Origin of the sequence: Pseudomonas sp. HMSC076A11, assembly GCF_001810205.1 — a bacterium.
Lineage (GTDB): Bacteria > Pseudomonadota > Gammaproteobacteria > Pseudomonadales > Pseudomonadaceae > Pseudomonas > Pseudomonas aeruginosa.
Window position 1 is genome coordinate 252,289 of record NZ_KV800319.1, and the last position, 54,947, is coordinate 307,235.

The following is a 54,947-nucleotide window of genomic DNA, read 5'->3' on the forward strand; positions in this document are numbered from 1 at the left end:
TCCCCTGGAAACGCTTGGGAAGTCAGGATGGTGCCTCGGGAGAGACTCGAACTCTCACTCTGTCGCCAGAAACGGATTTTGAATCCGCCGCGTCTACCGATTCCGCCACCGAGGCAATGGCGGCGCAGTATAGGGAGGCGCCTACCGTTGGTCAATCGGGTTCGTGGCGGGGAAAACACATTTCCGGTAAGCTACGCGGCCTTTCGAGAGTCTCCCCATGCGTGTCGCCGATTTTCATTTCGACTTGCCCGAGGCCCTGATCGCCCGTCATCCCCTGCCTGAACGCCGCGCAAGCCGCCTGTTGGCGCTGGATGGCCCGACGGGAACCCTCGCCCACAGACAATTCGCCGATCTCCTGGACTACCTGCGTCCGGGCGACCTGATGGTGTTCAACAATACCCGGGTGATCCCGGCGCGCCTGTTCGGCCAGAAGGAGTCCGGTGGCAAGCTGGAAGTCCTGGTCGAGCGCGTGCTCGACCAGCACCGGGTGCTTGCCCACATACGCGCCAGCAAGGCGCCCAAGCCCGGCACGCGGATCCTCGTCGAAGGCGGTGGCAGCGCGGAGATGCTGCAACGCCACGACGCTCTGTTCGAACTCGCTTTCGCCGAGCCTGTGCTGCCTTTGCTGGAGCGGGTCGGGCACATGCCGTTGCCTCCCTATATCGACCGACCGGACGATGCGGCCGACCGCGAGCGCTACCAGACCGTCTACGCCCAGCGCGCCGGTGCGGTGGCGGCCCCGACCGCCGGCCTGCACTTCGACGAGGCGCTGCTCGAGGCGATCCGCGCGAAGGGGGTGGATACCGCCTTCGTTACCCTGCATGTCGGCGCCGGTACCTTCCAGCCGGTGCGTGTCGAGCGCATCGAGGACCATGTGATGCACCGCGAGTGGCTGGAGGTCGGCCAGGACGTGGTGGACGCGGTTTCCGCCTGCCGGGCCCGCGGCGGCCGGGTAGTCGCCGTCGGCACCACCAGCGTGCGCTCGCTGGAAAGCGCGGCACGCGACGGTGAGCTGAAGCCCTTCAGCGGCGACACCGACATCTTCATCTACCCGGGCCGGCCGTTCCATGTGGTCGATGCTCTGGTCACCAACTTCCACCTGCCCGAATCCACCCTGCTGATGCTGGTCTCGGCCTTCGCCGGCTACCCGGAGACCATGGCCGCCTACGCCGCGGCGGTGGCGCAGGGCTATCGCTTCTTCAGTTACGGTGATGCCATGTTCATCACCCGCAATCCCGCGCCCCGCGGACCCGAGGACTGATCCATGAGCTTCATGAACTTCGAGCTGCTGGCGACCGACGGCAAGGCCCGTCGCGGCCGCCTGACCTTCCCCCGCGGCGTGGTCGAGACCCCGGCCTTCATGCCGGTGGGCACCTACGGCACGGTGAAGGGCATGTTGCCGCGCGACATCGAGGACATCGGCGCGCAGATCATCCTCGGCAACACCTTCCATCTCTGGTTGCGCCCGGGCACCGAGGTGATCCAGCGCCACGGCGACCTGCACGACTTCATGCAGTGGAAAGGCCCGATCCTCACCGATTCCGGCGGTTTCCAGGTGTTCAGCCTGGGAGCCATGCGCAAGATCAAGGAGGAGGGCGTGACCTTCGCCTCGCCGGTGGACGGCGCCAAGGTCTTCATGGGGCCGGAGGAGTCCATGGCGGTGCAACGCGCCCTGGGCTCGGACATCGTGATGATCTTCGACGAATGCACGCCGTACCCGGCCGACCATGACGTCGCCAAGCGCTCCATGGAGCTGTCGCTGCGCTGGGCCAAGCGCTCGAAGATCGCCCATGGCGATAGCCCGTCGGCGCTGTTCGGCATCGTCCAGGGCGGTATGCACGAGGACCTGCGCCTGCGCTCGCTGGATGGCTTGCAGGAGATCGGCTTCGACGGCCTGGCCATCGGTGGTTTGTCGGTGGGCGAGCCGAAGGAAGAGATGATCCGCGTGCTCGATTTCCTGCCGCCGCAGATGCCGGCCGACAAGCCGCGCTACCTGATGGGCGTGGGCAAGCCGGAAGACCTGGTGGAAGGCGTGCGCCGCGGCGTGGACATGTTCGACTGCGTGATGCCGACGCGCAATGCGCGCAACGGCCACCTGTTCGTCGACAGCGGGGTGATCAAGATCCGCAACTCGGTACACAAGCACGACGACTCCACGCTCGACCCGACCTGCGACTGTTACACCTGCAAACATTTTTCCCGCGCCTATCTGCACCACTTGGACAAGTGCGGGGAAATGCTCGGTAGCATGCTCAATACCATCCACAACTTGCGGCATTATCAGCGGGTTATGGCTGGTTTGCGCGAGGCAATCCAACAGGGTACATTGGCCGCCTTTGTCGATGCCTTCTATGCCAAGCGCGGCCTTCCCACGCCGCCGCTGGATGCCTGACTTTCCTTTATCCAACTCTATTGCTTTGTGACAGGAGTGCTACATGAGCTTTCTAATTCCCGCTGCCTACGCCGACGCAGCCGCTCCGGCAGCCGCTGGCCCGGCCGGCACCGGTTTCGAGTGGGTCTTCCTGGTTGGTTTCCTGGTCATCTTCTACCTGATGATCTGGCGTCCCCAGGCCAAGCGCGCCAAGGAACACAAGAACCTGCTGGGCAACCTGCAAAAAGGTGACGAAGTCGTCACTTCCGGTGGTATCGCCGGCAAGGTGACCAAGGTCGCCGACGATTTCGTCGTCGTCGAGGTTTCCGACAACGTCGAGCTGAAGTTCCAGAAGGCCGCGATTGCCGCGACCCTGCCGAAAGGCACCCTGAAAGCGATCTGATTTTCACCTAAACACATGACGGGGCGCGCAAGGCGCCCCGCGTCATAACGGGCGGTGTCATGCTCAACAAGTATCCTCTGTGGAAATATCTGCTGATCCTGGCGGTCCTCGCCGTCGGGTTCATCTATTCCGCACCCAACCTCTACCCGGACGACCCGGCGGTGCAGATCAGCGGCGCCAGCACGGCGCTGCAGGTCACCCAGGCCGATGTCGACCGCGCTGCCAAGGCGCTGACCGACGCCGGTATCGCGGTGAAGGCCGACAGCCTGTCGAAGAAGGGCGGCCTGATCCGCCTGGTCAAGCAGGACGACCAGCTTCCCGCCAAGGAAGTGGTGCGCCGGACCCTGGGCGACGACTACGTGGTGGCGCTGAACCTGGCCCAGACCACTCCCGAGTGGCTGCGCAAGCTGGGCGGCAGCCCGATGAAGCTCGGCCTGGATCTGTCCGGCGGTGTGCACTTCCTGCTGGAAGTGGACATGGACAAGGCGGTCGATGCCCGCCTGAAGGTCTATGAAAGCGAAGTGAAGAGCCTGCTGCGCAAGGAGCGCGTGCGCTACCGCAGCCTGCCGATCCAGGATCGCGCGATCCAGCTCGGTTTCACCGACAGCGAATCCCTGGACAAGGCGCGCAGCCTGATCGCCAAGGACTTCCGCGATTTCGAGGTCGTGCCCGAAGAGCGCAACGGCCTGCAGGTCCTGCGCGTCGCCCTGACCCAGGCCAAACTGGCGGAAATCCGCGAATACTCCATCAAGCAGAACCTCACCACCGTCCGCAACCGGGTCAACGAGCTGGGCGTATCCGAGCCGCTGGTTCAGCGCCAGGGCGCCAATCGCATCGTGGTCGAGCTGCCGGGCGTGCAGGACACCGCGGAAGCCAAGCGGATCCTCGGCAAGACCGCCAACCTAGAATTCCGCCTGGCCGCCGAGCCGGACGCCCTGAAGTCCGCCACCGAGACCTTCGAGTTCCGCGAGCCGCGCCGGCCGCCGGTGCCGCTGGAGCGCGGGGTAATCATCACCGGCGACCAGGTCACCGACGCCAGCGCCAGTTTCGACGAGAACGGCCGCCCGCAGGTGAACATCCGTCTGGATGGCCATGGCGGCGAGCTGATGAACCGCGCCACCCGCAACAACGTCGGCCGCAGCATGGCGGTGGTGTTCATCGAGCAGAAGCCGGTGACCCGCTACACCAAGCAGATGGTCGATGGCGTCGAGAAGGAGGTCGCGGTTCCGGCGTTCAAGGAAGAGAAGCAGATCATCAGCCTGGCGACCATCCAGTCGCCGCTGGGCAACCAGTTCCGTATCACCGGCCTCGATGGCCCGGGCGAGTCCTCCGAGCTGGCCCTGCTGCTGCGTGCCGGCGGCCTGGCTGCGCCGATGTACTTCGCCGAAGAACGCACCATCGGCCCGAGCCTGGGGGCGGACAACATCGCCAAGGGTATCGATGCGTCGCTCTGGGGCATGCTCTTCGTATCGCTGTTCATCATCGTCATCTACCGTTTCTTCGGCGTGATCGCCACCGTTGCGCTGGCCTTCAACATGGTCATGCTGGTGGCGCTGATGTCGATCCTCGGCGCGACCCTGACCCTGCCGGGCATCGCCGGTATCGTGCTGACCATGGGCATGGCGGTGGACGCCAACGTGCTGATCTTCTCGCGGATACGCGAGGAACTGGCCAATGGCATGTCGGTCCAGAGGGCGATCCACGAAGGCTTCAACCGTGCCTTCACCGCGATCCTCGACGCCAACCTGACCTCGCTGCTGGTCGGCGGCATCCTCTACGCCATGGGCACCGGCCCGGTGAAAGGATTTGCCGTGACCATGTCGCTCGGCATCATCACCTCGATGTTCACGGCCATCATGGTCACCCGCGCAATGGTCAACCTGATCTTCGGCGGGCGTGACTTCAAGAAGCTGTGGATCTAAGGGGACTGAGATGAATATCAAGATCGGTACCATCAATTTCATGGGCATCCGCAACATCGCGTTTGCCGTCACCCTGATCCTGACCGTCATCGCCCTGGGCAGCTGGTTCACCAAGGGCATCAACTTCGGCCTCGACTTCACCGGCGGTACGCTGATCGAGCTGACCTACGAACAACCGGCCGATCTCGGCAAGGTGCGTGGTCAACTGGTCGGCGCCGGCTACGAGGACGCCGTGGTGCAGAGCTTCGGCGACGCCCGCGACGTGCTGGTGCGGATGCCCAGCGAGGACCCGGAACTGGGCAAGAAGGTCGCTACCGCCTTGCAGCAGGCCGATACCGGCAACCCGGCGAACCTGAAGCGGGTCGAGTACGTCGGCCCGCAGGTGGGTGAAGAACTGCGCGACCAGGGCGGCCTCGGTATGCTCCTGGCGCTGGGCGGCATCCTGCTGTACGTCGGCTTCCGCTTCCAGTGGAAGTTCGCCCTCGGGGCGATCCTCTCGCTGGTGCACGATGCGATCATCGTGATGGGCGTGCTGTCGTTCTTCCAGGTGACCTTCGACCTGACCGTCCTCGCCGCTGTGCTGGCGGTGGTCGGTTACTCGCTGAACGACACCATCGTGATCTTCGACCGGGTGCGCGAGAACTTCCGCGTGCTGCGCAAGGCCAGTCTGATCGAGAACCTGAACATCTCCACCAGCCAGACCCTGTTGCGCACCATCGCCACCTCGGTCTCCACGCTGCTGGCCATCGCCGCGCTGCTGTTCTTCGGCGGCGACAACCTGTTCGGTTTCTCCATCGCCCTGTTCGTCGGTGTAATGGCGGGTACCTACTCGTCGATCTACATCGCCAACGTGGTCTTGATCTGGCTGAACCTGACCAGCGAGGACCTGATCCCGCCGCAGGCCAAGGACACCGTCGACGATCGCCCCTGAGGCGCTCTGGTTCGGCACTCCGGCACCTGCCGGTCACTCGAGGACTCCCGCTTTTGGCGGGAGTTTTCGTATCTGCGCCAACGAAACGTTTGTCGGGAGCCTGGAACTTGGTGGTTTTTGCCCAGTCCTAGGCAAGGCAAAGGGCGAACATAGCCCGCATTGGATGAAAGCCAGGAGGTACATGTGAACAAGTCGATGCTCGTCGGGGCCGTTCTGGGTGCCGTAGGCGTGACCGCAGGTGGCGCGGTAGCCACCTATAGCCTGGTGGATCGCGGTCCCGACTACGCCGAGGTCGTCGCTGTCCAGCCGGTCAAGGAAACCATCAAGACGCCGCGCCAGGTCTGCAAGGACGTGGCCGTGACCCGCCAGCGTCCGGTCAAGGACCAGCACCAGATCGCCGGTACCGCCATCGGTGCGGTGGTCGGCGGCTTGCTGGGCAACCAGATCGGCGGCGGTACCGGCAAGAAGATCGCCACCGTGGCCGGCGCCGTCGGCGGCGGCTACGCCGGCAACAAGGTGCAGGAAGGCATGCAGGAGCGTGACACCTACACCACAACCGAAACCCGCTGCAGCACCGTGCACGACAGCAGCGAGAAGGTCGTCGGCTATGACGTGAAGTACATGCTCGACGGCAAGGCCGGGCAGATCCGCATGGAGCGCGATCCGGGCAGCCAGATCCCGGTCGACAAGAATGGCCGGCTGATCCTCAGCCAGGGCGAAACGCTGCGCTGAGCCTGACTGTCGCAATGATGCACAAGGGCGCCCGCGGGCGCCCTTGTGCATTTTCATGGAGATGAAAAACCCGGCGCCAGGCCGGGTTCTTCGTCAGCGGCGGATCAGCGCTTCAGCGACGGCGGCAGGTGCGGCTGGATGGTGGTCAGCAGTGCCTTGAAGCATTTGGTGTTGCCGGCGACGATGTGACCCTTCTCGAGGAATTCGTGGCTGCCGGTGAAGTCGCTCACCAGGCCGCCGGCTTCCTGTACCAGCAGGGCGCCTGCCGCCATGTCCCATTCGGAGAGGCCGAATTCCCAGAAGGCGTCGTAGCGTCCGGCGGCGACGTAGGCCAGGTCCAGACTGGCGGCGCCGGCGCGGCGGATGCCGGCGGTCTGGCCGACCAGGCTGCGGAACATGTTCAGGTAGTTGTCGAGATTGTCGATCTGGTTGTCGCGGAACGGGAACCCGGTGCCGAGCAGGGCGCCTTCCAGGCTCTTGCGGCCGCTGACGCGCAGGCGGCGACCGTTGAGGGCGGCGCCGCGACCGCGGCTGGCGGTGAATTCTTCCTGGCGGACCGGGTCGAGGACCACGGCGTGCTCCAGGCGGCCCTTGTACTTACAGGCGATGCTCACGGCAAAGTGCGGTACGCCATGGATGAAGTTGGTGGTGCCGTCCAGCGGATCGATCACCCAGAGGTAATCGGCACCCTCGCCGCTGCCTTCGATGAAGCCGCCTTCCTCGCCCATGATCGCGTGAGTCGGATAGGCCTTGCGCAGCGCGGCGACGATGGTCTGCTCGGCGGCGCGATCGACTTCGGTCACGTAGTCCTTGGCATCCTTCTCGTTGACCGAGATGACATCCAGGCGTTCGATGGAGCGGAAAATCAGTTCACCGGCGCTGCGAGCGGCGCGCAGGGCGATATTCAGCATAGGCTGCATGGAGAGGTCACCTGGGTCGTTAAAGAAAGCCGGCCATTCTAGCAGAAACCGATGGCGTTTGAAGGGCGACCTGTCGGCCGCATGGTATAAAGCTGACCTCTGCTGTAGGATTTCACACCCTTCAGTAACTTGGCGTTGGAGAGCATCGGCGTTGCTCGACCGTATTCGTGTGGTGTTGGTCAACACCAGTCATCCCGGCAACATCGGCGGGGCGGCCCGTGCCATGAAGAACATGGGCCTGTCGCAACTGGTGCTGGTGCAGCCGGAAAGCTTTCCCCACGGCGACGCGGTGGCGCGGGCTTCCGGCGCCACCGACATCCTCGACGCCGCAAGGGTGGTGGACACCCTGGAAGAGGCCCTGAGCGGCTGCAGCGTGGTGCTCGGCACCAGCGCCCGCGACCGGCGGATTCCCTGGCCGCTGCTGGATCCGCGCGAGTGCGCGACGACCTGCCTGGAGCACCTGGAGGCGAATGGCGAGGTGGCCCTGGTATTCGGGCGCGAATATGCGGGTTTGACCAACGAAGAATTGCAGCGCTGCCAGTTCCATGTGCATATCCCCTCCGATCCCGAGTTCGGCTCGCTGAACCTGGCGGCCGCGGTCCAGGTGCTCACCTACGAGGTGCGCATGGCGTGGCTGGCGGCCCAGGGCAAGCCGACCAAGATGGAAAAGTTCGAGTCCACCTCGATGCTCAACACCGAGCTGGTGACGGCCGACGAGCTGGAACTCTATTACGCGCATCTGGAGAGGACGCTGATCGATATCGGCTTCCTCGATCCGGAGAAGCCGCGCCACCTGATGTCGCGGTTGCGGCGCCTGTATGGGCGCAGCGCGATCAGCAAGCTGGAAATGAATATCCTGCGCGGGATCCTGACCGAAACCCAGAAGGTGGCCCGAGGCCTGTCCTACAAGCGGAGTGACGACTGATGTTCGAACGTGTGCGTGAAGATATCCAAAGCGTATTCCACCGTGATCCGGCGGCTCGCAACGCACTCGAGGTCCTCACCTGTTATCCGGGCCTGCACGCCGTCTGGCTGCATCGGCTGGCCCACGGCTTGTGGGCGTCCGGCTGGAAGTGGCTGGCGCGCCTGGTGTCCAATTTCGGCCGCTGGATGACCGGCATCGAGATCCACCCGGGGGCCAGGATCGGCCGGCGCTTCTTCATCGACCACGGCATGGGCATCGTCATCGGCGAAACCGCCGAGATCGGCGACGACGTCACCCTCTACCAGGGCGTCACCCTGGGCGGTACCACCTGGAACAAGGGCAAGCGCCACCCCACCCTCGGCAACAACGTGGTGGTCGGTGCCGGTGCCAAGGTGCTCGGCCCGTTCACCGTCGGCGAGGGCGCCAAGGTCGGCTCCAATGCCGTGGTGACCAAGGAAGTCCCGCCGGGTGCCACCGTGGTCGGCATTCCCGGGCGGATCATCATGCGCGAGGATACCGAGCAGCAGGCCAAGCGCCAGGCGATGGCGGAGAAACTCGGCTTCGATGCCTACGGGGTCAGCCAGGACATGCCGGACCCGGTGGCGCGTGCCATTGGTCAGTTGCTCGATCACCTGCAGGCCGTCGACGGCCGGCTCGAGGGCATGTGCCAGGCGCTCACCGCCCTGGGGAGCGACTACTGCGCGAAGGATCTGCCGGTATTGCGCGAGGAGGATTTCGCCGGGGTCAAGGACGAGGATGGCAATCCGGCCGCGTAATGCGCGGCCGGCGGCTTTCTGCTAGCATGTAGCGCCCTGAATTTGCCTAATCCTGAGTAATTTGATCGGTCTTATAGTTGACCTAATTACTCGGATAAGAGCATAATTCGCGTCAACCCCGAATGCTCCCGATGGGAAAAGCCCATGCGTCTGACCACCAAAGGCCGCTACGCCGTAACCGCCATGCTCGACCTGGCGCTGCATGCTCAGCAAGGTCCGGTCTCGCTGGCCGATATCTCCGAACGCCAAGGCATTTCCCTGTCCTATCTCGAACAGCTGTTCGCCAAGTTGCGCCGTGGCAACCTGGTGACCAGCGTGCGCGGCCCGGGCGGCGGCTACCAGCTGTCCCGCCATATGTCGGGCATCCATGTGGCGCAGGTGATCGACGCGGTCAACGAATCCGTCGACGCGACCCGCTGCCAGGGGCAGGGCGATTGCCACTCCGGCGATACCTGTCTGACCCACCACCTGTGGTGCGACCTCAGTTTGCAGATCCATGAGTTCCTCAGCGGCATCAGCCTGGCCGATCTGGTCAGCCGCCAGGAGGTCCAGGAGGTCGCGCTGCGCCAGGACGAACGCCGTTGCTCAGGCAAGACGCCTCGTCTCGACAAGATTGAAGCGTCCGCCATCGACTGAGCAGGGCGCCAGCCTGTAGGAGTTACCTGATGAAATTGCCGATCTACCTCGATTACTCCGCGACCACTCCCGTCGATCCCCGCGTCGCCCAGAAAATGAGCGAATGCCTGCTGATGGACGGCAACTTCGGCAACCCGGCTTCGCGTTCCCACGTGTTCGGCTGGAAAGCCGAAGAAGCCGTGGAGAACGCCCGTCGCCAGGTGGCCGAACTGGTCAACGCCGATCCCCGCGAGATCGTCTGGACCTCCGGCGCCACCGAGTCCGACAACCTGGCGATCAAGGGCGTCGCGCACTTCTACTCGGGCAAGGGCAAGCACATCATCACCTCGAAGATCGAGCACAAGGCGGTCCTCGACACCTGCCGCCAGCTGGAGCGCGAAGGTTTCGAAGTGACCTACCTGGAGCCGGGCGAAGATGGCCTGATCACTCCGGCTCTGGTCGAGGCGGCGCTGCGTGACGACACCATCCTGGTCTCGGTCATGCACGTGAACAACGAGATCGGCACCGTCAACGACATCGCCGCCATTGGCGAGCTGACCCGCTCCCGCGGCGTGCTGTTCCACGTCGACGCCGCACAGTCGACCGGCAAGGTCGAGATCGACCTGGACAAGCTCAAGGTCGACCTGATGTCCTTCTCCGCGCACAAGACCTACGGCCCGAAAGGCATTGGCGCGCTCTATGTCCGGCGCAAGCCGCGCGTCCGCATCGAGGGCCAGATGCACGGCGGCGGCCACGAGCGCGGCATGCGCTCCGGCACCCTGGCCACCCACCAGATCGTCGGCATGGGCGAGGCGTTCCGCATCGCCAAGGAAGAAATGGCCCAGGAGAACGCCCGCGTGCTGGCGCTCCGCGACCGCTTCTTCGCGCAGATCGACGGCCTGGAAGAGCTCTACATCAACGGCAGCATGACCTCCCGCGTCCCGCACAACCTCAACGTCAGCTTCAACTACGTCGAGGGCGAGTCGCTGATCATGGCGCTCAAGGACCTCGCGGTCTCCTCCGGTTCGGCCTGTACCTCGGCGTCCCTGGAACCGTCCTACGTATTGCGCGCCCTGGGCCGCAACGACGAACTGGCGCATAGCTCCATCCGCTTCACCTTCGGTCGCTTCACCACCGAGGAAGAGATCGACTATGCCGCGAAGAAGGTGGTCGAGGCCGTTTCCAAGCTGCGCGAACTGTCGCCGCTGTGGGATATGTACAAAGAGGGCGTCGACCTGTCCCAGGTCGAATGGCAGGCGCACTGAGCGCCTCGTGCCCCGGAAAAACGTGAGGATTAGCCATGGCATATGGCGAAAAGGTCATCGACCACTACGAAAACCCGCGCAACGTCGGCAAGCTCGACGCTGCCGATCCCAACGTCGGCACCGGCATGGTCGGCGCGCCGGCCTGCGGCGACGTGATGCGCCTGCAGATCAAGGTCAACGAGCAGGGCGTGATCGAAGACGCCAAGTTCAAGACCTACGGTTGCGGTTCCGCGATCGCCTCCAGCTCCCTCGCCACCGAGTGGATGAAGGGCAAGACCCTGGACGAGGCGGAAACCATCAAGAACACCACCATCGCCGAAGAGCTGGCCCTGCCGCCGGTGAAGATCCACTGCTCCGTTCTCGCCGAAGACGCCATCAAGGCCGCCGTTCGCGACTACAAGCAGAAGAAGGGTTTGCTCTAAGCCGCTCGTGACGAGTAAGGAGTTGCAATGGCCATCAGCATGACCGAAGCCGCCGCCAAACACGTGCAGCGCTCCCTCGAGGGGCGCGGCAAGGGCGAGGGTATCCGTCTTGGCGTGCGCACCACTGGCTGTTCCGGGCTTGCCTATGTCCTCGAATTCGTCGATGAACTGGCGGCCGAGGACCTGGTCTTCGAGAGCCATGGCGTGAAGGTCATCATCGACCCGAAAAGCCTGGTCTATCTCGATGGCACCGAGCTGGACTTCACTCGCGAAGGGCTCAACGAAGGCTTCAAGTTCAACAATCCCAACGTTCGTGGCGAATGCGGCTGCGGCGAAAGCTTCAACGTCTGAGGCCGGCGTGGGTAAACCCTGTCATTTCGCCCAGTTCGACCTGCAACCGGCTTTCCTGGTCGATCTCGACGAGCTCGGCCAGCGCTATCGCGAGTTGGTGCGCAGCGTCCATCCCGACCGTTTCGCCGACGCTCCCGAGCGCGAGCAGCGTCTCGCCCTGGAGCGCGCGGCGCAACTGAACGAGGCCTACCAGACCCTGAAGAGCGCTCCGCGCCGGGCCCTGTACCTGTTGACCCTGAGTGGTCACGAGTTGCCCTTGGAGGCTACGGTGCAGGATCCGGAGTTTCTCCTGCAGCAGATGCAGCTGCGCGAGGAACTGGAGGAGTTGCAGGACAGCGCCGACCTGGCCGGCGTGGCGACCTTCAAGCGTCGGCTCAAGGCCGCCCAGGCCGAGCTGGAGCGCGAGTTCGCCGCGTGCTGGGACGATGCGCAGCGCCGCGAAGAGGCCGAACGCCTGGTCCGTCGCATGCAGTTCCTCGACAAGCTCGCGCAGGAAGTGCGCCAGCTGGAAGAGCGACTCGACGATTAATCCCTGCGGCCCCCGGGTCGCACCCCATAGTTAAGACAGAGCATGGCCCTACTGCAGATCGCCGAGCCCGGTCAGAGTCCCAAGCCCCATGAGCGTCGCCTGGCGGTTGGGATCGACCTGGGTACCACCAATTCGCTGGTCGCCGCGGTGCGTAGCGGCGTCGCCGAGCCCTTGCCGGATGCGCAGGGACGCCTGATCCTGCCTTCCGCGGTGCGTTATCACGCCGAGCGGGCGGAAGTGGGCGAGAGCGCCCGCGCGGCCGCCGCGGAGGATCCCTTCAATACCGTCATTTCGGTCAAGCGCCTGATGGGGCGCGGCCTGGAGGACGTCAAGCAACTGGGCGAGCAATTGCCCTACCGCTTCCGCCAGGGCGAGTCGCACATGCCCTTCATCGAGACCGTACAGGGCTTGAAGAGTCCTGTGGAAGTCTCGGCGGACATCCTGCGTGAGCTGCGCCAGCGCGCCGAAACCACCCTCGGTGGCGAGCTGGTGGGTGCGGTGATCACTGTGCCGGCCTATTTCGACGACGCCCAGCGCCAGGCTACCAAGGATGCCGCGCGCCTGGCCGGACTGAACGTCCTGCGCCTGCTCAACGAGCCGACCGCCGCCGCCGTGGCCTACGGCCTGGACAAGGGCGCGGAAGGCCTGGTGGCCATCTATGACCTGGGTGGCGGAACCTTCGACATTTCCATCCTGCGCCTGACCCGCGGTGTCTTCGAAGTCCTGGCCACCGGCGGCGATACGGCCCTGGGCGGCGACGACTTCGACCATGCTATCGCTGGCTGGGTGATCGAGCAGGCTGGCCTTTCTGCCGATCTGGACCCGGGCAGCCAGCGGCAGTTGCTGCAAATCGCCTGTGCGGCCAAGGAGCGTCTTACCGATGAGGCGTCGGTCCGGGTCGCCTATGGCGACTGGAGCGGCGAGCTGAGCCGGGCGACGCTCGACGAGTTGATCGAGCCGTTCGTCGCTCGCAGCCTGAAGTCCTGCCGCCGAGCGGTGCGCGACTCCGGTGTCGATCTGGAAGAAATCCGCTCTGTGGTGATGGTCGGTGGCTCGACCCGCGTGCCCCGTGTGCGCACGGCGGTTGGCGAGTTGTTCGGCTGCGAGCCGCTGACCGATATCGATCCGGACCAGGTGGTCGCCATCGGCGCGGCCATCCAGGCCGATGCCCTGGCCGGCAACAAGCGCGGCGAGGAATTGCTGCTGCTGGACGTCATTCCGCTGTCGCTCGGCCTGGAAACCATGGGCGGGCTGATGGAGAAGGTGATTCCGCGCAATACCACCATCCCGGTGGCGCGCGCCCAGGAGTTCACCACCTACAAGGACGGCCAGACGGCCATGATGATCCACGTGCTGCAGGGCGAGCGCGAGCTGGTGAAGGATTGTCGTTCGCTGGCGCGCTTCGAGCTGCGCGGCATTCCGCCGATGGTGGCGGGCGCGGCGAAAATCCGGGTGACCTTCCAGGTCGACGCCGACGGCTTGCTCGGCGTGTCCGCACGCGAACTGAGTTCCGGCGTCGAGGCCAGCATCCAGGTCAAGCCGTCCTATGGGCTGACCGACGGCGAGATCGCGCGGATGCTCAAGGACTCCTTCGACTACGCCGGCGACGACAAGGCTGCCCGCGCCCTGCGCGAACAGCAGGTCGAGGCGCAGCGGCTGCTGGAGGCCGTGCAGTCGGCGCTGGACGTCGACGGCGAGCGGCTCCTGGACGAAGAGGAGCGCCTGGCCATCGCGGCGCAGATGGACACCTTGCGTGAACTGGCCGGTGGTAGCGACACCGCGGCCATCGAGAACCAGATCAAGCGCCTGTCCCAGGTGACCGACGCTTTCGCCGCACGGCGGATGGACGCGACCGTCAAGGCCGCGCTCTCCGGCCGCCGGCTCAACGAAATCGAGGAATAAGCGAAGATGCCGCAGATCGTGATTCTGCCCCATGCCGACCACTGCCCCGAGGGGGCGGTATTCGAGGCGAAGCCCGGCGAAACCATACTGGATGCCGCGTTGCGCAATGGCATCGAGATCGAGCATGCCTGTGAGAAATCCTGCGCCTGCACGACCTGCCACGTAATCGTCCGCGAAGGCCTCGACTCCATGGAGCCGTCCGACGAACTCGAAGACGACATGCTGGACAAGGCCTGGGGTCTGGAGCCCGATTCGCGGCTATCCTGCCAGGCAGTGGTGGCCGACGAAGACCTGGTGGTCGAGATTCCCAAGTACACCATCAACCAGGTGTCGGAAGGCCACTGAGCCCGGCGGTAGAGAGGAGCGTGCAATGAGCCTGAAATGGACCGATGTGCTGGAAATCGCCATCCAGCTCGACGAAAGCAAGCCGGAGGTCGATCCGCGATACGTCAACTTCGTCGATCTGCGGCGCTGGGTGGTGGAACTTCCAGAGTTCTCCGACGATCCTCAGCGTAGCGGAGAGAAAGTCCTGGAGGCCATCCAGGCCGCCTGGATCGAGGAACGGGACTAGCCATAGGCCCGCCCTACGCATTTGCCGGGAACCCGCGTATAATTCGCGGGTTTTATTTTAGGTAAGGCCTGAAATCGCCCGCGGGCGCATTCCAGGCTAGGCGCGCCGGGCCCGATGCCAGGCGCAGCCACGCTGATTCCGGCCCTTTTGGGCCGTTTTCGTCAGCGTCCTGAACGAATCACGGCGTCCCGCCCCGCTGGCGGGGCCGCCCATGCTAGACAACCTTGTTTCGGAGTTTTACCAATGGCACTGCAACGCACCCTGTCCATCATCAAGCCGGACGCCGTTTCCAAGAACGTGATCGGCGAAATCCTGACCCGCTTCGAGAAAGCCGGCCTGCGCGTCGTCGCCGCTAAAATGGTTCAGCTGTCCGAGCGTGAAGCCGGTGGCTTCTATGCCGAGCACAAAGAGCGTCCGTTCTTCAAGGACCTGGTTTCCTTCATGACTTCCGGTCCGGTTGTAGTCCAGGTTCTGGAAGGCGAGGACGCCATCGCCAAGAACCGCGAGCTGATGGGCGCCACCGATCCGAAGAAAGCCGACGCCGGTACCATCCGCGCCGACTTCGCCGTCTCCATCGACGAGAACGCCGTCCACGGTTCCGATTCCGAAGCTTCCGCCGCTCGCGAGATCGCCTACTTCTTCGCGGCTACCGAAGTCTGCGAGCGCATTCGCTGATCGAGCGTGGGTGAGGGTGAAGCCATGACAACGACCACCGCCGGCAAGGTGAACCTGCTGGGCCTGACCCAGCCGCATCTGGAACAGTTCTTCGAGTCCATCGGCGAGAAGCGTTTCCGGGCCGGCCAGGTCATGAAGTGGATTCACCACTTTGGCGTCGACGATTTCGACGCCATGACCAACGTCGGCAAGGCCTTGCGCGAAAAGCTCAAGGCCTCAGCCGAGATACGCGGTCCCGAGATCGTCAGCCAGGACATCTCCGCCGACGGCACCCGCAAGTGGGTGGTCCGGGTGGCGTCCGGCAGTTGCGTCGAGACCGTGTACATCCCCCAGGGCGGACGCGGCACCCTGTGCGTGTCCTCCCAGGCGGGCTGCGCCCTGGATTGCAGTTTCTGCTCCACCGGCAAGCAGGGTTTCAACAGCGACCTCACCGCCGCCGAGGTGATCGGCCAGGTGTGGATCGCCAACAAGTCGTTCGGTACCGTTCCGGCCAAGATCGACCGCGCCATCACCAATGTCGTGATGATGGGCATGGGCGAGCCGCTGCTGAACTTCGACAACGTGGTCGCCGCCATGAACATCATGATGGACGACCTCGGCTACGGTATTTCCAAGCGCAAGGTGACCCTGTCCACCTCCGGCGTGGTGCCGATGATCGACAAGCTCGGCGAGGTGATCGACGTGTCCCTGGCCCTGTCGCTGCACGCACCGAACGACGAGTTGCGCAACAAGCTGGTGCCGATCAACAAGAAGTATCCGCTGGGCATGCTGCTGGATGCCTGCCGGCGGTATATTTCCCGGCTCGGCGAGAAGCGCGTGCTGACAGTCGAGTACACCCTGCTCAAGGATGTCAACGATCAGCCCGAGCATGCTGAGCAGATGATCGCATTGCTGAAAGACACGCCTTGCAAGATCAACCTGATTCCGTTTAATCCATTCCCGCACTCCGGCTACGAGCGCCCGAGCAACAATGCCATCCGGCGTTTCCAGGACATGTTGCACAAGGGCGGTTTCAACGTGACCGTGCGTACCACCCGCGGCGACGACATCGACGCGGCCTGTGGCCAGCTGGTCGGCCAGGTCATGGATCGTACCCGCCGGAGCGAACGTTATATTGCCGTGCGCCAACTGGCCGAGTCCGAGTCGGCGGCGAATCGAAATTGAGTGAGAGGAGGGTTCCGATGACTGTACGCGCCGCGCTGGTGTTCCTGTTGGCAGTTGGGCTGACAGGCTGCGTGACGAGCGGAGATCAGAATCCCCTGAAAACCGACAAGGGCCGTGACGAGGCGCGCGACGCCTATATCCAGCTTGGCCTCGGCTATCTCCAGCGGGGGAACACCGAGCAGGCCAAGGTGCCGCTGCGCAAGGCCCTCGAGATCGACCCTTCCAGCGCCGACGCGCACGCCGCGCTGGCGGTGGTATTCCAGACCGAGATGGAGCCCAAGCTGGCCGACGAGGAGTACCGCAAGGCGCTCGCCAGCGATAGCCGCAATGCCCGGGTACTGAACAACTACGGCGGTTTCCTCTACGAGCAGAAGCGCTACGAGGAGGCCTACCAGCGTCTCCTGGAGGCCAGCCAGGACACCCTCTATCCCGAGCGCTCGCGGGTCTTCGAGAACCTCGGCCTGGTTTCGCTGCAAATGAAGAAACCGGCCCAGGCCAAGGAGTACTTCGAGAAATCCCTGCGTCTGAACCGTAACCAGCCCAGCGTCGCGCTGGAGATGGCCGACCTGCTCTACAAGGAGCGCGAGTACGTGCCGGCTCGCCAGTACTATGATCTCTTTGCCCAGGGCGGCGGGCAGAACGCCCGCAGTCTGTTGCTGGGCATTCGTCTCGCGAAGGTCTTCGAAAACCGCGACACGGCCGCCAGCTATGGCCTGCAGTTGAAACGCCTGTACCCAGGCTCTCCCGAATATCAGGAATTCCAGGCGGAAAAATGATGAAAGCGCCGCAGCCCGAAGTCGTAGCCACCGCTTCCCGTCAGAACCCCGGGGAAACCCTGCGCCAGGCGCGCGAGCAGAAGGGCCTGTCGCTGTCGCAGGTGGCCGGGCAACTGAACCTGACCGAGAATTCGCTGCGTCAGCTGGAAAACGGCGCGTTCGACAAGCTGCCGGGGCACACCTTCTCGCGCGGCTACATCCGCGCCTACGCCAAGCTCATGGGCCTCGACCAGGCCGAGCTGGTCAACAGCTTCGACCATTTCACCGGCACCAATGCCAGCGGCAGCACCGTACAGAGCCTGGGACGGGTCGCCGAGCCGGTGCGCCTGTCGCGCAACGTGCTGCGTATCGTCAGCCTGTTGCTGCTCGCCCTGCTGATCGGCTTCGGCTACTTCTGGTGGCAGGAGCATTCCGCGCGCACGCCGGAAACCGCCGGTCTGAGCCTTGAGCATGTCGAAGTGGAAAGCGCCGACGGCACCACCGAGATCCATACCCTGGACGAGCCTGAAGACCAGGCGGTGATCGAAGCGCAGAAGGAAGGCGAGCAAGCGCCCGCCGAGGTTTCTCCGGAAGTCGCTGCCCAGGCCGAGGGAGCGCCGCCGGTGGCGAGCGAGGGCGCGCAGGTTCTCGCCGCTCCGGCCCAGGGCACCCCCGCCGCACCCCAGCAGCCCATTACCGCCGCGCCTGCCGGCACGGCTCCCGCTCCCGCTCCCGGTACTGCTCCAGCCGTTCCAGCGACGGCCAGTCCGGCCGCCCCGCCAGCGCCGAGCGAACCTGCCGCCGCGCCCGTGGTGGCCGGCGAGGGCCAGGGGGTGGTCAAGGTACAGTTCGTCGCCGATTGCTGGACCCAGGTCACCGACGCCAACGGCAAGGTCCTGGTCAGCGCGCTGAAGCGCAAGGGCGACAGCCTGGAATTGGCCGGCAAGGCCCCGCTGGAGCTGCGCCTCGGTTTCGCTCGCGGCGCCCAGGTCAGCTACAACGGCCAGCCGGTGGACGTGACCCCCTTCGTCCGCGGCGAAACGGCCCGTCTGAAGGTAGGACAATGAGCATTCATAGCGCTTCTCCGATCATTCGCCGCAAGTCTCGGAAAATCTGGGTCGGCAACGTCCCGGTGGGCGGCGATGCGCCGATCGCCGTGCAGAGCATGACCAACACCGAGACCTGCGACGTCGCTGCCACCGTCGCGCAGATCCGCCGCCTGGAAGATGCCGGCGCGGACATCGTGCGGGTTTCCGTCCCCGACATGGACGCCGCCGAGGCATTCGGCAAGATCAAGCAGCAGGTCAACGTGCCGCTGGTCGCCGACATCCACTTCGACTATCGCATCGCCCTGCGCGTCGCCGAGCTGGGAGTGGACTGCCTGCGCATCAATCCGGGCAACATCGGTCGCGAGGACCGGGTCAAGGCCGTGGTCGATGCCGCGCGCGAGCGCAACATCCCGATCCGTATCGGCGTCAATGCCGGTTCGCTGGAAAAGGACCTGCAGAAGAAATACGGCGAACCGACCCCGGAAGCCCTGCTCGAATCGGCCATGCGCCACGTCGATCATCTCGACAAGCTGGACTTCCAGAACTTCAAGGTCAGCGTCAAGGCCTCCGACGTCTTCATGGCCGTCGCCGCCTATCGCCTGCTGGCCAGGCAGATCGAGCAACCCCTGCACCTGGGCATCACCGAGGCCGGCGGCCTGCGCTCCGGCACGGTGAAGTCGGCGGTGGGGCTGGGCATGCTCCTGGCCGAGGGAATCGGCGACACCATCCGGATTTCCCTGGCTGCCGATCCGGTCGAGGAGATCAAGGTCGGTTTCGACATCCTCAAGTCCCTGCACCTGCGCTCCCGTGGCATCAACTTCATTGCCTGCCCGAGCTGTTCGCGGCAGAACTTCGACGTGGTGAAGACCATGAACGAGCTGGAAGGGCGCCTGGAGGACCTGCTGGTGCCGATGGACGTGGCCGTGATCGGTTGCGTCGTCAACGGTCCGGGCGAAGCCAAGGAGGCCCATGTCGGCCTCACCGGCGGCACTCCGAACCTGGTGTATATCGACGGCAAGCCGTCGCAGAAACTGACCAACGACAACCTGGTGGACGAGCTGGAACGGCTGATCCGCCAGAAGGCGGCCGAGAAGGCCGAGGCCGATGCGAGCCTGATCGCCCGCGGCTGACCCGTTTAAGGACCCTACGTGAGCAAGTCCCTGCAAGCCATTCGTGGCATGAACGACATCCTGCCGGAACAGACTCCGGCCTGGCGCTATCTGGAACGCACCTTCGCCGGCCTGCTGGACGGTTACGGCTACAGCGAGATCCGCCTGCCCATCCTCGAGTTCACCGAACTCTTCGCCCGCGGCATCGGCGAAGGCACCGATGTGGTCGACAAGGAGATGTACACCTTCCTCGACCGCAACGGCGAATCCCTGACCATGCGTCCGGAAGGTACCGCCGGTTGCGTGCGCGCCGTGCTGGAGCACGGCCTGAGCGGCGGTGGCCAGGTGCAGAAGCTCTGGTACACCGGGCCGATGTTCCGTTACGAGAAACCGCAGAAAGGTCGCTACCGGCAGTTCCACCAGATCGGCGTGGAAGTCTTCAACCTGCCCGGTCCGGACATCGACGCCGAGTTGATCATCCTCACCTGGCGCCTGTGGCAGAAGCTCGGCATGGCCGACGCGGTGACCCTGCAGCTCAACACCCTCGGCTCCAGCGAGGCCCGCGCACGCTATCGCGAGGCCCTGGTGGCCTATCTGCAGGAGCGCTTCGAGCAACTCGACGAAGACAGCCAGCGGCGCATGACCACCAATCCGCTGCGAATCCTCGACAGCAAGGTGGAGAGCACCCAGGCGTTGCTGGTCGGCGCGCCGACCCTGCACGACTATCTCGACGAAGAATCGATCGCCCACTTCGAGGGTCTCAAGGCCCGCCTGGATGCTGTCGGACTGCGCTATGAAATCAACCAGAAGCTGGTGCGCGGCCTGGACTATTACTGCCGCACGGCTTTCGAGTGGGTCACCGACAAGCTTGGCGCCCAGGGCACCGTTTGCGGCGGTGGCCGCTACGACGGGCTGGTCAGCCAGTTCGGCGGCAAGCCGACCCCGGGTGTCGGTTTCGCCATGGGCGTGGAACGCCTGGTGCTGCTGCTGGAGACCTTGGGTGTGATCCCCGCCGAACTGAACCGTCCGGCCGACCTCTACGTCTGCGCCTTCGGCGAACCGGCCGAGCTGGCCGCCCTGACCCTGGCCGAACAATTGCGCAGCGCCATTCCCGGCATACGCCTGCTGGTCAACGCCGGCGCCGGCAGCTTCAAGAGCCAGTTCAAGAAGGCCGACAAGAGCGGCGCGCGCTTTGCCCTGATCCTCGGGGAGGACGAGGTGGCCAATCGCGTGGTAGGTTTCAAGCCCCTGCGTGACGAGGGCGAGCAACAAAGCATTGCCTGGGATGCTCTGCCCGAGCACCTGGCAGCCTGTCTGGCACAGGCTTGAGAACATAAAGAATAGGAGTGATTGGGGTGACATCGCGTACCGAAGACGAAGACCTGGCGCAGATCAAGGACTGGTGGCAGCGCAACGGCAAGCCCCTGGTCACCGGCGGCATCCTCGCGCTGGCAGTGGTATTCGGCTGGCAGGCCTGGCAGAAGTACCAGACCAACCAGGCGCAGGGCGCCTCGATCGTCTACCAGCAACTGATCGAAACCGCGCTGAATCCGGCCGGCCAGCCGGATCCAGCGAAGGTGGCGGAGCTGGCCGGCAAGCTGAAGAGCGAGTTCGGCGGCACCCATTATGCCCAGTACGGCAGCCTGTTCGTGGCCAAGGTCGCGGTCGACAGCGGCAAGCTGGATGACGCCGTTGCCGAGCTGAAGGCGGTCATGGACAAGCCGGCCGACGCCACCCTCGGCGAACTGGCGCGGCAGCGCCTGGCCCGGGTCCTGGCGGCCCAGGGCAAGGTCGAGGAAGGCCTGAAGCTGCTCGATGGCGATGCCGACAAGGCCTACGTCTCTACCCGCGAGGAGCTCAAGGGCGACCTGCTGGTGCAGCTCAAGCGCACCGACGAGGCCCGCGCGGCCTACGAGAAAGCCAAGCAGTCGCTGCCCGAAGACGGTGCCGGCGATGCCCTGCAGATCAAGCTCGACGACCTGTCCAAGGGAGAGGCCTGAGATGGTGCAATGGAAACACGCGGCGCTGCTCGCCCTGGCCCTGGCGGTCGTGGGTTGCAGCAGCAACAGCAAGAAGGAACCCCCACCCGCCGAACTGACCGACTTCAAAGAGGAAGTCGTGTTGAGCAAGCAGTGGAGCCGCTCGGTCGGTGATGGCCAGGGCGACCTGTACAACCTGCTCGAACCGGCCGTCGATGGTTCCACCATCTACGCCGCGTCCGCCGAAGGGCGGGTGATGGCGATCCAGCGCGAGACCGGCGACGTGCTCTGGAAGAAGGACCTGGAACGTCCGGTTTCCGGCGGTGTCGGCGTTGGCTACGGCCTGGTGCTGGTGGGTACCCTGCGCGGTGACGTGATCGCCCTCGACGAAGCCACCGGCAAGAAGAAGTGGACCAAGCGAGTCAACAGCGAAGTGCTGTCGGCGCCGGCCACCAACGGCGACGTGGTGGTGGTGCAGACCCAGGACGACAAGCTGATCGGCCTCGATGCGGCCAGCGGCGACCAGCGCTGGATCTACGAAAGCACCGTGCCGGTGCTGACCCTGCGCGGCACCGGCGCGCCGCTGATCGCCGGCAACATGGCCCTGGCTGGCCTGGCCAGCGGCAAGGTGGTGGCGGTCGACGTACAGCGCGGCCTGCCGATCTGGGAGCAGCGGGTAGCGATTCCCCAGGGGCGTTCCGAACTGGATCGCGTGGTGGACATCGACGGCGGCCTCCTGCTGTCCGGCGACACCCTCTACGTGGTCAGCTACCAGGGCCGTGCCGCGGCGCTGGACGTGAACAGCGGCCGCCTGCTCTGGCAGCGCGAAGCGTCGAGCTACGTCGGCGTCGCCGAAGGCTTCGGCAATATCTACGTCAGCCAGGCCAGCGGTTCGGTGGAAGGCCTGGATTCGCGCGGCGCCTCTTCGCTGTGGAACAACGACGCCCTGGCGCGTCGCCAACTGTCGGCTCCGGCGGTGTTCTCCAGCAACGTGGTGGTCGGCGACCTGGAAGGCTACGTGCACCTGCTGAGCCAGGTGGACGGTCGCTTCGTCGGTCGCGAGCGGGTCGACAGCGATGGCGTGCGGGTTCGTCCGCTGGTGGTCGGGAGCTGGATGTACGTGTTCGGCAACGGTGGCAAGCTCGTCGCCTACACCATCCGCTAGACTGGGTTTCAAGTGTCCGGCCGCTGCCGTCCGACGTCAGCGGCCTTTGTGTTTTCTGAATTCTCGTGGAGAGCCGCATGGTTCCCGTTATTGCCCTGGTGGGTCGCCCGAACGTCGGCAAGTCCACTCTGTTCAACCGCCTGACCAAGTCGCGCGACGCCATCGTGGCGGAGTACGCAGGCCTGACCCGCGATCGCCAGTACGGCGAGGCGCGCTGGCAGGGCCGCACCTATATCGTCATCGATACCGGAGGCATCTCCGGCGATGAGGAAGGCATCGATGCGAAAATGGCCGAGCAATCGTTGCAGGCCATCGAGGAGGCGGATGCCGTCCTGTTCCTGGTCGATTCGCGCGCCGGCATGACCGCCGCCGACCAGATGATCGCGGAGCACCTGCGCAAGCGGAACAAGCGCAGCTTCCTGATCGCCAACAAGGTCGACACCATCGATCCCGATCTCGCTCGTGCCGAGTTCAGCCCGCTGGGCCTGGGCGATGCGCTGCCGATCGCCGCCGCCCACGGTCGCGGCATCAACCATATGCTGCAGGAAGCCCTGGGGATCTTCCCCAAGGACAACGCGGAGGAAGAAGGTGAGGGCGAGCCGGCGAGCGAAGAGGTCGCCGAAGGCGAGGAACCGACCCGGATTCCCGGTCCCAGCGAGAAGGACGGGATCAAGATCGCCATCATCGGCCGGCCCAACGTGGGCAAGTCGACCCTGGTCAACCGCATGCTCGGCGAAGAGCGGGTGATCGTCTACGACCAGGCCGGCACCACCCGCGACAGCATCTACATCCCGTTCGAGCGCAACGAGGAGAAGTACACCCTGATCGACACCGCTGGCGTGCGGCGTCGCGGCAAGATCTTCGAGGCGGTGGAAAAGTTCTCGGTGGTGAAGACCCTCCAGGCGATCCAGGACGCCAACGTGGTGATCTTCGTCATGGACGCCCGCGAAGGGGTGGTCGAGCACGACCTCAACCTGCTCGGCTTCGTCCTCGAGACCGGCCGTGCCCTGGTCATCGCCCTGAACAAGTGGGATGGCATGGAGGCGGCCGAGCGTGACTACGTGAAGACCGAACTGGAGCGGCGCCTGCTGTTCGTCGACTTCGCCGACATCCATTTCATTTCGGCCCTGCATGGCACCGGCGTCGGCCATCTCTACAAGTCGGTCCAGGAGTCCTTCCGTTCGGCGGTGACCCGCTGGCCGACCAGCCGCCTGACCAGCATCCTCGAGGACGCCGTGCAGGTGCACCAGCCGCCGATGGTCAACGGTCGCCGGATCAAGCTGCGCTACGCCCACCTGGGCGGCGCCAATCCGCCGCTGATCGTGATCCACGGCAACCAGGTGGACGCGGTGCCGAAGGCCTATACCCGCTACCTGGAGAAGACCTACCGGCGGGTATTGAAGCTGGTCGGTACGCCGATCCGCATCGAGTACAAGGGCGGCGAGAACCCCTACGAGGGCAAGAAGAACTCGCTCACCGCGCGCCAGGTCAACAAGAAGCGCCGGCTGATGTCGCACCACAAGAAAGCCGAGAAGAAGAAGAAGGACAAGCGCCGCTGAGGGTGGCGTTTCCTTCGTCGAAAGGCCCGGCAGGGATCCCTGTCGGGCCTTTTTCATTGGCCGCGGCTGTAGCCCGCGGGACGAACCAGGCCGCCGGCGTTGACCGCCGATTCCCTGTCGTGGCGACGAATGATCGCGAGGTGGTTATTCGTCCTGCGCCATCGCCTGGCGCATATTCCCCTCTGACCTGAAGCGGTCACGGTTTTTTCTAAGGCGTGCCCCTGCAGCGTCGCTCCCGGATCGGCTATCCTGCCCTGCCACCCGTCTGGCCGGGCTGTCGTCCGGCGAGTCTCTGCAGGAAGTCCCGATGATTCAGAGCAAGCTGCCGAATGTCGGCACCACCATCTTCACCCGCATGTCGCAACTGGCCGCCGAGTGTGGCGCGATCAACCTCTCCCAGGGCTTTCCCGATTTCGACGGCCCGCCGGAGTTGCGCGAGGCGGTAGGCAGGCATATCGCCGCCGGGCACAACCAGTACGCGCCGATGACCGGCTTGCCGGCCCTGCGCGAGCAGGTGGCGAAGAAGATCGAGCAGTTCTATGGACGCCGGGTGAGCGCCGACAGCGAGGTGACCATCACGCCGGGGGCGACCGAGGCGATCTTCAGCGCGATCCAGGCGCTGGTCCATCCGGGCGACGAAGTGGTGGTGCTCGACCCGTCCTACGACAGCTACGAACCCTCCGTGCAACTCGCCGGCGGGCGTTGCGTGCACGTGCCGCTGGCGCTGCCGGACTTCTCCATCGACTGGCAGCGCATGGCCGAGGCCATCGGGCCGCGTACCCGGCTGGTCATCATCAATACCCCGCACAACCCCAGCGGCGCGCTGATCAGCCGCGAGGAACTGGACCGCCTGGCCGCGCTGATCCGCGACCGGGATATCTATCTGATCAGCGACGAGGTCTACGAGCACCTGGTGTTCGACGGTGTCGCCCATACCAGCGTGCTGTCCCACGACGAGTTGTATCCGCGTTCCTTCGTGGTCAGTTCGTTCGGCAAGACCTACCACGTCACCGGCTGGAAGACCGGCTACGTGGTCGCGCCGCCGGCGCTCAGCGCGGAGCTGCGCAAGGTTCACCAGTACGTCAACTTCTGTGGCGTCACGCCGCTGCAATGGGCATTGGCGGACTACATGGCCGGCCATCCGGAGCACTTGCGGCAATTGCCCGGCTTCTACCAGGCCAAGCGCGACCTGTTCTGCGACCTGCTGCTGGACTCTCGCTTCCGTTTCACCCGTGCGCCGGGCACCTACTTCCAGTGCGTGGACTATTCGGCCATCCGTCCGGACCTGGACGACGTGGCCATGGCCGAGTGGCTGACCCGCGAACACGGAGTGGCGGCGATCCCGGTTTCGGTGTTTTATGAAAAGGCGCCGGACGCCATGCGGCTGGTCCGGTTCTGTTACGCCAAACGCGAGGAGACGCTGCGTCAGGCAGCGGAAAAGCTATGCGCGATCTGACGGTTCTGCCGGACCTGGACATCGCCCTGGTCCAATCCTCCCTGGTCTGGCACGACGCCCAGGCCAACCGCGAGCATTTCGCCGCCCTGCTGGAGAGTGCCGCCGGCGCCGATCTGGTGGTCCTCCCGGAGATGTTCACCACGGGTTTCAGCATGGCTTCGGCCGAGCAGGCCGAGCCCGAACTGGGGCCGACCCATGCCTGGCTGCTGGAGCAGGCCCGGCGCCTTGGCGCGGTGGTCACCGGCAGCCTGATCGTCCAGCTCGCCGACGGCAGCCATCGCAACCGCCTGCTCTGGGCGCGTCCGGACGGCGAGATGCTGCACTACGACAAGCGCCATCTGTTCCGCATGGCCGGCGAACACGAGCACTACAGTCCCGGCGAACGCCAGGAACTGTTCGAACTCAAGGGCTGGCGGGTGCGCCCGTTGATCTGCTACGACCTGCGTTTCCCGGTGTGGAGCCGCGACCCGCACGACACCGACCTGTTGCTCTACACCGCCAACTGGCCCGCGCCTCGTCGACAGCACTGGAACCGCCTGCTGCCGGCGCGGGCGATCGAGAACCTTTGCTACGTGGTGGCGGTGAACCGTATCGGCGAAGACGGCAACGCCTTGCGCTACGCTGGGGATAGCCAGGTCCTGGACTTCCAGGGCGACAGCCTGTTCAACGCGGTGGACGCCGACGGCGTGTTCCGCGTCCGGCTGGACGCGGCGGCACTGGCGGCCTATCGCCAGCGTTTCCCGGCCTACATGGACGCGGATCGCTTCGAAATCCATCCTTGAGTGCCGGAACGTCCGCTTCCGGTCGATGTCCGAGGCCATGATCCGGCGCTGCGCATGATGGCGCAGTGCCGGGAATGGAGTTACCCGTATCCCGCGGCGCCGCGCCGTGGGCATCAGATCAGGAGGAAGACCAATGGGACTGCTCGATTCGATTCTCGGTTCGGCGCTGGGTGGCTCTGAAGGACAGGGAGGTGCTCGCGATCCGAAAGTGGCCCTGTTGATCGGGCTGGTGACCATGCTGATGTCGCGCCAGGGCGGTGCGGCACAGGGCGGTGGCGATGGCGGTGGTCTGCTCGGTTCGCTGGGCAGCATCCTTGGTGGTGCCGGCGGCGGGGCCGCGAGCGGTGGGCTGGGTGGCGTCCTCGGCGATCTGCTCGGTGGCGCCGCGGGCGGTGCCGGGCAGGCGGCGCCGGGCGTGGAGGCCGGCTCCCTGGGCGGACTCGGCGGGTTGTTCCAGATGCTCCAGAACGCAGGCCTGGGCGATGCCCTGAATTCCTGGATCGGCGGTGGGCCGAACCAGTTGGTGTCGGCGGCGGACATTTCCCGGGTCTTCGGCGACGGTCAATTGCAGCAACTGGCGGACTCCGCCGGAGTCAGCCAGGGCGAGGCGGCCGAACACCTGAGCAGCCTGCTGCCGGAACTGGTCAACAAGCTGACGCCGGACGGCCAGGCGCCGCAGGGCGACCTGGACATCGGTTCGCTGCTGGCGCGCTTCAGCTAAGGCTTTCCCGTCGATGCGGAGCGGATAGCCGCGATACGGTTATCCGCTCCACTCAACGGGGCGAGGCCGCCCTCGACGGCAGGTCGGTCAATAGGCGCTGGCGCTGTCCAGGCGGTGGATCGCCTGTTCGTCGAGCTTCAGGTGGGTGGCGGCGATCAGGTCGTCGAGCTGTTCCAGGCTGGTGGCGCTGGCGATCGGCGCGGTCACCGTCGGGCGAGCGATGAGCCAGGCCAGGGCGACCTGGGTCGGGTTGGCGTTGTACTGCTCGGCCACTTCGTCGAGCGCCGCGAGGATGGCCACGCCGCGCTCGTTGAGATAACCCTTCACCTTCTCCCCCCGGGCTCGCCCGGCGGTGTCGGCCTGGCTGCGGTACTTGCCGCTGAGGAAGCCGCTGGCCAGCGAGTAGTAGCTGATCACCCCGATACCGAGTTCTTCCACCGTCGGCTCCAGGTTGGTCTCGTAGTCGGCGCGATCGTACAGGTTGTATTCGGGTTGCAGGCTCTGGTAGCTCGGCAGGTGGAGCCGGGCGCTGACCTGGCGCGCCTCGAGAAGGCGCCGGGCGTCGTAGTTGGAGGCGCCGATGACCCGTACCTTGCCTTTCTTGATCAGTTCGCCATAGGTGGAAAGGGTTTCCTCCAGGTCGGTGTGGGGATCGTCGGTGTGCGACTGGTAGAGGTCCAGGTAGTCGGTCTGCAGGCGTCGTAGCGAGCGCTCCAGGGCCTGCTCGATATAGGCGGCGGAGAGACCTTTGTGGCCATTGCCCATGTCCATCCCGACCTTGCTGGCGATCACCATGCGGTCGCGTTTGCCGGTGCGTTTCAGCCACTTGCCGATGAGGGTTTCCGACTCGCCGCCCTGGTGCCCGGGAACCCAGCGCGAATAGACGTCGGCGGTGTCGATGCAGTTCAGGCCGGCGTCGAGCAGGGCGTCCAGCAGCCTGAAGGAGGTGCTTTCGTCGGCAGTCCAGCCGAAGACGTTGCCGCCGAATACCAGTGCCGGTATCTCCAGGCCGGAGTTGCCGAGTTTGCGTGTGGTCATGCGTCATCCCTCCTGAGTGCGGTCCTGTGTGGGCGCTTTCGTTCGCACGTCTTGCTGTGACTCCCGGCGGGCGCGGAATGTTCAGCCGGCGCGCGGCGTCCTATAGACTCTGCCGGTTGCCGGGATTTTCCAATGCCGGCCCTGGTAAAGCTTCAGTAAAGATCCGCAGGGAGCACACGCATGAACAGCGACACCGAGAATCCGTTCCGCCCGCCGGAGGCCCGCCTGGACGAGCCTGACGCCACCCATGGCGAGCCGCTGTACAGGCTTTCCGCGATCGGTCTGGGTACCTTCATCGGCACGCCCCTGGCCGGCGCCTTCCTCGCGGCGGTGAATCTCCGTCGCCTGGGACGGGCGCAGGAAGTCGGGAAAACCTGGCTGGTCGGACTCGGCCTGTTTGTCCTGCTGCCGGTCCTGGGCGCGATACTGCCGGAGAACATCCCCTCGATCGGCTTCACGGTGGCGCAGATATTCGGCATGGTCTACTACGCCAAATCAGCCTTCGGTCCGGCCCTGGACAGCCACAAGGCAGCGGGCGGAGCGTTCATTTCCAACTGGAGGGCGGCGGGGATCGGCCTGCTGTTCATGCTGGCGGTCCTGTCGGTAGCGATTCCGGTGGTGATGCTGGTGGTGTGAGGGGCAGCCCGCGCTTTGCCTTATCATGGGTTCTTTATCCGCGATGACTGGCCATGACTACACAACGCTACCTGCTCGATGAACTGGAAACCGCCGACATGCTCGAGATCGACGGTCTGCACGCCTGGCGCTTCGAACTCAACGAGAACCTGCTGGACCAGGCGGACCTGGCGGCGGAAGCCGACCAGCCGTTCGCCAGCGAAGACTGGGTGCTGGCGGTGGAAAGCCTGGATGGACGCACCCGTCGCGAGTGGCGTTTTTCCTACAACGCGGTGATGGAAGCCGAGCCCCAGGCCGATGGCGAGTCCTGGCGCCTGACCACAGGGGAGGGGGCGTACCAGCTCCGTTGCCTGGGAGCGGTCAGCGCCAGCGGCGAGGATGAGTGAAGCGACTCAGCTGAAAGATCCCATGAAAAAAGGGAGCCGCCTGGCTCCCTTTTTCCCTTCCGTGCCGGTCAGGCCGCCTTGGCCTCGGCCTGGGTCACCGCGCGGTTCAGCGCGCTGAACAGGGCGCGGAAGCTGGCGGTGGTGATGTTCTCGTCGATGCCGATGCCGTGCAGCGGGCGCTGGCCCTCCAGGCGGATCTCGATATAGGCCGCGGCCTTGGCATTGGCGCCGGCGCCGATGGCGTGCTCATGGTAGTCCATGATTTCCGCCTTGACCGGCAGGGCGGCCACCAAGGCTTCCAGCGGTCCCTTGCCGATCCCGCGCCAGTGCTGCTTCTCGCCGTCGAAGGAGACTTCCAGGTCGACGGCGCTGGTGCCGTTCTCTTCCTGCAGGCGATGGCTGGCGAGGGCGTAGGGCGAGGTCGCCTTGAGGTATTCGTTTTCCAGCAGCGAGTAGATCTGTTGTGCGGTCATTTCCAGGCCGAGACGGTCGGTCTCGCCTTGCACTACCTGGCTGAACTCGATCTGCATGCGCCGCGGCAGGCTGATGCCGTACTCCTGTTCGAGCAGGAAGGTGATGCCGCCCTTGCCGGACTGGCTGTTGACCCGGATCACCGCTTCGTAGTCGCGGCCGATGTCGGCCGGATCGATCGGCAGGTACGGCACTTCCCAGATCGCGTCTTCCTTCTGCTGGGCGAAGCCCTTGCGAATGGCATCCTGGTGCGAGCCGGAGAAAGCGGTATGGACCAGGTCGCCGACATATGGATGGCGCGGGTGGACCGGCAACTGGTTGCACTCTTCGACCACCTTGCGCACCGCGTCGATGTCGGAGAAGTCCAGTTGCGGATGCAGGCCCTGGGTGTACATGTTCAAGGCCAGGGTCACCAGGTCGACGTTGCCGGTGCGCTCGCCGTTGCCGAACAGGCAACCTTCGACGCGGTCGGCGCCGGCCATCAGGCCCAGCTCGGTGGCGGCCACGCCGGTGCCACGGTCGTTGTGGGTGTGCAGGCTGATGATCACGCTGTCACGCTTGTCGACGTGGCGGCCGAACCATTCGATCTGGTCGGCGTAGACGTTCGGCGTGGCGCACTCCACGGTGGCCGGCAGGTTGAGGATGATCTTGTTGTCCGGGGTCGGTTGCCAGACGTCGATCACCGCGTTGCAGACCTCCACCGAGAACTCCAGCTCGGTAGAGCTGAAGATTTCCGGCGAGTACTGGAACGACCACTGGGTATCCGGTTGCTCGGCGGCCAGCTTCTTGATCAGTTTCGCGGCGTTGGTGGCGATGTCCACGACGCCCTGCTTGTCCTGGTTGAAGACGATGCGGCGGAACGACGGGGCGGTGGCGTTGTAGACGTGGACGATGGCCTTCTTCGCCCCGCGCAGGGATTCGAAGGTGCGGGTGATCAGGTCTTCGCGGGCCTGGGTCAGCACCTGGATGGTGACGTCGTCCGGGATGTGGTTGCCTTCGATCAACTCGCGGACGAAGTTGAAGTCGGTATCGGAAGCCGACGGGAAGGCCACTTCGATCTGCTTCAGGCCGACCTGCACCAGAGTCTTGAAGAATCGCATCTTCTTCGCCGCGTCCATCGGTTCGATCAGCGACTGGTTGCCGTCGCGCAGGTCGGAACTGCACCAGATCGGCACCTCGGTGATGGTCTTCGACGGCCAGGTGCGGTCGGGCAGATTGATGGCCGGGAATGGGCGGTATTTCTGCGAAGGGTCTTTCAACATGCTCATGGGGCTAATCCTTTGGAGTCGGTTCCTGGGCCGGCGGGGCCAGGCGAACGCAGTGACGAGATGAAGAGAAGCGTCGCTCAGCCACGCAGTCGCGGGCTGACCAGGCACAGGCAGGCGTGTTGGCGGAGCAGGATGAGGGTGTGTGGTGTTTTCATGCGTACCACACTAGTGAGACTGCATTTGAATGGCAAGCATTAAAGGAAAATTAGTAGAATTTCCCATTTGTGCGGCTTTTGTGGGTTTTTATTCTTTCCCGGCGGTGAAAGCTTGTCCTCGATTGCGCCGCCGGCACGCTCTCCGCAACGGAAAATTCTGCGGCCCCATGCCGCAGAAGAGCCAGCCGCCCTTGTGCGATCATTTCGTTCCCCGTGCCTGGGGCGTATAACGACAGGCGCATTCTTCTTTTCGGCATGACCCGGCGCGAGCGGCCATCCGGCCCGCTACGCGGTGGTCTTCATTCAAGACGGCGGGAGTCGCAGGTGGCGACCACTCTGAAACGACAAGGCATCGGTGCATGGCTGGCTCTGTTCGCCATGCTGATGATCTTCGTCGGGCCGCTGATCTCCCAGTCGATGCCGATGGACCACCCGATGCCGATGGGCGTGGGGATGGGCCACGAAGGCATGTCCCACGAGAACATGGACCATGGCGACATGGCCCATGCCGGCTGTTCCGATGCCCAGCGCTCCGTCGTCCATGCCGGCATGCCGGGGATGGGCGGCGAGGAAGGCAATCGCCTGGCCAGCGACGTGCTCTGGGAGAAGTGCGGTTATTGCAGCCTGTTGTTCCACAGCCCGCCGCTCACCGAAGACGCCTGCCTGGCGCTGTTCTCCGTTCCCTTCGCGACGGCGCCCGCCGTCGCTTTCCTGAACGAGGCGTTCGTCGCCTCGCCGGTGTTTCCCGGCGCCCGTACCCGTGCGCCGCCGTTCCTGATCGCCTGACCTCTTTCAATCCGATAGCCGCCGCTTCCTGGGGGCACCGGCGCGTCTTCGCCGCGCCGGTGACGCGAGCCTGGCCGCGTGCCTGCTCGCCGTGGGGGCGGGGCGGAAGTCACATAGATCATGGAAAAACGTATGTCTACTCAACAACGAGCGGCCGGCAACGCCTGCCCGACCGCCGCTTTCAGCTTCGACCCTGCCCGTCTCGCACAACGCCGCCGCTGGGCGGGAGCCTTCGCCGCACTGTGCGGCCTGGCCCTGTCTCCGTCGGCGCTCCTGGCCGAGGAACACTCACAGCACCAGGATCACGCCGTGGAGCTGGCGCCGAGCGTGGTCACCGGAGTCGCCCAGAGTTCGCCGCTGACCATCGTCACCAATCCCAAGGAGCCGCGCCAACCGGTGCCGGCCAGCGATGGGGCGGACTACCTGAAGACCATTCCCGGCTTCGCGGTGATCCGCAACGGCGGCAGCAACGGCGACCCGGTGCTGCGCGGGATGTTCGGTTCGCGCCTGAACATCCTCACCAACGGCGGCATGATGCTCGGTGCCTGTCCGAACCGGATGGACGCGCCGACCTCCTACATTTCGCCGGAAACCTACGACAAGCTCACCGTGATCAAGGGCCCGCAGACGGTGCTCTGGGGGCCGGGCGCGTCGGCCGGGACGATCCTCTTCGAGCGTGAGCCGGAGCGCTTCGGCGAACTCGGCTCGCGGATCAACGCCAGCCTGCTGGCCGGCTCCAACGGCCGCTTCGACAAGGTGCTGGACGCCGCCGCCGGCAACCGGCTCGGCTACCTGCGCTTCACCGGCAACCACGCGCAGTCCGACGATTACGAGGACGGCGCCGGGAATACCGTGCCGTCGCGCTGGAAGAAGTGGAACGGCGACGTCGCGGTCGGCTGGACCCCCGACGAGGACACCCTGATCGAACTCACCGCCGGCAAGGGCGACGGCGAGGCACGTTACGCCGGGCGCGGCATGGACGGCTCGCAGTTCAAGCGCGAGAGCCTGGGCCTGCGCTTCGTCAAATCGAACGTCAGCGATGTGCTGGAGAAGGTCGAGGCACAGGTCTACTACAACTACGCCGACCACATCATGGACAACTTCCGCCTGCGCACTCCCGACCCATCCAGCATGATGCCCATGCCGATGGCGTCCCAGGTGGACCGACGCACCCTCGGCGGTCGCCTGGCGGCCACCTGGCGCTGGGACGACTTCAAGCTGGTCACCGGGGTCGACGCCATGCGCAACGAGCACCGGGCGCGCGGCTCCAAGTACGACATGATGACCGACTACTACACCGACGCCGACCAGTTCCCCTGGAACAAGGACGCGGTGTTCCACAACTACGGGGCCTTCGGCGAACTGACCTGGTTCGCCGCCGAGCGCGACCGGCTGATCGGCGGGTTGCGCCTGGACCGCGCCTCGGTCAAGGACTACCGGCAGACCCTGAAGTCCGGGCACATGGGCCACGCCATGGCCAACCCGACGGCCAACGACACCCGCGCCGATACCCTGCCCAGCGGCTTCGTGCGCTACGAGCACGACCTCGCCGACTCGCCGACCACCCTCTACGCCGGCCTCGGCCATGCCGAGCGCTTCCCCGACTACTGGGAGCTGTTCTCGCCCAAGCGCGGGCCGAACGGGTCGGTCAACGCCTTCGACAAGATCAAGCCGGAAAAGACCACCCAGCTCGACTTCGGCCTCCAGTACAACGGCGACAAGCTGCAGGCCTGGGCCTCCGGCTACGTCGGGGTGGTCCAGGACTTCATCCTGTTCAGCTATCGCGAGGGCATGATGGGTTCCTCGACCCAGGCGACCAACGTCGACGCGCGGATCATGGGCGGCGAGCTGGGCGCTTCCTACCAGCTCACCGGCAACTGGAAGACCGACGCCAGCCTGGCCTATGCCTGGGGCAAGAACAGCTCGGACGACCGCGCGCTGCCGCAGATCCCGCCGCTGGAAGCGCGCTTCGGCCTGACCTACGAGGAAGGCGACTGGAGTGCCGGCAGCCTGTGGCGGGTGGTCGCGCCGCAGAATCGCATCGCCAGGGACCAGGGCAACGTGGTCGGCAAGGACTTCGACAAGAGCGCCGGCTTCGGCGTCTTCTCGCTCAACGGCGCCTACCGGGTGACTCGCAACGTCAAGCTGAGCGCCGGTGTCGATAACCTGTTCGACAAGGATTACACCGAGCACCTGAACAAGGCCGGCGACGCCGGCTTCGGTTTCTCCGCCAACGAAACGGTTCCAGAGCCGGGCCGGACCTTCTGGACCAAGGTCGACTTCAGCTTCTGAACCTTCAACGAGGCCCCGTCCAGCGGGGCCCGCCTTGCCTGTGTGCGCTCCGATGAGGTGATCCATGCAATCGAACGAAAAGAACGGCCGTGACTTCTACGCGCTGGCCTGGCGCTGGCATTTCTACGCTGGCCTGTCCGTCGCGCCCTTCATGATCCTGCTGGCGCTGACCGGAATCGTCTACCTGTTCAAGCCGCAACTGGATGCGCTGCTCTATCCGCAACTGCTGCGGGTCGAGGCCGGTGCGCAGATGCGCAGCGCCGACCAGTTGCTCGCCGGGGTGCGCCAGGCGCACCCGCAGGCCGCCGTCAGCCAGTACCTGCCGCCGAGCGAGGCGGGGCGCAGCGCGCAATTCGTGATTGGCGAAGAGGGCAGGCAATGGAACCTCTTCGTCGATCCCTACAGCGGACGCGAACTCGGCCGCCAGGATGCGCAGCTGAATCTCCAGGCGGTGGCCCGGGCACTGCATGGCGAGCTGATGGTCGGGACCGTCGGCGACCGGCTGATCGAGCTGGCCGCCGGCTGGGGCATCGTCCTGGTGGTCTCCGGTCTCTATCTGTGGTGGCCGCGCGGGCGGGCGGCGAGCGCGCTGTTCTGGCCGCGCCTGCACCTGCGCGGACGACCGCTGTGGCGCGAGCTACATGTGCTCGCCGGTTTCTGGGGCAGCCTGCTGTTGCTCTTCATGCTGCTCAGCGGGATGACCTGGACCGGCTACTGGGGCAAGCAGTTCGCCGATGTCTGGAACCGCTTCCCGGCGGCGATGTGGAACGATGTGCCGACCTCCGACATGCAGGCCGGTAGCCTCAACAGCGCGTCGCGCCAGCAGGTGCCCTGGCCGCTGGAGAACACTCCGCTGCCGCGCTCGCAGCCGCCGGCGGCCGACGCCCATGCCGAGCATCGCGGGCATTCCGCCCAGGCTGGGCACGCGATGCCGATGGACATGCCGATGCCGGCGGGCATCCCTCTGCAAAGGGTGGTGGATATCGCCCGCGAGCGCGGCGTGGCGGCGGGCTACGGGATCGCCCTGCCGAGCGGGATGGAGGGGGTCTACACGATTTCCGTGTTCCCCGACGATCCGCGCCACGACGCCACCCTGCACATCGACCAGTACAGCGGCAAGGTTCTCGCCGACGTGCGTTGGCAGGACTACAACGCGGTGGCGAGGAGCGTGCAGATGGGCGTCGTGCTGCACGAAGGCAAGCTCTTCGGCCTCGGCAACCAGTTGCTGATGCTCGCGGTCTGCCTGGCGATCCTGCTCAGCTCGGCGAGCGGCCTGTGGATCTGGTGGAAGCGCAAGCCGGCCGGACGCCTTGGCGTGCCGCCGCTGCGCCACGAGCTGCCGCGCTGGAAGAGTGGCATCGCCATCATGCTGGCGCTGGGCGTGGCCTTCCCGTTGGTGGGGGCCTCGCTCCTGCTGGTCTGGGCGCTGGACTGGCTGGTGCTGTCGCGGCTGCCGGCGGTTCGCCGGGTCCTGGCTTGAGACCTGCTGCCCGGCGCTCAGTCGAGGTCGAGCTGGCGGGTCTTCCAGAGTGCCGCCAGCAACAGCACGCAGAGCAGCGCCTCGGCGCCGAGCCAGAGGAAGGTGGTTAGCGCCGGCGAGGCGTCGATCAGCACACCGTAGAGGCGCGCCGCGCCGCCGCTGGCGATCACCGCCAGGGCGGCGAGCAGGCCGAGCACCAGGTAGCGGGGGCGCAGGGCGGCATAGCCGAGCAGCAGCCCGATGCCGAAGCTGGTGCCGCCGTAGCTGGCGCGCAGGTCGGTGAGGGCGGCGGGGGTGAGCGGTTCGCCGCTGGTGAGCAGGGAGGCGAGCGGGCCGGGGAAGAAGACGAAGCCCAGGCCGAGGACCACGAACAGTGCCGAGCACAGCCAGAGCAGGCGAAGCGGGTGAGTCATGCGGTGTCTCCCTTGGTCATGAAAGGGGCGCATCGACGCGCCCCCTGTTCCTTCTGACCTCAGCCGGTGCCGCGTTGCTCACTTCTCAGGGCTGGAAGGCACCGATGAAGATTGCCGGGTCGACTCGCGCGTCGTTCAGGCTGACGTTCCAGTGCATGTGCGGTCCGGTGGCCCTGCCGGTGGCGCCGACCTTGCCGAGTACGCCGCCGCGCGGCACCTGCTGGCCGAGCTTCACGTCGATCTTCGACAGGTGGCAGAACATGCTGATGAAGCCCTGGCCATGGTCGACGAACACCGTCTTGCCATTGAAGAAGTAGTCGCCGATGAGGATCACCTTGCCGGCCGCCGGCGCCTTGATCGGCGTACCGGCCGGTACCGCGAAGTCTAGACCGGAATGCGGGTTGCGCTCTTCGCCGTTGAAGAAGCGGCGCAGGCCGAAGGGGCTGGAGAGCGGACCGTCGACCGGCTTGTCGAGCATCAGGTTGCTGGGCAGGCCGGGACTGAAGCGGCGGTAGGCGGCGGTCTGCTCGGCGAGTTCGCGTTCGATGCGCTTGAGGTCTTCCGGCAGCGGATTGACCTGGCGCTTGTTCTTCAGGGTGATGCGCTGCTCGCGGTAGTGCTTGCTGCCGACGCTGAAGCGTTCCTCGTGGTTGCCGATCGCCGCTCGCACTTCCAGCTTCTGCGGGCCGGGCTTGGTGCTCAGCGGGATGCCGACCACGGCGATCCAGCGGCGGCCTTCCTCGCGCACCACCAGCACCGGCTTGCCCTGGTAGAAGGCCCGCGGCGGCGGGCCTTCCTCGCCGAGGTCGACCACCGCCACCCCGCCGGGCACCGGCTTGTTCAGCAGGCGCATGATGAAGCTGTCGGCCTGGGCGGGCAGGGCGCAGAAAGCGGCGAGCAACAGCGTGGAAACGAAGGCTAGGGTGCGGGGCATCGGCTTCTCGACTCGTCGGGCGTCAAAGCCGTCTATGCTGGCGGAAGAGCGCGGCGGGGGAAAGCCCGCAAGGGTTGCAAACGTTTTCACCTGCGGCACTCTGTCGCGCCCGGCGTTTTTACTTTTGCCCCGCGCTCAGGCATAAAGGGCCCATTCTCCGGAGAACCGACGATGCCCCTGTCACGGCGCCCCGTGGCCTGGCTGGCCAGCCTGGCCGTGCTGATGAACCTGTTCGTGGTGCCGCTTTCGCAGGCGCTGACGACGCAGGAGCGCGCCTCGTTGCTGCTCGGCGGCTTCTGCAGCACCTCGTCCGATTCGCTGCTGCGCCTGAAGCTGGGTGCCGCGCTCAAGGACATCGATCTTCCCGACGACCACGAAAGCCTGGCCCCGCACCTCTGCTGCTGCGCCGGCGCCGCCGGCACGCCCGGACTGGTCGCCTCCTGGCCGGCATTGCCGCTGGCGCCGCTGGCCAGCCCGGCCCGTAACGCCTTCTCCGCCACCGACCTGCCTCCCCTGCGCTATTGGCGCCTCGCCAATCCGCGCGCTTCTCCTGTCGCCTGACTCCCCCCCGCGCCTTCGACAACCTGGACCTTCGGGTCGGGGCAGGTCGCGGCGCAATACCCTAGCTTCCCCCCTGGAATCGCCGGTCCGACGGAAAAAGACCGGTCATACGCTACTGGAGAGTCACCATGCGCACATCCTTCTTCGCTGCCGCGGCCCTGCTGGCCGTTTCCGCTTTCGCCCAGGCCCACGAGTACAACGCCGGCCAGCTGCACATCGAGCATCCCTGGGCGCTGGCCCTGCCGCCGACCTCGCCGAACGGCGCGGCCTACTTCGTGGTGCAGAACCACGGCAAGGAAAACGACACCCTGCTTGGCGCCGACACGCCGCGCGCGGCTTCCGCCGAGGTGCACGAGCATGTGCACAAGAACGGCATGATGAGCATGCAGAAAGTCGACAGCGTCGACGTCGCACCAGGCAAGGACCTGCGCTTCGCTCCCGGCGGCTACCACCTGATGCTGATGGGCCTGAAGCAGCCACTGGTGGCCGGCGAGCGCTTCCCGCTGACGCTGCATTTCCGCAAGGCCGGCGACGTGCCGGTGGAAATCGTCGTCGAGTCCAAGGCGCCGGCCGAACAGGGCGGGCACGAGCAGCACGGCCACTGAGCGCCGTGTCGAGCAGGGGCGCCCGGCGCCCCGCCTTTGCGTGTGAGGTTCAGAGCATGAACAGCAACAGATATCCCTTGCCGGCGCAGACCGGCCTGGTGGTGGCTCCCGGCCTGCCGCCGAAGAACTCCACCCTGCGTCCGGACCAGCTCAACAAGCGCCTGAGCAGCGCCTGGCACCATCTCTACGACCTTTGCCCGGAACTGCTGAAGATCGATCCGCCGGATGGCCTGACCATCCTCCGCGGTTTCCTGCAATGGGCGGCCGAGCAGAAGGCCGCCTGGAACTGGGCGATGCACCTGCGCCTGTACTGCTGGCTGTTGCAGTCGCCGTTCGGCGCCAAGGTGACCGACGAGCATCTGGAGGTGCTGATGGACGCCTCCGCCGCGCGCTGGACGGTGGACGACACCAGCGCCAACCGCGGCATCCTCCTGGCCAGCCAGGGCGGTGCGCACATCACCCAGGACTGGAAGGCGCCGCAGGCCGGCGCCGGCACGCGTGTGCCGCTGGAGCGCCTGGACCTGCCGGCGCCGAACTGGACATTCGCCTATTGCGCGGTGCCCGACCCGCGGCTGCGCGAGTTCCCGGGCTGGAAGCCGTTGCCGGCGCGCGGCTCGCTGGTCGGCTGAGCGCTCGCCGCCCCGCGTGGGGGGGCGGCGCCGTTTCAGCGGTTGGCCAGGGCTCGTTGGTTGGAGTCGTAGATGTTGTCGCGTTCCGGAACGTGCCGGCCGGCGAGGCTTTCCAGCCACTCCTCGGTGCTGAGCACGGCGGCGAAGGAGGACTGCAGGACGATGCCGAAGATCCGGTGGATCTCTTCCGCGCTGGCCTGGCCGGCGCGGTTGCGGTAGGGCACCGAGCCGCTGGCGTCGTGCAGGTATTCCACCTGCCAGCCTTCGTGGATCGCCTGGCGGATGGTCGAGTCGTCGCAGTGCTGGGTCATGTAGCCGACCACGGCGAGGGTGTCGATGTCGCGCTCGCGCAGCCAGTCGGCCAGCCCGGTGCCGACGAAGGAACTGGCCAGTTGCTTTTCCACCTTGTGCTGGTAGGGCCGCGAGGCGACCACCTCGTGCAGCTCGGCCTGCCGGCTGCCGCGCGCGAACAACGGCGAGTCCGCCGGTGCCAGGTGCTGCACCACGACGATCGGGATGCCCGCCGCGTGGGCGGCATCCATGGCGGCGCCGATGCGTTCCAGCGACGATTGGATGGCGGGAAATTCGATACGCAGGTTGCCGCTGACGTATTCGTTCTGTACGTCGATGACCAGCAAGGCGCGTTTGGGTTGACGTGCGGACATGGCGTTTCCTCCTGAGTGGGTGAGGCAGATTCTGGTCCCGGCGCGGCGTAGCGAGTGAGTGGCCTGAGAGACAACTTTCGCTAGAATCGGGCCAACCCGCTCATACCCACCGAGGTGCGCATGTCCCGCCAGTCCGTGGCCGTGGTGGCCTTCGACCGCATCAGTCCGTTCCACCTGTCGGTGCCCTGCCTGGTGTTCGGCCAGGAGTGCTACGACCCCTGCGCGCAGGCCTTCGACCTGCGTGTCTGCACCGCCGAGCCGGGCCGGCTGCGAACCACGGTGGGGTTCACCATCGAGGCCGAGGCCGGGCTGGAAGCGCTGGCCGAGGCGCAGACCGTGATCGTGCCGAGCTGGCGCGATCCACACGAGCGTCCGCCACAAGCGCTGCTGGATGCGTTGATCGCGGCCCGTGCACGCGGTGCGCAACTGGTGGGCTTGTGCCTGGGGGCCTTCGTGCTGGCCGAGGCCGGGTTGCTCGACGGTCGCCGCGCCACCACCCACTGGATGTGGGCGGAGGATTTCGCCGGGCGCTTCCCTGCGGTGCGGGTGGAGCCCGACGTGCTGTACATCGAGGACGACGGCCTGCTGACCTCGGCAGGCACCGTCGCCGGCATCGACTGCTGTCTGCACCTGGTCCGCCAGCGGCTCGGTGCGCAGACTACCAATCACCTGGCCCGGCGCCTGGTGGTGGCGCCGCATCGACAGGGCGGCCAGGCCCAGTTCATCGAGCAGCCGCTGCCGGACAGTGCCCAGGACGGCCGTCTCGGCGAGCTGCTGGTGTGGCTGCGGCAGAACCTCGACCAGGCGCACAGCCTGGACAGCCTGGCACAGCGGGTGCTGATGAGCCGGCGGACCTTCACCCGGCATTTCCGCCAGCTCACCGGCACCACCGTCAGCCAGTGGCTGCAGGCCGAACGCCTGGCCCTGGCCCAGCGCCTGCTGGAAACCACCGAGCATTCGGTGCAGGCGATCGCCGGGCTGGCCGGCTTCGGTTCGGCGGTGTCGTTGCGCCAGCAGTTCTCCGCCGCGTTCGGCCTGCCGCCGCTGGGCTACCGGCGCGCCTTCGCCTCCTAGTCCGCCGGAGGGCGCTTCTGCAACTGCTGGCGCCAGAGCGCGTCCATCGCCTGCAACTGCACCGGGCCGAATAGCGCCTGCGTCGCGCCGGTGTGCCAGGCCCAGAGCTGGTCGCCGAAATCGTAGTGCCACCATTCGCTGGGCAGGTTGCTGAAACCGGCGTCGAGCATCGCGTGATAGAGCAGGCGACGGTGATCGCGGACGCGTCGCTGGCGCGTGTCGGGCTCCGCCAGGCGTTCGAAGTAGGCGGTGTAGGAGGCCGGCACGGCTTCGTCGAAGGCGCTGCCCATGTCCAGCCAGCGGCCCTGGGCGTCGCACAGGGTGACGTCCACCGCGCCGCCGGTGAGATGCGGGCTGGGCGCCTCGCGGCTGCTGCTCGGCGGCGAGACGAACTGGCGGGTGAGCCGTTCCAGCTCGGCCTCGCCGGCCCGTGGGTAGTGCGCGGCCAGGGCGCTGGACAGGCTGTCGTAGAGATACTGCTGCACGGCGAACGGCCGCCAGGCGTCCAGCACCACCAGGCGCACGCCGCCGGGGAGGGCGGCGGCGACCCGCAGGAGACGCTCGAAGACCTCGCCGCGAGCGTGGCACTCCGGGATCGCGTGAGGAATGCCGAGCTTGTGGTAGGCCGGCCAGACGCTGAACTCGCGGCTCAGCCCGAGCGCCTCCAGCGGCGTGCCGGCATCGACGATGGGGATGCCGGCCACGGCGTGCCAGTCGGGCTCCGGGAGAACGGGGATGGCTTGGGTGAAGTCGGTCATGGCGTCAATTGAGCAGGCGTGGCAGCCACAGGGTCAGGGACGGGAACAGGATCAGCAGCGACAGCACCCCCAGGGCCACGAGGATGAACGGCCAGATACCCTTGAACATTTCCAGGATATCGAGGCGGCTGATGGTCGCCACGATGAACAGGCAGGCGCCCATTGGCGGGGTGATCAGGGCGATGGTGATGTTCAGGGTGAAGATCAGCCCCAGGTGCACCGGATCCACGCCGGCGGCCAGCGCCACCGGAGCGACTATCGGCGTCAGCAGCATCAGTACCGAGACTTCTTCCATGAGCATGCCGCAGACGAAGATCACTGCGCTGATGATGAACAGCATCAGGGTCGGCGAGTAGCCGAACGGCTCCAGCAACTGGGCGAACTCGCTGGCGACCTGGGCGTAGTTGAGCAACCAGTTGACCACCGAAGCGGCGGCGATGATCACGTAGATGCTGGCGGTCAGGCGTACCGTCTCGCGCAGCGAGTTCCACAGCCCGACCAGGCTCAGTTGGCGCTGGAGCAGACCGACCAGCGCCACGTAGAGAGCGATCAAGGCGCCCGACTCGGTGGGCGTGACCAGTCCCAGGACGATTCCGGCGACGATGATCACCGGCGCGATCAGCGCGGTCAGGGCGCCGGACAGCGCCGCCAGGATCTCGCCCCAGGCCGGCGCCGCATGGCGCGCCTGCAGCCCGTTGCGGTAGGCGTACACCGCGTTCAGCAGCATGAAGGCGGCGGCCAGCAGCAGGCCGGGAATCACCCCGGCGAGGAACAGCTCGCCCACCGAGGTGTTGGTCAGCGAGGAATAGAGGATCATGAAGATGCTCGGCGGGATGATCGGACCGATCAGCGAGCTGCCTGCGGTCAGCCCGGCGGCGAAGCGCCGCGAGTAGCCTTCCTTTTCCATGGCCGGCACCAGCAGGGTGCTGAGTGCCGAAGCGTCGGCCGCGGCGGACCCGTTGACCCCGGCGAAGAACACCCCGGCGACCACGTTGACGTGGCCGAGGCCGCCGCGGAAGTGGCCGACCAGGGCGTTGGCCAGGCGCATCAGGCGCGGGGTCATGCCGGAATGGTTCATCAGGTTGCCGGCCAGCACGAACAGCGGGATCGCCATCAGCGAGAAGATGTCCATGCCGCCGAAGAAGCGCTGCGGCAGGGTGTTGGCGAACAGCGCCGGGTCGACGAAGAGGAACCCCACCAGCGCGGTGAGCAGCAGGCAGAGGAACAGCGGCAGGCCGAGCAGGAGGTTGACCACGAAGGCTGCGATCATGGCGATGGCCATCATGCCTGCGACCCTCCCTCGACGGTGGTGCTGGCCGGCTGCCGCGGCCAGGGCCCCTGGAGCAACAGCATGAGGGTCAGCAGGCCGAAGCCGAGCGGCAGGCTGAGCAACGGCCAGGTGCGGCTGATGCCCAGGCCGAGGCTGCGGAAGCGCCCGGCGTTCAGCGCGTAGCGGGTGCTGACCCAGGCGGCGAAGGCGAAGAAGGCCAGCGCCAGCAGCCACTGGTAGAGCCTGAGGGCCTGCGCCAGGCGCGGCGGCAGGCGTTGTTCCAACAGGTTGACGCGCATGTGCCCGCCTTCCATCCATACCGCGCCGAGCGCCAGCATTACTGCGCCGATGATGAGGTAGCGGGCCAGTTCGTCCATCCAGATCGGCGAGCTGCCGAGCAGGTAGCGGGCGAACACGCCGTAGATGAGCAGGACCAGGTCGAGCAGCAACAGCAGCGTGGCGAGGTTCAGCAACGCGGCGCGCATGCCCTTGAGCAATGACGGCATGGGAGGCACTCCGGAAAGTCGGACAGGCGCGCCCGGCCGACGGCAGCGGCCGTCGGGGGGCAACGCGCGAAGGTCAGGGGGCGGTGGCGAGACCGGCGTCGCGGAAGGCCATCTCGGTCCAGCGCGGCTCGATGTCCTGGGTCTTCAGCCAGGCCAGGTAGGACGGCTGGCCTTTCTCGCGGAAGGCGGCGAGGTCATCGGCGGACGGCTGGATGATCTGCATGCCCTTTTCCTTGAGGAACGCGAGGTCGCGCTCCTGCTGGGCAGCGACCGCCTCGCGGTTCAGCCGGGTGGCTTCGGCGGCGGCGTCGAGCAGGGCCTGGCGCTCCTTTGCCGGGAGGCTGGCGAGCAGATCGCCGTTGGCCACCAGGAACTGGTCGGAGTACTGGATGTTGGCCAGGGTCAGGTACTTCTGCACCTGGTAGAGGCTGCCGAGGATGATGTAGGAGGTCGGGTTCATCTGGCCGTCGGCGACGCCGGTGCGCAGGCCCATGTACAACTCGGTCCAGGGGATCGGCGTGCCGGAGGCGCCGAAGGCTTCGTAGAGCGCCACCTGGCTGGGATCCATGGCGCGGAAGCGCAGGCCCTGGAAGTCCGCCGGGCCGTGGATCGGCTTCTTGCCGTTGGTGAAGTTGAGGAAGCCGCCTTCCTCGACCACCGCCAGCAGCTCGGTGCCGGTGCGCTCGCGGAAGGCCTCGCGGGCGGCCTGCCAGTAGCTGCCGCTGTCGAAGAAGGCGTGGGCCGCGGCGGCGTCCTTGAACATGAAGGGCGTGGCGCTGACGTAGATCTCCGGGAACAGCGGGGCGATCCCGGCGAAGGAGGCGATGTTCAGGCCGGGGCCGGTCATCACCTGTTCCATGCGCTGCTCCTCTTCGCCGAGCATGCTGTTGGGGTAGAGCTTGAACTGCAGTTCGCCGCCGCTCTTTTCCTCGGCCAGGCGCTTGAGGTTGCTGGCGAACAGGTGCACCAGGTTCTTCTCGCTGTCGGCGGCGCCGTTATAGCTCAGGTTGAGGGTGGTGGCGGCCTGGGCGAGGCTGCCGCCCAGGCCCAGGGCGGCGGCCAGCAGTCCGGCGGCGAAGCGGCGGGCGAGGCCGTGGCGCGGATTCGTGTGCATGTTGTTTTCCTTATGGCAGTCCGAACGGTCGGGGGATCGGCGGCACTTCTTGTCGGGGCGCGGGGCCGGGTGCTCGCACGAAAGCGAAGCAACGCTAGCCGTTGTCTCGTTGACTATTCAAGTCCGGACGTGATGCGAAAAAGACAACGCCTCAGCGCTGCGAGAGCCCGGGCGCGTCGCCACTGAAGAAGCGCATGCCGCGGCGCAGGTGTTCCAGGCAGGCGATCGCCGCCACGGTCAGCTCGCGGCCCTTGTGGCTGACGATCCGCGCGCGGGCGTCGCGCAGCGCCGGGTGGGCCAGCGGCAGGCAACGGATATGCCCGGCCTCGATCTCGTGGCTGACCGTCAACTCCGGCATGAAGGCCACGCCGATGCCGGACTTGACGAAATTGGTCAGCACCGCCACCGAGTTGGTGCGCAGCTTCGGCCTTAGCTCGATGCGCTCCAGTTGGGCGGCGATCACCGCCAGTTGGCCCATGCCGGTGCTGTTGTGGATCAACGCCAGCGACTCGTTGCGCAGCGCGCGCATCGGCACCGCGCCGCGGTGTCCGGCGAGGGCATGGTTGGCGGGGATGATCAGGTCGAGGGGCTGGCGGGTGTCGACGTGCACGTCCAACTCGCCGTCCTCGACCGGGGCGTAGACCAGGGCCAGGTCGACGGCGTCTTCCTTGACCAGCGCCACGCCTTCGTTGGCCCCGGCCATGCGGACCTCCAGCTCGATGCCGGGGTAGCGCAGGATGAAACTCTGCAATGGCTGGGAGATCAGGTCGGCGATGAAGCCCTCGCCGACCGCCAGGCGCACCTTGCCCTGGCGCAGCCCCTGCAGGGCCGACAGACGCGACAGCACGCCCTCTTCGTTGGCCCGTTGCTGGCGGTAGTGCGCCACCAGCAGCTCGCCGGCCTCGGTAGGCGCCACGCCTTGCGGGGTGCGTTGCAGGAGGCGCACGCCGAGATGTTCCTCCAGGCTGGCGAGCTGCCGGCTGATGGCCGAGGGGTCGATGTTCAGGTGCTGGGCGGCGCGGCGAAGAGAACCGTGGTGGATCACCTCGTTGAGGTAGGCCAGGGCGCGCTGGCTGAGGCGGATCATCGCGGCTCAGTCCAGCAGCGACAGGGTCACCGGCGTCCGGTGGTTGTCCTCGACCCGCACCTCCAGTTCGCCTTCCGCCAGGCGCGCCTTCAGGCGCTGTCCCGGCTGGGTCTGGCCGGCATCGCGGATCGCCCGGCCACGCTCGTCGAGGAGGATGCTGTAGCCGCGGCCCAGGGTCGCCAGCGGGCTGACCACGTTGAGCGTCTGCGCCAGTCCTTCGAGGCGCTGACGACGATCCTTCAGTACCTCACGGGCGGCGCGCGGCAGGCGCGCGGCGAGGCTGTCGAGCTTCTGCCGGAGCAGCGCCAGGGTGCGGCCCGGATGCTGTGCGGCGAGACGTGTCTCCAGGCGGACCAGGCGTTCGTGGCGGACCGCCAGCTGGCGCTCGAGGGCACGGCGCAGGCGCATGTCCAGGTCGTCCAGGCGCTGCGCCTGCTGGCGCAGGCGTTCGCCGGGATGGCGCAGGCGGCGGGCGACGCCTTCCAGGCGCAGGCGTTCGCGCAGCAACTGGTCGCGCATGCGCAGCACCAGGCGCCGGCGCAGGCCGTCGAGACGCTGCTGCAGGTCGCCGGCGTTGGGCGCCAGCAGTTCGGCGGCGGCCGAAGGCGTCGGCGCGCGCACGTCGGCGACGAAGTCGCTGATCGATACGTCGGTCTCGTGGCCGACCGCGCTGACGATCGGCGTGGCGCAGGCCGCCACGGCGCGCGCCACCGCTTCTTCGTTGAAGCACCAGAGGTCTTCCAGGGAACCGCCGCCACGGGCCAGGATCAGCGCGTCGAAGCCCTGCCGGTCGGCCAGTTGCAGCGCGCGGACGATCTGTGCGACGGCCTCGCGGCCCTGGACTGCGGTGGGCACCAGGGTCAGCTCGACCTGCGGTGCGCGGCGGCGAAACACGCTGATGATGTCGCGGATCACCGCCCCGCTGGGCGAACTGACGATACCGATGCGGCGCGGATGGGCGGGCAGCGGACGCTTGCGTTCGCTGGCGAACAGGCCTTCGCCGGCGAGTTTTTCCTTCAATGCCTCGAAGGCCAGGCGCAGGGCGCCGTCGCCGGCCGGCTCGACGGTATCGGCGATCAACTGGTAGTCGCCGCGTCCCTCGAACAGCGAGATCTTCCCGCGCACCTTTACCGCCAGCCCGTCGCGCAAGGCCTGGCGTACGCGCAGGGCGTTCTGCCGGAACAGCGCGCAGCGGATCTGCGCGTTGCTGTCCTTGAGGGTGAAGTAGACATGGCCGGAGGCCGGCCGGGCGAGGTTGGACAGCTCGCCCTCGACCCAGACCTGCGGGAACACGTCTTCCAGCAGCAGGCGGGCGCGCTGGTTCAGTTGGCTGACGGTCAGCACCTCGCGATCGAGGCCGAGCCGTTGGAAGGGATCGTTACGCATGGGCGGCATGATAAGGCGGCGCACCGGGATGTGCGATCAATCCTTGGCTTCGTTCGGCAGATTCTCCAGGAAATATTCGACGAAGCCTTCCACCAGGGGGCTATCGTCGCGTCGCCAGGCCAGCGCCACCTCGCTGTATGCCTCGGCCTCGGCCAGAGACATGAAGCGCACGGCGGGCGGTGCGATGGCGCGCATCGAGGCGGGCACCAGGGCGACGCCGAAGCCGGCCTCGATCAGTTGCAACTGGCTGGTCTTGCGCGACAGCGCGCGCGCCGGGCGTGGGTAGAAACCGGCGCCGAGGCAGAGTTCGGCGGCGCGATAGCTGAGGCCGCCGCGTTGCAGGTGGGGAATGGAGACGAAGGTTTCTCCGGCCAGGGCGGCCAGGGCCACGGGGGCTTCACGGCGGGCCAGCGGATGGTCGGCGGCGAGAGCCAGGAGCAACGGCTCGCGGTACAGGGCGCGCAGGTGCAGCCGGGGATGCTGGCGCAGCACCGGCAGGCGCAGCAGGCCAAGGTCCAGGCGTCCTTCGGCGAGATCGGCGAGTTGCTGCTCGGAGGATTGCTGGGTCAGTTCCAGGCGGACGCCGCTCTGCGCCGCGAGGTAGCCGCGCAGCGCCGCTTGCAGGCCGCCCACCAGCGGCACCGAGCTGGAGTGCCCCAGGCGCAGCAGGCCATGGCCGCCTTCGCCGACCTCGCGAGCCAGGCGCCGGGCGGCCTCCAGGTCGCCGAGCAGGCGCTGCGCGCGTGGCAGGAAGGCGCGACCGGCCGGCGTCAGCTCGACCTGGCGCGGACCGCGGCGGAGCAGTGGGGTGCCGATGCTGTCCTCCAGTTCGCGCACCTGCCGGCTGAGCGCCGACTGGGCGACGAACAGGCGTTCGGCGGCACGGCTGAAGCCGCCGGACTCGACGATTTCGACGAAGTAATGGAGTTGCCGCAAAGAGATCATCGGAAGATTCCCCATGCCTTTTCGAGATGGCTACAGGGCTCGGATTGTATTGGCTGGCGCGCCGTTGCGCTCGCTAGAGTGCGCAGGTCGTCGTTCCGGGAGTCGCCATGTCCTCGCTCGATCCGTCAGTCCTGTTCGCCGCCCTGCCGTTCAGCCTATGGCAATGGCTGCTGGTCGAACTGGCCATCGTCCTCGCCTATGTGGTGTTCGGCATCGCCGGCTTCGGCACCGCGCTGGTCGCCGGCCCGTTGCTGGCCGGGGTGCTGCCGCTGTCGCAGATCATTCCGCTGCTGGTCCTGCTGGATTTCAGCGCGTCGTTCGGTAACTGGCTGCCGGCGCGGCGGCAGATCGCCGTCACTGAGCTCAAGCGTCTGCTGCCCTGCATGCTGCTGGGCTGTGCGCTCGGGGCGTACGGACTTCTGGCGCTACGCGCGGAGCTGCTGATGCTGGCCCTCGGCGTGTTCGTCAGTCTCTATGCGCTCTACGCGCTGTTCCTCCAGCCACGCGGCCAGCCGCGCTGGCGGGCGACCTGGGCGTTGCCCTTCGGTGTCTTCGGCGGGCTGTTCGGCGCGTTGTTCGGCAGCGGCGGCTTCCTTTATTCGCTGTACCTGAACGGACGCCTGGCGAGCAAGGAGCAGATGCGTGCCACCCAGAGCGCGCTGATCGGTTGTAGCACCTTCGTCCGCCTGGGGCTGTTCCTGCTCGCCGGGCTGTATGCCGCGCGCGAGCCCTGGCTGCTCGCCGCCTGCCTGCTGCCGGGCATGGCGCTGGGCCTGTGGATCGGCCGTCGGGTGACCCTGCGTCTGTCGCGTGAAGCCTTCGTCCGCCTGGTCACCTGGCTGGTGCTGTGCAGCGGCCTGGCGCTGGTCGGGCGCTACCTGGCCGCTTGAAGCGGCTGCGCCGGGCACAGGCCGAACTGTGCGGCCAGCTCTTCGAGGCGCTGGCGCTGGAAGTCGCGGAACGCCGCGTTGGGCTGCTGCAACTCGATGAAGTCGCGCAGCGGGTCGCGCACCGCGCTGCGCACGCCGCTGAGTTCTTCGATCACAGCCAAGCCGCAGAACGGCACGTAGGCTTCCGAGTAGCCGCCTTCGTGGACCACCACCAGGCGTCCGCCGGCATGCCGCTCGGCCGCGTCGCGGACCATCGCGGTCATCGCCCGGAAGCTGTCGCTGTGCAGTTGCATGCGTGCCAGCGGGTCCACCGCGTTGGCGTCGAAGCCACTGGCGACCACGATCAAATGCGGGCGGAAGCGCTCCAGCGCTGGCAACACGATGCGTTGCATGGCCTGCATGTAGGCGTCGTGACCGCCGCCGGGAAGCAGCGGCACGTTGAGGTTGAAGCCACGACCGCGATCCTCTCCGATGTCTTCGGCGCCGCTGTAGCCAGGCGGGAAGCAGCCGTCCTGATGCAGGGAAATGCTCAGCACGTCGTCGCGCCGGTAGTAGATCGCCTGGGTGCCGTTGCCGTGGTGCACGTCCCAGTCCAGCACCGCGACCCGCTCGACGCCGTGGCGCGCCTTGGCCGCCTCGATGGCCACGGCGATGTTGGCGAAGAAACAGAAGCCCATCGCCTGGTCCGGCAGGCAGTGATGACCTGGCGGCCGCGACAGCGAGTAGGCGTTGTCCGCCTCGCCGGCGAGCACCGCGTCCAGCGCGGCGATGGCCAGGCCGGCGGAGAGCCGGGCGATCTCGTAGCTGCCCGGGCCGATCGGCGCGTCCTGGCCGAGGCTGCCGCCGCCGGCGTCGCTCAACGCCTTGAAGCGTTCCAGATAGTGCGCCGGATGCACGCGCAGCAGGTCCTCGTCGCTCGCCGGCGGTGCGCTGCGCAGTTGCAGGCGGGCGGTCAGGCCGGACACGTCGAGCAGGCTTTTCAGCCGGCGCTTGGTTTCCGGTGATTCGGCGTGTCCGGCGGCGGCAGGCGGTTGCACCCAGCCGCCGACCGGCAGGGTCAGCGCGTGCGGGCCGGCGGCGTGCCAGAGGCAGAGTTCGTCGAAGAAGAAAGCGGTACGTCGGGTCATGGCGGGTATCCGTGGTTCGGGAAAGGGTTTCAGCGTGGCCGGCAGGCCAGGGCCAGCAGCAGCGAGAGGGCGGCTAGGCCGGCGGCGATCGGCAGCAGCGGGAGGAAACCGCCGCTGCCTTCGATGAGTCGTCCTGCCAGCGCCGGGCCGATGGCCAGCCCGCCGCCGATGACCAGGTTGGAGGCGTTCATCAGGCGGCCGGAGCGGTCCAGGTCGGCGAGGCAGGCGAGGATGAACGGCAGGGCGAAGGTCCAGGTGAACTTGAACAGCAGCGCGGCCAGGGCGAAGCGCGCCAGCGGCGGCTGGCCGATCAGCAGGAGGATCGCCGCGGCCATCGCCATGTAGCCGCCGAGCAGCATCAGGTCGCGCGGCAGGCGGTTGCCGATGAAGGAGGCGCAGGCCGCCCCGGCGATGCCCATCAGGGTGGCGACGGCGAGTACCTCGCCGCTGGCGCCGGCACCGATCCCCGCGCCTTCGGCGATGGCGCCGATGAAGGTCCAGACGCCGCTGAGGCTGATATAGAAGGTGAGCACGGCGAGGATACCCAGCCCGACCCGCAGTCGCGAGTGAACCGCGCCGGTACTGGCGCGGGCTTCCGCTGGCGGGCTGCCACTGGGGAAGGCCCGCGACAACGGCAGGGCGAGGCCCATCAGGCCGGCCAGCAACAGGTAGCAGGCGGCCAGGCCGAAGCGTTCGAACAGCGCCGGCAGCAGTGCCAGGCCGACGGCGCCGACCACCAGTTGGCCCATCACCCAGAGCCCGTAGACCCGGCTCGGGGTGGCGGTGCTGGCGGCGCTGGACAGGCAGAGGATCATCAGCGAGCCGCCGGCGAGGGCGCTGCAGAAACGCAGGGCGAGCAGCAGCGGGTAGCTGCCGGCCAGCGCCGAGGCCAGGTTGGCGGCGATGAACAGCAGGCCGGCGAGCAGCGCCGCGTGGCGCCAATCGACGCGTTTCAGCCAATGGAAGGCCGGCAGCGTCGCCAGGCTCATGGCGCCCAGCTCCACCGAAAACAGGTCGCCGACCCGCGCCGGGCTCAGTTGCCACTGGGTCGCCAGTTGCGCGGCGACGGCGGGGGCGGTCATCAGGATGGTCGGGGTGATCGCGGCGAACACCACGATGGCCGCGAGCAGCGCGAGGTTGCCGGACGCCGGAGAGGCGCTGGCGAGAGTCTTGTCGGAAGCGCTCATGGTTGCGCCTCCTCAGAACACATGGACCAGGCGCAACAGGGCCTGGCTGCCATGGAAAGCATTGTCGGTGGCGACGTTGCGCGAGAGACCGAACATCAGGCTGTTGCGCCGGTCCAGCCAGTGGCCTAGCTCGAAGCCGAGTTGGGTGTAGCGCTGGTGGGTGTCGTCGAGGGTATGGCCCTGCAGCTTCAGTTCGCCGCCATCGGCGTGCACCAGCTTGAGGGCGCCGTAGGTGCTCTGGCTGAAGTCGTAGGAGGCGAAGGCTTGCAGGCGATAGAGCGGTTTCTGTTCCAGGTCGCTGCCGAAGTAGTCGTCGTTCTTCGCGTAGAACTGCGCTTCCAGGTTGGCTTCCAGCACCCAGTCGCGGCCGATGCCCTGGGTGTAGTTGTAGACGAAGGTGGCGCCCCAGCGGTTGGCGCCGGGCGAGACATCGGGGTTCTTCGCGTGGTACTCGCCCAGCGGCAGGGTGATCAGGGTCAGCAGGCCGCTGTAGCGGCGCCGTTCCGGGTCGTTGATGAAGAACAGGGTGCCGCCGACCTGGGGATCGCCGAAACCGGTCTCGCCGGTATGCCCGGCGCTGCCGGGCAGGCGCGCATCGATGTCGACGAAGGGAATGATGAACTGCGGCGTGCAGAGAGTGCCGCAGATGTCGCTGAAGAACACCTGGCGGTAGGCCATCGCGTTGGTCTTCAGTTCGGCCTTGCCGTTGCGATCGGCCGGTCCGTGGAACTCATGGGCGCGGGTCGCCGGCAGGTAGAGCACGCCGAGCGTGGTGCCTGCTGGGGCGCCGAAGAAGTCGCGGGCGTTGAGGTCGGCGGCGCCGGCTTCGGCGCCCAGCAGGAGCTGGATGCCGAGCAGCGCGAGGGCGCTGGCGGTCGGTGCGGCCATCGAGGCGGTGCGGTGGGTCATGTGTCGGTCTCCCCGGTCGTTGTGTGCCCGGCGTTCGTCGCGCCGGTGGTGGTTGCGCCTTTTCGCAGGCGAAAGGGCGCCCATGCCGCCCTTGGCGGGGCGGTCGAAGCGGTGATGGCAGGGGTGGAGGGCTGTCAGCCAGGCGGGAACTGGTGCAGCAGGTGGGCGATGCTCGCCTTGTCGTTGACGCCGAGCTTGGAATAGATGGTGCGTATGTGATGGCGCACGGTGTTCGGCGCCAGGCCGAGGTCGCGGGCGATCTGCTTGTAGGTCTTGCCTTCGCTGAACAGCAGGGCGACGTCGCCTTCGCGATTGCTCAACTGTTCGATCGCGCTCGGTTGCCGCGCGGTGAGCAGGTAGAGGTCGCCGACCTGCCGCGAGTCGATCACCAGGCGCGTATCGCGATAGCCCTGCGGGCTGGTTTCCTCCGGCAGCTGCGGGCCGGTCCAGCCCGGCCAGGCGCCGAGCAGCAGGTCGACGAAGCCGCGTTCGGCGCAATGCAGCACGCCGTAGCGATCGCATACCGCCATGGCCAGAGCCTGGCGTTCGAGGGATTCGCGCAGGGCCACCAGGGTACGGATCTGGTTGGCCGAGACGGCCGCGGCCAGGTGCGCCGAGAGTTGCCCCAGGAGCAGCTTCTCCTGGTCCGCGAAGGGCGGGCCGCCAGGCGTGCGATAGAGGGCGACATGGTCGCTGAGGCGGGTGATCGGATCGACGTGGATCACGCAGAGCAGCTCACCGATGTCGTGACGCGCGCCAAGCCAGCGCAGCCCGGCGGTGGCCTGCATGTCGACGGCCACGGCGGTGCCCGGGCGGGCGTGTACCAGGCCGACGGTGATGTCGTCGTGGCTGATCGATTTCCAGTCCTCGACATAGTGCTCTTCGAGGTTGAACAGGTGTGCGCTGTGCTCCACCGGCACGCCGTCGATCAGCGCCGCGCGGCCCCACCAGGCACGCTGGAACGGCACCAGTTGCTGCAGACGTTCCAGCGCGGTGCGATGGAAACGCTCCAGGGTCTTGTCGCGCGCCAGCCGGTTGATATCCAGCACGGCGGCGCCGAACGCCGCGAGCAAGGCTGCGGATGACGAATGCGGGTCAGTGCTCCCTTTCATTCTCTCCCCCGTCCCACTTTTATAGTTCTTGGAATCGGCGTCCGCCGCCTGGGCGGTCGCTGGGTGACGTACGCAGTATCCGGCCATCCGCCGCCGCGCTGCCATCCTGCAAATGCGGGATAGAACAGGCGGAACGGGGCCTGGCGGGCGCCTTGCAAGATATTTGCCCATTCGCCGTTTTCGGCGATCAACTGCGTTGAGCGGAAGCGCGTGGCTGGGTATAATGTCGCGCTTCCATTTTTCCCGTCTGGGAGCGCCCGCCATGCTGCGAATCAGTCAAGAAGCCCTGACTTTCGACGACGTCCTTCTGATCCCCGGTTATTCCGAAGTCCTGCCCAAGGACGTGAGTTTGAAAACTCGCCTGACCCGCGGCATCGAACTGAACATCCCGCTGGTATCCGCCGCGATGGATACCGTGACCGAAGCCCGCCTGGCCATCGCCATGGCCCAGGAAGGCGGCATCGGCATCATCCACAAGAACATGGGCATCGAGCAGCAGGCCGCGGAAGTCCGCAAGGTCAAGAAGCACGAAACGGCCATCGTCCGCGACCCGGTCACCGTGACCCCCTCGACCAAGATCATCGAACTGCTGCAGATGGCCCGCGAGTACGGCTTCTCCGGTTTCCCGGTGGTGGAGCAGGGCGAGCTGGTCGGTATCGTCACCGGTCGCGACCTGCGGGTGAAGCCGAACGCCGGCGATACCGTCGCCGCGATCATGACCCCGAAGGACAAGCTGGTCACCGCCCGCGAAGGCACCCCGCTGGAAGAGATGAAGGCCAAGCTCTACGAGAACCGCATCGAGAAGATGCTGGTGGTCGACGAGAACTTCTACCTGCGTGGCCTGGTGACCTTCCGTGACATCGAGAAGGCCAAGACCTACCCGCTGGCGTCCAAGGACGAGCAGGGCCGCCTGCGCGTCGGCGCCGCCGTCGGCACCGGCGCCGATACCGGCGAGCGCGTTGCCGCGCTGGTCGCCGCCGGGGTCGACGTGGTGGTGGTGGACACCGCCCACGGCCACTCCAAGGGCGTGATCGAGCGTGTGCGCTGGGTCAAGCAGACCTTCCCGGACGTCCAGGTGATCGGCGGCAACATCGCCACCGCCGAGGCCGCCAAGGCCCTCGCCGAGGCTGGCGCCGACGCGGTCAAGGTCGGCATCGGCCCGGGCTCGATCTGCACCACCCGCATCGTCGCCGGTGTCGGCGTGCCGCAGATCTCCGCCATCGCCAACGTCGCCGCCGCCCTCGAAGGCACCGGCGTACCGCTGATCGCCGACGGCGGCATCCGCTTCTCCGGCGACCTGGCCAAGGCCATGGTCGCCGGCGCCTACTGTGTGATGATGGGCTCGATGTTCGCCGGTACCGAGGAAGCGCCGGGCGAGATCGAGCTGTTCCAGGGCCGTTCCTACAAGTCCTACCGCGGCATGGGTTCGCTGGGCGCCATGTCCGGCTCCCAGGGCTCGTCCGACCGCTACTTCCAGGACGCCTCCGCCGGCGCCGAGAAGCTGGTGCCGGAAGGCATCGAGGGTCGCGTGCCGTACAAGGGTGCCCTGTCCGCCATCGTCCACCAGCTGATGGGCGGCCTGCGCGCCGCCATGGGCTACACCGGCAGCGCCGACATCCAGCAGATGCGCACGCAGCCGCAGTTCGTCCGGATCACCGGCGCGGGCATGGCCGAGTCCCATGTCCACGACGTCCAGATCACCAAGGAAGCCCCCAACTACCGGGTTGGTTGAGGCTGATTGAAATGAGTGCTGCACGGGGCTGTTCTATTCAGCCCCGTGTCGTTTTCGAATTCCGTAGCGAGAGATGGCCATGTCCCAAGACATTCACGCCCACCGTATCCTGATCCTCGATTTCGGCTCCCAGTACACCCAACTGATCGCCCGCCGCGTGCGCGAGATCGGCGTGTATTGCGAAATCCATCCCTTCGACATGAGCAACGAGGCGATCATCGCCTTCGCGCCGCGCGGCATCATCCTCGCCGGTGGCCCCGAGTCGGTACACGAAGCCGACAGCCCGCGCGCGCCGCAGGCGGTGTTCGACCTGAAGGTGCCGCTGTTCGGCATCTGCTACGGCATGCAGACCATGGCCGAGCAGATGGGCGGCAAGGTGCAGGGCTCCGACCTGCGCGAGTTCGGCTACGCCCGCGTCGACGTGGTCGGCAAGGCGCGCCTGCTGGACGGCATCGAGGACCACGTGGACGACGACGGCGTGC

General features: G+C 66.5%; 57 protein-coding genes and 1 tRNA gene (1 of these 58 running past the window's edge). 40 read left to right on the plus strand and 18 right to left on the minus strand.

Translation table 11 applies throughout. The annotated features are described in order from the left end of the window. Positions 1-28 precede the first annotated feature (28 nt). Positions 29-115, minus strand: a tRNA-Leu gene (locus tag HMPREF2716_RS25600). Between the two features lie 102 nt (positions 116-217). On the opposite strand from HMPREF2716_RS25600, the gene queA reads away from it, so the two are divergent. From queA to HMPREF2716_RS25630, 6 genes are all read left to right on the plus strand, one after another. Further along, positions 218-1,261 carry a tRNA preQ1(34) S-adenosylmethionine ribosyltransferase-isomerase QueA gene (queA, locus tag HMPREF2716_RS25605; protein ID WP_003137849.1) on the plus strand — a complete coding sequence of 348 codons (1,044 nt, stop codon included), beginning with the start codon at positions 218-220 and terminating at the stop codon, positions 1,259-1,261. Positions 1,262-1,273: 12 nt separating this feature from the next. Next, complete coding sequence (gene tgt / locus HMPREF2716_RS25610; RefSeq protein WP_003100607.1) at positions 1,274-2,392, plus strand: tRNA guanosine(34) transglycosylase Tgt; 1,119 nt, start codon at positions 1,274-1,276, stop codon at positions 2,390-2,392. Between the two features lie 43 nt (positions 2,393-2,435). Beyond that, on the plus strand, positions 2,436-2,774 hold the full coding sequence (gene yajC, locus HMPREF2716_RS25615; RefSeq protein ID WP_003092856.1) for a preprotein translocase subunit YajC: 339 nt from the start codon (positions 2,436-2,438) through the stop codon (positions 2,772-2,774). 59 nt (positions 2,775-2,833) lie between these two features. Then, positions 2,834-4,696 (plus strand): protein translocase subunit SecD, encoded by a 1,863-nt coding sequence (gene secD, locus HMPREF2716_RS25620; RefSeq protein ID WP_003100609.1) that lies wholly within the window; start codon positions 2,834-2,836, stop codon positions 4,694-4,696. Positions 4,697-4,706: 10 nt separating this feature from the next. Then, the gene (secF, locus tag HMPREF2716_RS25625) at positions 4,707-5,627 is read left to right on the plus strand and encodes a protein translocase subunit SecF (protein WP_003092852.1); all 921 of its coding nucleotides are present in this window, start codon (positions 4,707-4,709) and stop codon (positions 5,625-5,627) included. Positions 5,628-5,810: 183 nt separating this feature from the next. Further along, positions 5,811-6,359 (plus strand): glycine zipper 2TM domain-containing protein, encoded by a 549-nt coding sequence (locus tag HMPREF2716_RS25630; RefSeq protein ID WP_003092848.1) that lies wholly within the window; start codon positions 5,811-5,813, stop codon positions 6,357-6,359. 104 nt (positions 6,360-6,463) lie between these two features. Here the strand turns inward: HMPREF2716_RS25630 and suhB are convergent, their stop codons facing one another. Then, entirely contained in the window at positions 6,464-7,279 is an 816-nt protein-coding gene (gene suhB / locus HMPREF2716_RS25635; protein ID WP_003092845.1) for a type III secretion system regulator SuhB, read from the minus strand. Between the two features lie 151 nt (positions 7,280-7,430). On the opposite strand from suhB, the gene trmJ reads away from it, so the two are divergent. The 22 genes from trmJ to HMPREF2716_RS25745 all read left to right on the plus strand — a co-directional run bounded on the left by trmJ (position 7,431) and on the right by HMPREF2716_RS25745 (position 27,049). Continuing rightward, entirely contained in the window at positions 7,431-8,204 is a 774-nt protein-coding gene (gene trmJ, locus HMPREF2716_RS25640; protein ID WP_003092842.1) for a tRNA (cytosine(32)/uridine(32)-2'-O)-methyltransferase TrmJ, read from the plus strand. Further along, positions 8,204-8,980, plus strand: a complete 777-nt coding sequence (gene cysE, locus HMPREF2716_RS25645; protein WP_023517957.1) for a serine O-acetyltransferase — start codon at positions 8,204-8,206, stop codon at positions 8,978-8,980. The genes trmJ and cysE overlap by 1 nt, the downstream gene beginning before the upstream one ends. A 144-nt stretch (positions 8,981-9,124) precedes the next feature. Beyond that, the gene (iscR, locus tag HMPREF2716_RS25650; RefSeq protein WP_003092836.1) at positions 9,125-9,616 is read left to right on the plus strand and encodes a Fe-S cluster assembly transcriptional regulator IscR; all 492 of its coding nucleotides are present in this window, start codon (positions 9,125-9,127) and stop codon (positions 9,614-9,616) included. A gap of 29 nt (positions 9,617-9,645) precedes the next feature. Beyond that, the gene (locus tag HMPREF2716_RS25655) at positions 9,646-10,860 is read left to right on the plus strand and encodes an IscS subfamily cysteine desulfurase (protein WP_003092832.1); all 1,215 of its coding nucleotides are present in this window, start codon (positions 9,646-9,648) and stop codon (positions 10,858-10,860) included. Positions 10,861-10,895: 35 nt separating this feature from the next. Further along, positions 10,896-11,282, plus strand: a complete 387-nt coding sequence (iscU, locus tag HMPREF2716_RS25660; RefSeq protein ID WP_070622048.1) for a Fe-S cluster assembly scaffold IscU — start codon at positions 10,896-10,898, stop codon at positions 11,280-11,282. A 27-nt stretch (positions 11,283-11,309) separates the two neighbouring features. Continuing rightward, positions 11,310-11,633 carry an iron-sulfur cluster assembly protein IscA gene (iscA, locus tag HMPREF2716_RS25665; protein ID WP_003100617.1) on the plus strand — a complete coding sequence of 108 codons (324 nt, stop codon included), beginning with the start codon at positions 11,310-11,312 and terminating at the stop codon, positions 11,631-11,633. A gap of 7 nt (positions 11,634-11,640) precedes the next feature. Next, positions 11,641-12,162, plus strand: a complete 522-nt coding sequence (gene hscB, locus HMPREF2716_RS25670) for a co-chaperone HscB (protein ID WP_003092824.1) — start codon at positions 11,641-11,643, stop codon at positions 12,160-12,162. 42 nt (positions 12,163-12,204) lie between these two features. Further along, a complete protein-coding gene (hscA, locus tag HMPREF2716_RS25675; RefSeq protein WP_003100622.1) occupies positions 12,205-14,064 on the plus strand; it encodes a Fe-S protein assembly chaperone HscA in 1,860 nt (619 codons plus the stop codon). Positions 14,065-14,070: 6 nt separating this feature from the next. After that, entirely contained in the window at positions 14,071-14,409 is a 339-nt protein-coding gene (gene fdx / locus HMPREF2716_RS25680) for an ISC system 2Fe-2S type ferredoxin (protein WP_003092818.1), read from the plus strand. A 25-nt stretch (positions 14,410-14,434) separates the two neighbouring features. Beyond that, positions 14,435-14,635: a Fe-S cluster assembly protein IscX gene (gene iscX, locus HMPREF2716_RS25685; RefSeq protein WP_003092814.1), complete on the plus strand. Its 201-nt coding sequence runs from the start codon at positions 14,435-14,437 to the stop codon at positions 14,633-14,635. 243 nt (positions 14,636-14,878) lie between these two features. Beyond that, positions 14,879-15,310, plus strand: a complete 432-nt coding sequence (gene ndk, locus HMPREF2716_RS25690; RefSeq protein ID WP_003092811.1) for a nucleoside-diphosphate kinase — start codon at positions 14,879-14,881, stop codon at positions 15,308-15,310. A 24-nt stretch (positions 15,311-15,334) separates the two neighbouring features. Further along, the gene (gene rlmN / locus HMPREF2716_RS25695) at positions 15,335-16,474 is read left to right on the plus strand and encodes a dual-specificity RNA methyltransferase RlmN (RefSeq protein WP_023517956.1); all 1,140 of its coding nucleotides are present in this window, start codon (positions 15,335-15,337) and stop codon (positions 16,472-16,474) included. Positions 16,475-16,491: 17 nt separating this feature from the next. Then, positions 16,492-17,250 carry a type 4a pilus biogenesis protein PilF gene (gene pilF / locus HMPREF2716_RS25700; protein WP_023517955.1) on the plus strand — a complete coding sequence of 253 codons (759 nt, stop codon included), beginning with the start codon at positions 16,492-16,494 and terminating at the stop codon, positions 17,248-17,250. Continuing rightward, positions 17,247-18,296 (plus strand): RodZ domain-containing protein, encoded by a 1,050-nt coding sequence (locus tag HMPREF2716_RS25705; protein WP_033862819.1) that lies wholly within the window; start codon positions 17,247-17,249, stop codon positions 18,294-18,296. The genes pilF and HMPREF2716_RS25705 overlap by 4 nt, the downstream gene beginning before the upstream one ends. Continuing rightward, positions 18,293-19,408 (plus strand): flavodoxin-dependent (E)-4-hydroxy-3-methylbut-2-enyl-diphosphate synthase, encoded by a 1,116-nt coding sequence (gene ispG, locus HMPREF2716_RS25710; RefSeq protein ID WP_003092800.1) that lies wholly within the window; start codon positions 18,293-18,295, stop codon positions 19,406-19,408. Before HMPREF2716_RS25705 ends, ispG begins: the two co-directional genes overlap by 4 nt. A gap of 18 nt (positions 19,409-19,426) precedes the next feature. Continuing rightward, positions 19,427-20,716, plus strand: a complete 1,290-nt coding sequence (hisS, locus tag HMPREF2716_RS25715) for a histidine--tRNA ligase (RefSeq protein ID WP_003092797.1) — start codon at positions 19,427-19,429, stop codon at positions 20,714-20,716. 26 nt (positions 20,717-20,742) lie between these two features. After that, entirely contained in the window at positions 20,743-21,387 is a 645-nt protein-coding gene (locus HMPREF2716_RS25720; RefSeq protein WP_003137855.1) for a YfgM family protein, read from the plus strand. 1 nt (position 21,388) lies between these two features. Beyond that, a complete protein-coding gene (gene bamB / locus HMPREF2716_RS25725) occupies positions 21,389-22,531 on the plus strand; it encodes an outer membrane protein assembly factor BamB (RefSeq protein WP_083318199.1) in 1,143 nt (380 codons plus the stop codon). A gap of 77 nt (positions 22,532-22,608) precedes the next feature. Next, the gene (gene der, locus HMPREF2716_RS25730; protein WP_003092786.1) at positions 22,609-24,090 is read left to right on the plus strand and encodes a ribosome biogenesis GTPase Der; all 1,482 of its coding nucleotides are present in this window, start codon (positions 22,609-22,611) and stop codon (positions 24,088-24,090) included. A gap of 307 nt (positions 24,091-24,397) precedes the next feature. Then, positions 24,398-25,546: a pyridoxal phosphate-dependent aminotransferase gene (locus HMPREF2716_RS25735; protein WP_003106648.1), complete on the plus strand. Its 1,149-nt coding sequence runs from the start codon at positions 24,398-24,400 to the stop codon at positions 25,544-25,546. Further along, positions 25,534-26,328, plus strand: coding sequence for an amidohydrolase (locus HMPREF2716_RS25740; RefSeq protein ID WP_023083324.1), 795 nt, complete (start codon positions 25,534-25,536; stop codon positions 26,326-26,328). The genes HMPREF2716_RS25735 and HMPREF2716_RS25740 overlap by 13 nt, the downstream gene beginning before the upstream one ends. Before the next feature lie 133 nt (positions 26,329-26,461). Continuing rightward, positions 26,462-27,049 (plus strand): YidB family protein, encoded by a 588-nt coding sequence (locus tag HMPREF2716_RS25745; RefSeq protein ID WP_023517953.1) that lies wholly within the window; start codon positions 26,462-26,464, stop codon positions 27,047-27,049. Between the two features lie 87 nt (positions 27,050-27,136). Here HMPREF2716_RS25745 and HMPREF2716_RS25750 read toward each other — a convergent pair whose 3' ends face one another. Further along, positions 27,137-28,087: an aldo/keto reductase gene (locus HMPREF2716_RS25750; protein WP_003109786.1), complete on the minus strand. Its 951-nt coding sequence runs from the start codon at positions 28,085-28,087 to the stop codon at positions 27,137-27,139. A 180-nt stretch (positions 28,088-28,267) separates the two neighbouring features. On the opposite strand from HMPREF2716_RS25750, the gene HMPREF2716_RS25755 reads away from it, so the two are divergent. Together HMPREF2716_RS25755 and HMPREF2716_RS25760 are read left to right on the plus strand one after the other, a co-directional pair. Next, positions 28,268-28,723 (plus strand): hypothetical protein, encoded by a 456-nt coding sequence (locus tag HMPREF2716_RS25755; RefSeq protein ID WP_023125371.1) that lies wholly within the window; start codon positions 28,268-28,270, stop codon positions 28,721-28,723. A gap of 53 nt (positions 28,724-28,776) precedes the next feature. After that, positions 28,777-29,109, plus strand: a complete 333-nt coding sequence (locus tag HMPREF2716_RS25760) for a DUF5629 family protein (protein ID WP_003092770.1) — start codon at positions 28,777-28,779, stop codon at positions 29,107-29,109. A 68-nt stretch (positions 29,110-29,177) separates the two neighbouring features. Here HMPREF2716_RS25760 and leuA read toward each other — a convergent pair whose 3' ends face one another. Continuing rightward, positions 29,178-30,848 (minus strand): 2-isopropylmalate synthase, encoded by a 1,671-nt coding sequence (leuA, locus tag HMPREF2716_RS25765; protein WP_023517952.1) that lies wholly within the window; start codon positions 30,846-30,848, stop codon positions 29,178-29,180. A gap of 479 nt (positions 30,849-31,327) precedes the next feature. On the opposite strand from leuA, the gene HMPREF2716_RS25770 reads away from it, so the two are divergent. The 3 genes from HMPREF2716_RS25770 to HMPREF2716_RS25780 all read left to right on the plus strand — a co-directional run bounded on the left by HMPREF2716_RS25770 (position 31,328) and on the right by HMPREF2716_RS25780 (position 35,561). Beyond that, positions 31,328-31,789, plus strand: a complete 462-nt coding sequence (locus HMPREF2716_RS25770) for a DUF2946 domain-containing protein (protein WP_003092760.1) — start codon at positions 31,328-31,330, stop codon at positions 31,787-31,789. A 120-nt stretch (positions 31,790-31,909) separates the two neighbouring features. After that, complete coding sequence (locus HMPREF2716_RS25775; protein WP_073650860.1) at positions 31,910-34,081, plus strand: TonB-dependent copper receptor; 2,172 nt, start codon at positions 31,910-31,912, stop codon at positions 34,079-34,081. 64 nt (positions 34,082-34,145) lie between these two features. Then, positions 34,146-35,561: a PepSY-associated TM helix domain-containing protein gene (locus HMPREF2716_RS25780; RefSeq protein WP_023517950.1), complete on the plus strand. Its 1,416-nt coding sequence runs from the start codon at positions 34,146-34,148 to the stop codon at positions 35,559-35,561. Positions 35,562-35,578: 17 nt separating this feature from the next. On the opposite strand, the gene HMPREF2716_RS25785 is transcribed toward HMPREF2716_RS25780, so the two are convergent. Beyond that, positions 35,579-35,974, minus strand: a complete 396-nt coding sequence (locus HMPREF2716_RS25785) for a DUF4345 domain-containing protein (RefSeq protein ID WP_003092748.1) — start codon at positions 35,972-35,974, stop codon at positions 35,579-35,581. Positions 35,975-36,059: 85 nt separating this feature from the next. Continuing rightward, the gene (locus HMPREF2716_RS25790) at positions 36,060-36,908 is read right to left on the minus strand and encodes a M23 family metallopeptidase (RefSeq protein ID WP_003118312.1); all 849 of its coding nucleotides are present in this window, start codon (positions 36,906-36,908) and stop codon (positions 36,060-36,062) included. A 171-nt stretch (positions 36,909-37,079) separates the two neighbouring features. On the opposite strand from HMPREF2716_RS25790, the gene HMPREF2716_RS25795 reads away from it, so the two are divergent. From HMPREF2716_RS25795 to HMPREF2716_RS25805, 3 genes are all read left to right on the plus strand, one after another. Further along, entirely contained in the window at positions 37,080-37,469 is a 390-nt protein-coding gene (locus HMPREF2716_RS25795) for a DUF2946 family protein (protein ID WP_003105383.1), read from the plus strand. 128 nt (positions 37,470-37,597) lie between these two features. After that, on the plus strand, positions 37,598-38,074 hold the full coding sequence (locus HMPREF2716_RS25800) for a copper chaperone PCu(A)C (protein ID WP_003105385.1): 477 nt from the start codon (positions 37,598-37,600) through the stop codon (positions 38,072-38,074). 56 nt (positions 38,075-38,130) lie between these two features. Next, positions 38,131-38,703, plus strand: coding sequence for a putative natural product biosynthesis protein (locus tag HMPREF2716_RS25805; protein ID WP_003092738.1), 573 nt, complete (start codon positions 38,131-38,133; stop codon positions 38,701-38,703). 35 nt (positions 38,704-38,738) lie between these two features. On the opposite strand, the gene HMPREF2716_RS25810 is transcribed toward HMPREF2716_RS25805, so the two are convergent. After that, entirely contained in the window at positions 38,739-39,368 is a 630-nt protein-coding gene (locus HMPREF2716_RS25810) for a cysteine hydrolase family protein (RefSeq protein WP_003105389.1), read from the minus strand. Between the two features lie 120 nt (positions 39,369-39,488). On the opposite strand from HMPREF2716_RS25810, the gene HMPREF2716_RS25815 reads away from it, so the two are divergent. Next, on the plus strand, positions 39,489-40,442 hold the full coding sequence (locus tag HMPREF2716_RS25815) for a GlxA family transcriptional regulator (protein WP_003113809.1): 954 nt from the start codon (positions 39,489-39,491) through the stop codon (positions 40,440-40,442). Here the strand turns inward: HMPREF2716_RS25815 and HMPREF2716_RS25820 are convergent. The 7 genes from HMPREF2716_RS25820 to HMPREF2716_RS25850 all read right to left on the minus strand — a co-directional run bounded on the left by HMPREF2716_RS25820 (position 40,439) and on the right by HMPREF2716_RS25850 (position 47,508). Continuing rightward, positions 40,439-41,200 carry a M15 family metallopeptidase gene (locus HMPREF2716_RS25820; RefSeq protein ID WP_003105392.1) on the minus strand — a complete coding sequence of 254 codons (762 nt, stop codon included), beginning with the start codon at positions 41,198-41,200 and terminating at the stop codon, positions 40,439-40,441. The genes HMPREF2716_RS25815 and HMPREF2716_RS25820 overlap by 4 nt on opposite strands. A gap of 4 nt (positions 41,201-41,204) precedes the next feature. Continuing rightward, positions 41,205-42,485 (minus strand): TRAP transporter large permease, encoded by a 1,281-nt coding sequence (locus tag HMPREF2716_RS25825; RefSeq protein WP_073650861.1) that lies wholly within the window; start codon positions 42,483-42,485, stop codon positions 41,205-41,207. Beyond that, complete coding sequence (locus HMPREF2716_RS25830) at positions 42,482-42,976, minus strand: TRAP transporter small permease (RefSeq protein ID WP_003162603.1); 495 nt, start codon at positions 42,974-42,976, stop codon at positions 42,482-42,484. The genes HMPREF2716_RS25825 and HMPREF2716_RS25830 overlap by 4 nt, the downstream gene beginning before the upstream one ends. 73 nt (positions 42,977-43,049) lie before the next feature. Continuing rightward, positions 43,050-44,090: a TRAP transporter substrate-binding protein gene (gene dctP, locus HMPREF2716_RS25835; protein WP_003118314.1), complete on the minus strand. Its 1,041-nt coding sequence runs from the start codon at positions 44,088-44,090 to the stop codon at positions 43,050-43,052. Positions 44,091-44,241: 151 nt separating this feature from the next. After that, positions 44,242-45,177 carry a LysR family transcriptional regulator gene (locus tag HMPREF2716_RS25840; RefSeq protein WP_003092728.1) on the minus strand — a complete coding sequence of 312 codons (936 nt, stop codon included), beginning with the start codon at positions 45,175-45,177 and terminating at the stop codon, positions 44,242-44,244. Positions 45,178-45,183: 6 nt separating this feature from the next. Further along, a complete protein-coding gene (gene xseA / locus HMPREF2716_RS25845) occupies positions 45,184-46,563 on the minus strand; it encodes an exodeoxyribonuclease VII large subunit (RefSeq protein ID WP_031801431.1) in 1,380 nt (459 codons plus the stop codon). Positions 46,564-46,599: 36 nt separating this feature from the next. Next, positions 46,600-47,508 (minus strand): LysR family transcriptional regulator, encoded by a 909-nt coding sequence (locus tag HMPREF2716_RS25850; RefSeq protein ID WP_003137872.1) that lies wholly within the window; start codon positions 47,506-47,508, stop codon positions 46,600-46,602. Between the two features lie 107 nt (positions 47,509-47,615). On the opposite strand from HMPREF2716_RS25850, the gene HMPREF2716_RS25855 reads away from it, so the two are divergent. Further along, a complete protein-coding gene (locus HMPREF2716_RS25855; RefSeq protein ID WP_003113815.1) occupies positions 47,616-48,398 on the plus strand; it encodes a sulfite exporter TauE/SafE family protein in 783 nt (260 codons plus the stop codon). Here HMPREF2716_RS25855 and HMPREF2716_RS25860 read toward each other — a convergent pair. The 4 genes from HMPREF2716_RS25860 to HMPREF2716_RS25875 all read right to left on the minus strand — a co-directional run bounded on the left by HMPREF2716_RS25860 (position 48,383) and on the right by HMPREF2716_RS25875 (position 52,733). Then, positions 48,383-49,525 (minus strand): class II histone deacetylase, encoded by a 1,143-nt coding sequence (locus HMPREF2716_RS25860; RefSeq protein WP_070622050.1) that lies wholly within the window; start codon positions 49,523-49,525, stop codon positions 48,383-48,385. The genes HMPREF2716_RS25855 and HMPREF2716_RS25860 overlap by 16 nt on opposite strands. A 29-nt stretch (positions 49,526-49,554) precedes the next feature. Next, on the minus strand, positions 49,555-50,712 hold the full coding sequence (locus tag HMPREF2716_RS25865; protein ID WP_019681641.1) for an MFS transporter: 1,158 nt from the start codon (positions 50,710-50,712) through the stop codon (positions 49,555-49,557). A 12-nt stretch (positions 50,713-50,724) separates the two neighbouring features. Continuing rightward, a complete protein-coding gene (locus HMPREF2716_RS25870) occupies positions 50,725-51,621 on the minus strand; it encodes a transporter (protein ID WP_003162436.1) in 897 nt (298 codons plus the stop codon). A 134-nt stretch (positions 51,622-51,755) separates the two neighbouring features. Then, positions 51,756-52,733: a helix-turn-helix transcriptional regulator gene (locus tag HMPREF2716_RS25875; protein ID WP_012613656.1), complete on the minus strand. Its 978-nt coding sequence runs from the start codon at positions 52,731-52,733 to the stop codon at positions 51,756-51,758. A gap of 262 nt (positions 52,734-52,995) precedes the next feature. On the opposite strand from HMPREF2716_RS25875, the gene guaB reads away from it, so the two are divergent. Next, positions 52,996-54,465 carry an IMP dehydrogenase gene (gene guaB, locus HMPREF2716_RS25880; RefSeq protein ID WP_003092702.1) on the plus strand — a complete coding sequence of 490 codons (1,470 nt, stop codon included), beginning with the start codon at positions 52,996-52,998 and terminating at the stop codon, positions 54,463-54,465. Positions 54,466-54,544: 79 nt separating this feature from the next. Next, positions 54,545-54,947: the 5' portion of a glutamine-hydrolyzing GMP synthase gene (gene guaA, locus HMPREF2716_RS25885; RefSeq protein ID WP_003105901.1), read on the plus strand. 1,175 nt of this gene lie beyond the right edge of the window; 403 of the gene's 1,578 nt are visible here — the first part of the coding sequence; its start codon is at positions 54,545-54,547; its stop codon lies off the right edge, out of view.

Coding starts and splice junctions, on each gene's coding strand:
- queA (WP_003137849.1), top strand. CDS start 218: ATGCGTGTCGCCGATTTTCATTTCGACTTGCCCGAGGCCCTGATCGCC.
- tgt (WP_003100607.1), top strand. CDS start 1,274: ATGAACTTCGAGCTGCTGGCGACCGACGGCAAGGCCCGTCGCGGCCGC.
- yajC (WP_003092856.1), top strand. CDS start 2,436: ATGAGCTTTCTAATTCCCGCTGCCTACGCCGACGCAGCCGCTCCGGCA.
- secD (WP_003100609.1), top strand. CDS start 2,834: ATGCTCAACAAGTATCCTCTGTGGAAATATCTGCTGATCCTGGCGGTC.
- secF (WP_003092852.1), top strand. CDS start 4,707: ATGAATATCAAGATCGGTACCATCAATTTCATGGGCATCCGCAACATC.
- suhB (WP_003092845.1), bottom strand. CDS start 7,279: ATGCAGCCTATGCTGAATATCGCCCTGCGCGCCGCTCGCAGCGCCGGT.
- cysE (WP_023517957.1), top strand. CDS start 8,204: ATGTTCGAACGTGTGCGTGAAGATATCCAAAGCGTATTCCACCGTGAT.
- iscR (WP_003092836.1), top strand. CDS start 9,125: ATGCGTCTGACCACCAAAGGCCGCTACGCCGTAACCGCCATGCTCGAC.
- HMPREF2716_RS25655 (WP_003092832.1), top strand. CDS start 9,646: ATGAAATTGCCGATCTACCTCGATTACTCCGCGACCACTCCCGTCGAT.
- iscU (WP_070622048.1), top strand. CDS start 10,896: ATGGCATATGGCGAAAAGGTCATCGACCACTACGAAAACCCGCGCAAC.
- iscA (WP_003100617.1), top strand. CDS start 11,310: ATGGCCATCAGCATGACCGAAGCCGCCGCCAAACACGTGCAGCGCTCC.
- hscA (WP_003100622.1), top strand. CDS start 12,205: ATGGCCCTACTGCAGATCGCCGAGCCCGGTCAGAGTCCCAAGCCCCAT.
- fdx (WP_003092818.1), top strand. CDS start 14,071: ATGCCGCAGATCGTGATTCTGCCCCATGCCGACCACTGCCCCGAGGGG.
- iscX (WP_003092814.1), top strand. CDS start 14,435: ATGAGCCTGAAATGGACCGATGTGCTGGAAATCGCCATCCAGCTCGAC.
- ndk (WP_003092811.1), top strand. CDS start 14,879: ATGGCACTGCAACGCACCCTGTCCATCATCAAGCCGGACGCCGTTTCC.
- rlmN (WP_023517956.1), top strand. CDS start 15,335: ATGACAACGACCACCGCCGGCAAGGTGAACCTGCTGGGCCTGACCCAG.
- pilF (WP_023517955.1), top strand. CDS start 16,492: ATGACTGTACGCGCCGCGCTGGTGTTCCTGTTGGCAGTTGGGCTGACA.
- HMPREF2716_RS25705 (WP_033862819.1), top strand. CDS start 17,247: ATGATGAAAGCGCCGCAGCCCGAAGTCGTAGCCACCGCTTCCCGTCAG.
- ispG (WP_003092800.1), top strand. CDS start 18,293: ATGAGCATTCATAGCGCTTCTCCGATCATTCGCCGCAAGTCTCGGAAA.
- bamB (WP_083318199.1), top strand. CDS start 21,389: ATGGTGCAATGGAAACACGCGGCGCTGCTCGCCCTGGCCCTGGCGGTC.
- der (WP_003092786.1), top strand. CDS start 22,609: ATGGTTCCCGTTATTGCCCTGGTGGGTCGCCCGAACGTCGGCAAGTCC.
- HMPREF2716_RS25735 (WP_003106648.1), top strand. CDS start 24,398: ATGATTCAGAGCAAGCTGCCGAATGTCGGCACCACCATCTTCACCCGC.
- HMPREF2716_RS25740 (WP_023083324.1), top strand. CDS start 25,534: ATGCGCGATCTGACGGTTCTGCCGGACCTGGACATCGCCCTGGTCCAA.
- HMPREF2716_RS25745 (WP_023517953.1), top strand. CDS start 26,462: ATGGGACTGCTCGATTCGATTCTCGGTTCGGCGCTGGGTGGCTCTGAA.
- HMPREF2716_RS25750 (WP_003109786.1), bottom strand. CDS start 28,087: ATGACCACACGCAAACTCGGCAACTCCGGCCTGGAGATACCGGCACTG.
- HMPREF2716_RS25755 (WP_023125371.1), top strand. CDS start 28,268: ATGAACAGCGACACCGAGAATCCGTTCCGCCCGCCGGAGGCCCGCCTG.
- HMPREF2716_RS25760 (WP_003092770.1), top strand. CDS start 28,777: ATGACTACACAACGCTACCTGCTCGATGAACTGGAAACCGCCGACATG.
- leuA (WP_023517952.1), bottom strand. CDS start 30,848: ATGAGCATGTTGAAAGACCCTTCGCAGAAATACCGCCCATTCCCGGCC.
- HMPREF2716_RS25775 (WP_073650860.1), top strand. CDS start 31,910: ATGGAAAAACGTATGTCTACTCAACAACGAGCGGCCGGCAACGCCTGC.
- HMPREF2716_RS25780 (WP_023517950.1), top strand. CDS start 34,146: ATGCAATCGAACGAAAAGAACGGCCGTGACTTCTACGCGCTGGCCTGG.
- HMPREF2716_RS25785 (WP_003092748.1), bottom strand. CDS start 35,974: ATGACTCACCCGCTTCGCCTGCTCTGGCTGTGCTCGGCACTGTTCGTG.
- HMPREF2716_RS25790 (WP_003118312.1), bottom strand. CDS start 36,908: ATGCCCCGCACCCTAGCCTTCGTTTCCACGCTGTTGCTCGCCGCTTTC.
- HMPREF2716_RS25795 (WP_003105383.1), top strand. CDS start 37,080: ATGCCCCTGTCACGGCGCCCCGTGGCCTGGCTGGCCAGCCTGGCCGTG.
- HMPREF2716_RS25800 (WP_003105385.1), top strand. CDS start 37,598: ATGCGCACATCCTTCTTCGCTGCCGCGGCCCTGCTGGCCGTTTCCGCT.
- HMPREF2716_RS25805 (WP_003092738.1), top strand. CDS start 38,131: ATGAACAGCAACAGATATCCCTTGCCGGCGCAGACCGGCCTGGTGGTG.
- HMPREF2716_RS25810 (WP_003105389.1), bottom strand. CDS start 39,368: ATGTCCGCACGTCAACCCAAACGCGCCTTGCTGGTCATCGACGTACAG.
- HMPREF2716_RS25815 (WP_003113809.1), top strand. CDS start 39,489: ATGTCCCGCCAGTCCGTGGCCGTGGTGGCCTTCGACCGCATCAGTCCG.
- HMPREF2716_RS25820 (WP_003105392.1), bottom strand. CDS start 41,200: ATGACCGACTTCACCCAAGCCATCCCCGTTCTCCCGGAGCCCGACTGG.
- HMPREF2716_RS25825 (WP_073650861.1), bottom strand. CDS start 42,485: ATGATGGCCATCGCCATGATCGCAGCCTTCGTGGTCAACCTCCTGCTC.
- HMPREF2716_RS25830 (WP_003162603.1), bottom strand. CDS start 42,976: ATGCCGTCATTGCTCAAGGGCATGCGCGCCGCGTTGCTGAACCTCGCC.
- dctP (WP_003118314.1), bottom strand. CDS start 44,090: ATGCACACGAATCCGCGCCACGGCCTCGCCCGCCGCTTCGCCGCCGGA.
- HMPREF2716_RS25840 (WP_003092728.1), bottom strand. CDS start 45,177: ATGATCCGCCTCAGCCAGCGCGCCCTGGCCTACCTCAACGAGGTGATC.
- xseA (WP_031801431.1), bottom strand. CDS start 46,563: ATGCGTAACGATCCCTTCCAACGGCTCGGCCTCGATCGCGAGGTGCTG.
- HMPREF2716_RS25850 (WP_003137872.1), bottom strand. CDS start 47,508: ATGATCTCTTTGCGGCAACTCCATTACTTCGTCGAAATCGTCGAGTCC.
- HMPREF2716_RS25855 (WP_003113815.1), top strand. CDS start 47,616: ATGTCCTCGCTCGATCCGTCAGTCCTGTTCGCCGCCCTGCCGTTCAGC.
- HMPREF2716_RS25860 (WP_070622050.1), bottom strand. CDS start 49,525: ATGACCCGACGTACCGCTTTCTTCTTCGACGAACTCTGCCTCTGGCAC.
- HMPREF2716_RS25865 (WP_019681641.1), bottom strand. CDS start 50,712: ATGAGCGCTTCCGACAAGACTCTCGCCAGCGCCTCTCCGGCGTCCGGC.
- HMPREF2716_RS25870 (WP_003162436.1), bottom strand. CDS start 51,621: ATGACCCACCGCACCGCCTCGATGGCCGCACCGACCGCCAGCGCCCTC.
- HMPREF2716_RS25875 (WP_012613656.1), bottom strand. CDS start 52,733: ATGAAAGGGAGCACTGACCCGCATTCGTCATCCGCAGCCTTGCTCGCG.
- guaB (WP_003092702.1), top strand. CDS start 52,996: ATGCTGCGAATCAGTCAAGAAGCCCTGACTTTCGACGACGTCCTTCTG.